A 56,695-nucleotide genomic window follows, 5' to 3' on the forward strand; every position below is an offset into this window, starting at 1 on the left:
ACAACACTGACAATAATGTCAGTTGTCCAGTAACAATCTCAAAGGAAAACCTCTTGACGAGGTTCATACAATTTACTGGCTATTCGGCACGCTGTTGAGTTCTCAAAGAACACGCGCTCACCGTCACTCATCACCGTTCAGGTGGTTCGATCCGGGGCTATGTTCGCCGCGCTCCGTTCCGGTCTCTCTCCGGCCCGTTCCGCGCTGGCAAAGAGAAAGTTACACCCCGCCCAACGCAGACACAAATCGGGGGCCGGGAACCCTGTCTTCGCAGGTAGGACTACGTGCATTCCACCCAGAACCGGATCATGTGTGATCGGGACCACTCAGGCGAGTTTTCCGTGGGGTGCGGACGGCAGGTGCACGGCCACCGACAGCCCCCCGCCGGGCACCACCGAGGCGTGCACCTGACCCTCGTGAGCTGCGACGGCGGCCTTCACGATGGACAGGCCGAGGCCGGTCCCCGTGCGCGCGGTCCGGTCCGTCCCACCTCGCCGGAACGGCTCGAACAGCTCGTCCACCCGGTCCGGCGCGATGACGTGCCCCGACGACGACACCCGCAGCGACGTCCACTCGGGCCCACCTTCGGTGCGCACCTCGATCCACCCACCGGGCACGTTGTGCCGCACGGCGTTCTCCAGCAGGTTCCCCGCGATCCGCTCCAGCAACGCCGGGTCGCCGACGGCGGGCGCCGGCGCCGTCAAGAACGACACCCGCAGCTGCCGGTCCTCCGCCTCCGGCCGCGCGGCCTTCCACGCGGACTCGACCACGGCGTTCAGGTCCACCGGCTCACGCACCGCCAACCCGAGCCCGTCCGTGCGCGCCAGCAGCAGCAACGCGCTGACCAGCTGCTCGGCCCGTTCCGTCGCCGCACGCACCACGCCCGCCATGCGGCGCAGTTCTTCAGCGTCGGCGTCCGGGTCGGCGAGCGTCACGTCCAACTCCGTGCGGACCACGGCCAACGGTGTGCGCAGCTCATGAGAGGCGTTGGCGACGAACCGCCGCTGCGACTCGAACGCCGCCTGCAACCGGTCGAGCATTTCGTCGAACGTGTCGGCCAGCTCCGCGACCTCGTCACGCGGGCCGTCCAAGCGCAGCCGCTCCCCCAGCGATTCGGCGGAGAGGCGGCGGGCCGCGTCGGTGACGTCGTGCACCGGTTGGAGCACGCGGCCGGTGATGGTCCACGCGAGCAGGGCGGCCGCCGCCACTACACAAAGGAACGCGATCGAACCGGACCGCAGCACGTCGTCGCGGGCTTGTTCGCCGAGCAGGTCCATCAGCGAACCGGCGTCGACCTCACGCCCGTCGACGATGACGGTGCTGCCTTCGGCGAAGCGGGGCGAGGAGGCGATGACCCGGCCGACGAGCAGCCAGCCGAGCAGGAGCAGCAGGCCGCTGACGAACGCGACCAGGCCGGTCGCCAGGAAGGTGAGCCGCGTCCGCAGCCCGGGTCCGCGCCTGCGGGCCAGCTCAGAGTTCAGTGGAACCTGCCGTGGGCACGCGGTAGCCCGAGCCGACCACCGTGTCGATGATGCCCGGCTCGCCGAGCTTCTTGCGCAGCGTCATCACGGTGACGCGGACGGTGGTGGTGAACGGGTCGGCGTTCTCGTCCCAGACGCGTTCCAACAGCTCTTCGCTGGAGACCACCGACCCCTTGGCGGCCAGCAGCACCTCCAGCACGCCGAACTCCTTGCGGGTCAGCTCGACGGGCTGGCCGCCGCGGCGCACCGTGCGCCGGGCCGGGTCGAGTTCGACGTCGCGGGCGGTGAGCAGCGGCGGGGTGGCCGGGGTGGCACGGCGGGCCAGGGCGCGCACGCGGGCGACCAGCTCGGGGAACGCGAAGGGTTTGGCCAGGTAGTCGTCGGCGCCGAGGGACAGGCCCGCGACGCGATCGTCGATGCCGGCGCTCGCGGTGAGCATCATGACCCTGGTCAGGGCGCCGGAGCTGAGGATCTCCTTGCACAGTTCATCGCCGGACATGCCGGGTAGATCGCGGTCGAGCACGACCACGTCGTACCGCGTCACGGTCGACTTCTCGTGGCCGGTCTCGCCGTCATAGGCGACGTCAACGGCCATACCTTCGCGCCGCAGGCCACGCGCGATCGCGTCGGCCAGTGGCACCTCGTCCTCGACTACCAGGATCCGCACCCCACAAAGGTGCCACACATCCCTGAGAGCCGGCTTAGCGTGAAGCTGTCGGCACGCTGTCGGCGTGCTGTCGCAGGGGTGCTCCCGGCCGGGGATCCCCTCGCACATACCCAACCACGCAAGACCGACATTCCGGCGCGGCGCGGGACGGCCTGTGGATAACTCGGGTGAGCTCGCGAGAGCCGTCCTGACCTCGGCCGGGTCTCATCGACCGCCGTCGGCAGCCCCCGGTGCACGGCTCCAGGTGCCTGAACGCCCAGCTCGCGTGTTCTGAGTGTTGAACTCGGGGGTCCTGAACGTTGGACACGCGCGTTCTGAACGTTGGACACGCGCGTTCTGGGGTTCGACTCTCGGGAGGGAGGGAGGGAGGGAGGGAGGGAGGGGGCGACCCCGGCCGGGGGGCGTTGGGCGGGAGCGGGGGGCTCGCGGGGCCCTGCGGGCGGTGGGTTGGCCGGGGTCGCGGTGGTGGGTGGAGGGTGCGGGGTTACTTCTCGATTGTGGCGTCGATTTTGGCGGGTTCGGCTGCTACTACCCACTCGGTGATGCGGCGGGCTACGTCCTGGGCGGTCAGGCCTACGTCGGCGAGGACTTCGCCGCGTTCGCCGTGTTCTTGGAAGGCCTGCGGGATGGCTAGGTCGCGTAGGGGGACGTCCAGGGATGCGTCGCGGAGTGCGGCGGCTAGTGCCCAGCCGAAGCCGCCGTGGCGGCCGCCGTCCTCGACGGTCACGACCAGGCGGTGGCGGCGGGCCAGGTCGAGCAGTTCGCCGGGCACGGGGAAGACCCAGCGGGGGTCGACGACGGTGACGCCGATGCCCTGGTCGGCTAGTCGCTGCGCGGCCGCGAGGCCGAGTTCGCCGAACGCGCCCACGGTCACCAGCAGCACGTCCTGGCCGGAGCGGTGCAGGATGTCGACGTTGCCGACGCGTTCCAGCGCGGGCAGGTCGGGCCCGACCGACGCCTTCGGGTAGCGCAGCACGGACGGCGCGTCGGAGATCCGCACGGCCTCGCGCAGTTCCTCGCGCAGCGAGGCGGCGTCACGGGGTGCGGCGACGTGGATGCCGGGGATCAGGCCGCAGATCGACAGGTCCCACATGCCGTGGTGGGACGCGCCGTCGGGGCCGGTGATGCCGGCGCGGTCCAGCACGACGGTGACGCCCTGCTTGTGCATGGCGACGTCCATCAGCAGCTGGTCGAACGCCCGGTTGAGGAACGTCGCGTAGATCGCCACCACCGGGTGCATGCCGCCCATGGCGAGGCCCGCGGCGGAGGTCATGGCGTGCTGTTCGGCGATGCCGACGTCGAAGCAGCGGTCCGGGTAGAGACCGGCGAACTTGTCCAGCCCTGTCGGGCCGCGCATGGCGGCGGTGATCGCGACCAGGTCGGGGCGTTCGCCGCCCAGAGCCGTGAGCTCGTCCGCGAACACGTGGGTCCACGTGCGCTTGGACGGGCCGACGTTCTCGCCGGTGATGGGGTCGATGACGCCGGTGGCGTGCATCTGGTCGGCCTCGTGGTTCTCGGCGGGCGCGAAGCCGTTGCCCTTGCGGGTGACGGTGTGCACGATGACCGGTCCGCCGAACGACTTGGCGCGCTTCAGCGCCGACTCCAGCACCGCGTGGTCGTGGCCGTCGACCGGGCCGATGTACTTGAGGCCGAGGTCCTCGAACATGGCCTGCGGGCTGAGCGCGTCCTTGATGCCGCGCTTGGCCGCGTGCAGGGCCGCGTAGAGGGGCTTGCCGACGAACGGGGTGCCCTGCAGGGCGCTCTTGCCGCGTTCCAGGGCGCGTTCGTAGCCGGGCTGGAGACGCAGGGACGACAGGTGGTCGGCCAGGCCGCCGATGGTGGGCGAGTACGAGCGGCCGTTGTCGTTGACCACGATCACCACGGGCCGGTCGACGCCCGCGGCGATGTTGTTGAGCGCCTCCCAGCACATGCCGCCGGTCAGCGCGCCGTCGCCGACGACCGCGACGACGTGCCGCCGCTGGCCGCCGAGCTGGTAGGCCTTGGCCAGGCCGTCGGCGTAGGACAGCGCGGTCGAGGCGTGGCTGTTCTCCTCGACGTCGTGCTCGCTCTCCGCGCGCGACGGGTAGCCGGACAGGCCGCCCTTCTGGCGCAGCGTGTCGAACCCGTCACGGCGGCCGGTGAGGATCTTGTGCACGTAGCTCTGGTGACCGGTGTCGAAGACGACCGAGTCGTGTGGCGAGTCGAAGACCCGGTGCACGGCCATGGTCAACTCGACGACACCGAGGTTGGGCCCGAGGTGCCCGCCGGTCCGGGAGACCTTGTCGACCAGGAAACGCCGGATCTCCTCGGCGAGCCGCACCAGCTCGTCGGCCCCCAACCGTTTCAGATCCGCCGGTCCGTGCACGGATTCCAGCAGCGTCACTCGCTCCACCTCGCCCTGTGGTTCGACACCCCGATTCGTCCGGTCAGTCTACGGACCACGGACTGAGACATCGCTCAGCGCGCGGGCTTCAGCAACGCGAGGCACTCGACGTGATGAGTCATGGGAAACGCGTCGAACGCCCTGAGCTGGGCCAACTCGTAGCCGTGCTGGGCGAACGCGGCGATGTCGCGGGCCAGTGCGGCGGGGTCGCACGCGACGTAGACCACACGGGCGGGTCGACTGCGGGCGATGGCGGTGACCACGACCTTGCCCGCGCCCTTGCGCGGCGGGTCCAGCACGACGACGTCCGGCGGCTGCTCGGTGAAGTCGGGTGATTCCAGCACCGCCTCCGTGCGGCCCGCGTGCCAGCTGATCTGCGGCTGGTCGGACAGGTTCAGCCTGCCGTCCTCGACCGCCCGGAACGACGACTCGACCACCGCGACGGAGCCGGTGTCGCCGACCTGCTCGGCCAGCACGGACGCGAACAGGCCCACGCCGCCGTAGAGGTCCCAGGCGCGGTCGCCGGGCTGGCAGTCCGCCCAGTCGCGGACGACCTTGGCGAACGTGTCCGCGGCGGCCGGGTGGACCTGCCAGAAGCCGTCCGCGCGCAGGTTCCACGCGCGGCCCGCGGCGAGTTCGGTGGCCGTGCCGCTGCCGCCGCGCAGCCGGGACGGTCCGGGCACGGGACGGCCGCGGCGCACGACCGGCGGGCCGATCTCGGTCAGGTGCACCTGCGCGCCCGCGTCCCGGGTGATGACGAGCTCGGACTTCGGCGGCCACGTGCGGTCCACGACGCCCTTCAGCGCGTCCGGCACGGCGATCACGCAGTCGTCCACCGCGATGACCTCGTGGCTGCGGTGGGCGCGGAACCCGGCCCGGCCGTCCGGGCCGACCGCCATCCGCATCCGGGTGCGCCAGTCCTCCGGCCCGCCGGGCAGGTCCTCGACGATGACCTCCCAGTCGAGCTTGGCCAGCCGGTGCAGCTGCTCGCTGACCACGGCGGCCTTGAGCTCCCGCTGGGCCTGCCACGACGCGTGCTGCCAGTCGCAGCCGCCGCACAGGCCGGGCCCGGCGAACGGGCACGGCGCCTGGACCCGGTCCGGGGACGCCTCCAGCACCTCCACGGCGTCACCGCGGCAGAACGAGCCACCGGTGTCCTCGGTGATCCGCACGACCACCCGTTCGCCCGGCAGCGCGTGCCGGACGAACACCACGCGGCCCTCGTACCGGGCGACGCAGTGGCCACCGTGGGCCACTGCGCCGACCTCGACCTCGATGAGCCGCTGCTTCCAGGTCGCCGTCACTTGCCGTTCCCCTGATCGTCTTGGCCGCGCTTGTCCAGGCCGCGCCGGATGGCTCCGGGCGCGACCGCGTTGTCCTTGTCCGCCACCTTCGAGGATGAGGCCAGCTGCCACGGCACGCTCGTCACCATCACGCCGGGCTGGAACAGCAGCCTGCCCTTGAGCCGCAGCGCGCTCTGGTTGTGCAGGAACTGCTCCCACCAGTGACCGACCACATACTCCGGGATGAACACCGTCACCACGTCGCGCGGGTTGTCCGTGCGGACCCGTTTGACGTAGTCCAGCACCGGCCTGGTGATCTCCCGGTACGGCGACTCGATCACCTTCAGCGGCACCTTGAAGTTCTCCTTCTCCCACTCCCGCACGAGGCGGCGGGTGTCCCCGTCGTCCACGTTCACCGTCACCGCTTCCAGGATGTCCGGCCGGGTCGCCTTGGCGTACGCCAGGGCCCGCAGGGTGGGCATGTGCAGTTTGGACACCAGGACCATGGCGTGGTTGCGGGCGGGCAGCAGCTTCTGCCGCTCCTGCTGGCGCAGTTCCAGGGCGACGCGGTCGTAGTGCCGGCGGATGGCGGTCATCAGGGCGTAGAGAGCGGCCATCACGGCGATGGCGATCCACGCGCCGTGGGTGAACTTGGTGATCAGCACGACGACCAGCACCGCGGACGTCATCACCAGGCCGAATGTGTTGATGCCCTGGGAACGGCGCATCCGGCGACGCGCCGCCGGGTCCTCCTCGGTGGCCAACAGCCGGTTCCAGTGCCGGATCATGCCGGTCTGGCTCATCGTGAACGACACGAACACGCCCACGATGTAGAGCTGGATGAGCTTGGTGACCTCGGCGTCGAACGCGATGACCAGCACGATCGCCGCGCCCGCGAGGAACACGATGCCGTTGCTGAACGCCAGCCGGTCGCCGCGGGTGTGCAGCTGGCGGGGCAGGTAGCGGTCCTGGGCGAGGATCGAGCCGAGCACCGGGAAGCCGTTGAACGCGGTGTTCGCGGCGAGCACCAGGATCAGGGCGGTGACGCCGGTGATGAAGAAGAACCCGACCGGGAAGCCCTCGAACACCGCGCCCGCGATCTGCGCGACCATCGTCTTCTGCTCGTAGCCCTCGGGCGCGTTGACCAGTTGGTGCGCCGGGTCCTCGGCCATCTTCACGCCGGTCAGCTGGGCCAGCACGATCAGGCCCATCAGCATCACGACCGCGATCATGCCCATCAGGAGCAGCGTGGTGGCCGCGTTGCGGGACTTCGGCTTGCGGAACGCCGGCACGCCGTTGCTGATCGCCTCCACGCCGGTCAGCGCCGCGCAGCCGGAGGAGAACGCGCGCAGCACCAGGAACATGAACGCCAGACCCATCAGGTGGTCGTCCTCGGCCCGCAGCTCCAGTCCCGCGCTCTCCGCGCGCATCTCGTCGCCCAGGACGAAACCGCGGAACAGGCCGTAGCCGATCATGAGCATGACGCCGGCCATGAACGCGTAGGTCGGGACGGCGAACGCGCTGCCGGACTCACGGATGCCGCGCAGGTTGATCGCGGTGAGGATGACGATCGCGGCGACCGCGAACAGGACCTTGTGGGTGGCGACGAACGGGATGGCCGAACCGATGTTGGCGGCGGCCGCGGAGATCGAGACGGCGACCGTGAGGATGTAGTCGACGAGGAGCGCGCTCGCGACCGTGAGTCCCGCTCGGCGTCCCAGGTTGACCGTGGCGACCTCGTAGTCGCCGCCTCCGGAGGGGTAGGCGTGCACGTTCTGCCGGTAGCTCGCCACCACCGTGAGCATCACGATGACGACCACGATGCCGACCCACGGTGCCAGCGTGTAGGCGGACAGACCGGCCACCGACAGCACGAGGAAGATCTCCTCGGGGGCGTACGCGACGCTGGACATGGCGTCCGACGCGAACACCGGCAAGGCGATCCGTTTGGGCAGCAGGGTGTGGGCTAGGCGATCGCTGCGGAAGGGCCTGCCGACCAGGAGGCGCTTGGCCGCGGTTGCGAGCTTGGACACGGGTCGAAAGCGTAAGGGGTGGTGACCTGTCGAGTGCTGTCGTCAGGTGAGCACTAGGTCGCTTGTGATGTGCGTCGCCGGTCTGGTGTGGCGGCTCGAACGGATGATCATTCGAGTTTTCGCCGAGTGTTCGCCCATGTGTTCGATACGGTGAGCTGTACGGGGGGCAGGCGGGGTGGGGCGGGAACGCGGGCGACCAGCGCACCCGACACCGTTCGGGATGCGCGCAGTGCCGGCACGTGGGGCCAACACCCACTCTCGCTCACTGATTAGGAACGGTAGGTTCTCCGTAGGCGTCGTTCAGGAGGCTTTCGTGCACGTGGTGATCATGGGCTGTGGCCGGGTGGGCTCGTCCCTGGCCAAGGCCCTCGAACGCCTGGATCACCAGGTCGCGGTGATCGACAAGGACGGTCAGTCGTTCCGCCGGCTCGGTCCCGACTTCCACGGGCAGCAGGTCGTGGGCAACGGCTTCGACCAGAAGGTCCTGATCCAGGCCGGCATCGAGCGGGCGGGCGCGTTCGCGGCCGTGTCCAGCGGTGACAACTCCAACATCATCTCGGCGCGGGTGGCGCGGGAGACGTTCGGGGTGGAGGCGGTGGTCGCGCGGATCTACGACGAGAAGCGCGCGGCGGTGTACGAGCGGCTGGGCATCCCGACCGTGGCGACCGTGCCGTGGTCCACCGACCGGTTCCTGCGGATGCTGCTGCCGGAGGGCACCGCGACCGTGTGGCGCGACCCTTCGGGCAGCGTGGCCGTGCTGCCGCTGGAACTGCACGAGGACTGGGTCGGGCACTCGGTGCGCGACCTCGAAGACGCCACCGGTTGCCGGGTGGCGTTCGTGATGCGGTTCGGGACCGGCGTGCTGCCCGATTCGAAGACCGTGCTCCAAGCCGACGACCAGGTGTACGTGGCCGCCCTGTCCGGCACCGTGACCGATGTGGCCGCGGCTGCGGCTCACGCGCCCGAGGAGAGCTGAGTGCGGATCGCGATTGCGGGTGCCGGTGCGGTGGGTCGGTCCATCGCGGCCGAGTTGGTGTCCGACGGGCACCAGGTGATGCTGATCGAACGGGATCGCACGCACTTCGAGCCGCACACCGTGGAGCAGGCCGAGTGGGTGCAGGCCGACGCCTGCGAGCTGTCCTCTTTGGAGGACGCCGGGATGCAGCTGTGCGACGTGGTGATCGCGGCGACGGGTGACGACAAGGTCAACCTGGTGGTGTCGTTGCTGGCCAAGACCGAGTTCGCGGTGCGGCGCGTGGTGGCCCGGGTGAACGACCCGGCGAACGAGTGGCTGTTCACCGAGTCGTGGGGGGTGGACGTCGCGGTGTCGACGCCGCGCATCCTGTCCGCGCTGGTGGAGGAAGCGGTGACGGTCGGTGACGTGGTGCGGCTGATGACGTTGCGCCAGGGGCAGGCGAACCTGGTCGAGATCACGCTGCCCGGGGACACGCCGCTGGCCGGGTCGCCGGTGAACGGGCTGGCGCTGCCGCGGGACGCGGCCCTGGTGACGATCCTGCGCGGAGGCCGGGTCATCGTGCCGACGCCCGACGACACGCTTGAGGGCGGCGACGAACTCCTGTTCGTGGCCGCGGCCGCCGTGGAACGCGAGATCCGCTCGGCCCTCGGTTACTGACCGCCGCCGAGCCCGCCTGCCGAGTTCGTCCGGCCGAGTTCGTCCGGCCGAGTTCGCCGGGTCGAGTTGTCCACAGGCAGGCTCGTTCTGCCGGGTTGTCCACAGGCGGCGGCGATCGGCCGGATTTCGTCGGCTCACTCTGGCAAGATCAAAGCAGGGGTCCCCTGGCGGGGACCCCTGCGAAGCGTTCTGAGCCGGAGCGCTTTGAGCGTGGAACGTTCTGAGCGTAGTGGCGCGGCTACCGCTCGTCGGCCCGTGCGGGCTGGGGGCGGGGGGTGGCGGCGTCGTCGAGGATCTTGTCGGTGGAGGCGTCGAGGAGCTTGTCGTAGATGTTCGGCTTGCCCTCGGCCTCGGCCCGGAGGCGTTCCTCCGCTGCCCGGTTCTCCTCTTCGTGGAGTTCGAGGGTGGCCTTGAGGCGCTTGTCCGAACGGCGCACCGCCCACACGGTGACGACCAGCGCCACCGCCATCAGCGGGTAGCCCATCGCCAGTCTCGCCGCCGCGAGCCAGCCGACCGACGCCTCGTCGTACAGCCAGCGCTGCACCACGAACCGGGAGCCGAAGACCAGCGCCCACACGAGCGTGGCGATGTCGTAGTCGCGGACGCTCGCCTTGTCCTGCCGCCACGCCCGGCCCTGGCCGTTGAGGAACGACCAGATCACACCCGCCAAAGGCCATCTGACCAGGATCGACGCCAGGAACACGCCGCTGTAGACGAGGCTCTGCCAGATGCCGTAGAGGAAGAAGCCCTTGGCGTCACCGGTCCGGTAGGCGATGAACGCGGCGATGCCGACGCCGAAGACCGCCGAGACGGCCGGCTGCACCGAGCCCTTGCGCATGGCCAGCACGATGCCGATCACCACGGCCGACGCCAGCGCGCTCCAGATCGCCGGCATGAGCCCGGCGAAGGCGTTGACCAGCACGAACACCACAACCGGCAACGAGGAGAACACCAGGCCGCTGACGCCGCCCATCTGTTCGAGCATCGTGGGCTGCTTCTCGGACTCGTTCACTGATGTCATGAAGCGTTCTGCAACTCGTAGTAGGGGTTGTAGAGCACCTTGCGGCCGTCCCGCACCGCGATCCGGCCTCTGGCCTTGATGGTGCGACCGGGCTCGATGCCCGCGATCCGACGCCGGCCCAGCCAGACCAGCGTGACGCCCTCGGTGCCGTCGTACAACTCCGCCTCCAGCGTGGCGGCGGCGTCACGGGGGCACAGCTCGACGCTGCGCAGTCGTCCCAACACCGTCACCTCCTGCCCGGACTTGCAGTCGCACGCGCGGATGGCCCCGACGGCCTCGGCTTTTCGGGACAGGTCGTCGGCGTCCAACTCGCTCACGTCGGTGGTCAGCCGACGCACGAGGCGGCGCCAGTAGCCACCCCCAGTACCAGTCATCCCCGACTCCTGGAGTGCGCGGGGCCTCGACAACGAAGCCCGTCCAACAGCCAGCGTAACCGGGTACACCCGATCGGGTATCCGACTGGGGGAGGATCTCGCGCCATGAGGTCGTCACGCGTCGTTCTGCTGCCCGGTACCGCGTCCGACGAGGTGTTCGTCTCCTCGGTGTTCGCCCGCCCGCTGGCCGAGGCCGGGTTCACCCTGGTCGCGCCCACGTCACGGGGTGTCCGGGAGCACTTCGAGGCGTTGGACACCGCCTGGGACGGGACGCCGCTGGTCGTGGGCGGGGTGTCGCTGGGCGCGCACGTGGCGGCGGCGTGGGCGGTACGGCATCCCGAGCGGTGCGCGGGGGTGCTGGCGGCGTTGCCTGCCTGGCACGGTGCGGCTGAGGGCGCACCGGCGGCCTTGGCGGCGTCGGCCAGCGCCTCGGTGGTGGAGTCGGCGGGCGTCGAGGCCGCGCTGGTCGGGGTCGACGGGTGGCTCGGCGCCGAGCTGCGCCGGGCGTGGCCCCGGTACGGGGTGCGGCTGGCGGCGGTGCTGAGGGAGGCCGCCGGGTCGTCGTCGCCGACGTTGGCGGAGTTGGGCGGGCTGACGGCGCCGGTGGGGGTCGCCGCGTGCACCGACGACCCCGTTCACCCGTTGGATATCGCCCGGGAGTGGGTCGAGGCGCTCCCCCGTGCCGCTCTGCGCACGACCACGTTGGCGGCGCTGGGCGCGGACCGGGAATCCCTGGGCCGCGCCGCGCTCGCCGCGTTCCTCGACGCGTCAGCGCCGGTGCCGGCCCGGGGTCAGCTCTCCTGCTGAGCCTGGATGTGCCGGGCGATGGCCTCGGGCAGCTCGATCGGCAACGGGGTCCGCACCGGCATCGCCTGCTCGCCGCGCACCACGACCGTGTCCCGCAGCAGCGTGTACAGGGCGTCGGTCGCCCGGCCGCTCTGCTCCTCGGTCGGCGCCGCCGCGATGCCGCGCAGCATCCACCGGGGGCCGTCCACGCCCACCACCCGCAGGTGCACCTCGTTGTTGCGGGCGAGGATCTCCTCGCCCCAGTCGCCGTTCTCCCGGAGGATGCGGAAACCGTCGGACTTGAACTGCGCGATCATCTCGCCGCTGACCTCCGGCCACAGCCGGTCGGACTTCGGCGCGGCGAACGCGCTGACGGTGAGCTGGCCGACGGTCGTCAACAGGTGCACCGCCCGGACCGCCCCCGCCGGGTCCATCTCCACCTGCAACTGCGCGCCGTCGGGCACGGGCAGCCGGATCGAGCCCAGGTCCAGCCGGTTCAGGCCGTCGTTCGGGGCCTGCGACTCGTCGAACGGCCCGTCCTCGGCCGACTCGACGCCGTCGAACTCGGCCTCGGGCTGCGCCGTCCCCCGGTTCGCGGAGTGCCTACCGCGCTTGCGGCGCCTTCCGAACATCGCCTTCACCCCTCCGTCCGGGCGAGCACGTCGTGCCCGCCTGTAGAGCCGTAGCCGCCCGCGCCGCGCGCGGAGTCGGGCAGCTCGTCGACTTCGCGGAACACCGCGTGCTCCACCTTCTGCACCACCAGCTGGGCGATCCGGTCGCCGCGCGTGAGCACGACGGCCTCGCGCAGGTCGTGGTTCACCAGGCACACCCTGATCTCGCCCCGGTAGCCCGCGTCGATCGTGCCCGGCGTGTTGACCACGCTCAGGCCGACCCGCGCGGCCAGACCGGAACGCGGGTGCACGAACCCCGCGTACCCCTCGGGCAGCGCGATCGCGATACCGGTGCCGACCACCGCGCGTTCGCCCGGTTCGATCACCACGTCCGTGGTGGTCACCAGGTCCGCGCCGGCATCACCCGGTCGGGCGTAGGCCGGGAGTGGCACGGCAGGATCGAGCCGGGACAGCAGGACCTCGACGCTGGGCACGGCGCGCGAGACTACCCTGGTGGCGTGAGCGAGACTGCTGTGACCGCCCCGATCGTGTTCCGCGAGCGGTTGTACGTGCCCTGGTGGGGTTGGCCGTTGCCGCTGGCCGCGGCCGTGCTGCTGGCCGCCGAGATCCACATGGGGTTCCCCGGCGTGCGGTCCTGGCTGCCGTACTTGATCACCGTTCCGCTGGCGGTGCTGCTGCTGGTGCGGCTGGGGTCGGTGAAGGTCGAGGTGTCCGGCGGCGAGCTGCGGGTCGGGTCGGCGCACGTGCCGCTGGACCTGCTCGGCGAGGTCGAGGTGTTCGACGCGAAGAGCAAGCGGAAGGCGATGGGCCCGAACCTGGACCCGATGGCGTACGTCACGCACCGCGGGTGGGTCGGACCGATGGTCCGGGTCGCGCTGGACGATCCGGCGGACCCGACGCCCTACTGGCTGTTCAGCGCGCGTTCGGCGGAGAAGCTGGCGGCCCTGCTGCGCGATCGGTGATCTCCTGCTCGGGCCTGCCGAGCCCGGCTCGGGCCTGCCGGGCCGCGTCACCGGACACCCGGTCCGGGTCAACGGGGACTGGGCGCCACCCCGGCGGTGGGGGTGAGCGCCCAGATCTGGTCGTAGGTGCTTGGTTGCTCGGTGGGTCGGGTTCGTGCTGGTCGGGCTCGTGCGGGCCGTGCCTGGTGGTGCCTCAGGCGCAGTCGCGGCAGATGTACTGGCCGTTGACTTCCTCGGCCAGCCTGCTGCGGTGGTGCACCAGGAAGCACTTCGAGCACGTGAACTCGTCCGCCTGCTTCGGCAGGACCTTGAACGTGAGCTCCTCACCGGACAGGTCGGCGCCCGGCAGCTCGAAGTTCTCGGCGGTCGCGTCCTCGTCGATGTCGACGACCCCGGACTGCGTTTCATTGCGCCGCGCCTTCAGCTCCTCCAGGGAGTCCTCAGCGAGTTCGTCTGCCTCGCTGCGACGCGGTGCGTCGTAGTCGGTCGCCATACTTCTTTCACCCCTGCGGTCAACGGAGATACTCTTCGTGTCGCTGGTTAACGCACCAGCGCCCCTGTTTGTGCCCTCCGTCCCCAGTGACGGAGGTCTCGCTCTCGCGACCGGGCGCCAACCCCCTGTTCGTCGACGCTTTTCGGTGTGCTGCGGTGCGCGGAGCGCCGAGAGGGTAGCTCATCGATCGGGGGGTCGTGCAGCGGGTTCCCCCTAATTGAGCAGACGGGTGACAGGCCCTTCGCACGCTGGCCCGATAGGCTTCGGACGGGCGCCTCCCACCCGGTGCCCGGGCGCGGCGAGGCCCGACGGGGGCGTTGACCGTCCGCGACCGGGTGATTGCGTCCTGCTACACCCCCGCCCGAGGCGCGAGACGGCGGGGCGCGGCATAGCCTGATCACTACCAACACTGGTCTGGGGAGGTCGACGGACGTGGGACCCGGTAGGGGGAGCAGCGGGTCGACGCGGTACCGGAAGCGACGGCCGTGGCCGGCGCTCGTCCTGTTCCTGGTGCTCGCCGTGACCGCTGTGGTGGTGTGGAACCGCGTGCTGTCCGACGCGGGCGACGTGGACGCGGCGATCAGGTGCAACCCGCCCGGCGGGGCGACATCGGCCTCGACCGGCGCGCCGACGGCACCCACCGAGGCGCCGCCCGCGCTGGGCACGGTGCTGGAGCACGACGCGCTGGACCGCACCGACCCGGTGCCGGCGAGCGACGTCCAGTTCCGGGTGTTCAACGCGAGCACGCAGCGCAACCAGGCGCGGTTCGTCGCGACGACGTTGATCGAGCTGGGGTTGAAGCAGGCGGCCGAGCCGGGCAACGACCCGGTGTACCCGGCGAACGACATGAGCTGTCGTGGCCAGATCCGGTTCGGGGCGCCCGGTGCGAGTGCGGCGCGGACGTTGAGCCTGATCGAGCCGTGTCTGGAGCTGGTGCGCGACGAGCGGCAGGACGCGACGGTGGACATCGCGATCGGCAAGAAGTTCGGCGAGGTGAAGCCGAACAGCGACGCCCGGAAGGTGCTCGACCAGCTGGCCGCGTGGGCGGAGCAGCAGCCCGATCAGCAGGGCGGTCAGGCAGCCGAGGGTTCGGCCCCGCCGTCGCTGAACCCCGACCACCTCCAGGGCGCCCGCGACGTCCAGTGCTGACCGACCCGCTCGACGGCAGCCAGCCTGCCCGCGCACACCCGCGAGCCGAACGCTCAACCCGTGTGTCCAACGTCCAGAACGCGCGTGTCCAACGTCCAGGACACCCGAGTTGAACGCTCAGAACGCGTGAGGCGTCCAGCCAGGCCCAGTCAGGCACTGCGAGGCGGCTTGACGGCAGTGCTCACACCTTGCCGAAGCCGCACTCCACCAGGGCGGTGAACAGGGCGTCGGCGATGCCCGGTGCCGCGGCGAACGTGGCGTCCGCTCCCAGTTCCGGCGCCTCACCCGGCAGGTGGACCACCGCACCGGCCTCACGGGCCAGCAACGCCCCGGCTGCCCAGTCCCACCGGCCCAGGGTGTGCTCGGCGTAGGCGTCCAGCCGACCGGCCGCCACGGCGCACAGGTCCAACGACGCCGCACCGGCCCGCCGCATGTCCCGCACCCTGGTCGCCAGGCCCGCCCACGCGTCCGCCTGGCGTTGCCGCCGTTCCGGCCGGTAGGCGAAGCCGTAACCCAAAAGGGACAGATCCAATCGGGTGGCATCCGAAACGGTGAGCCGCCGCCCGTCCAGCCACGCCCCACCGCCCCGCGCCGCCGTCCACACCCGGCCGCTGACCGGCTCCACGACCGCCCCGGCCACCGACGCGCCGTCGATCTGCGCGGCGATCGACACGGCGTAGTGCGGAATCCCGTACAGGTAATTCACCGTGCCGTCGATCGGGTCGACGACCCAGGTCAGGCCCTCGACGGCGGCCGTCCCACCCTCCTCCTCCCCGATCACCGGCTCACCGGGCCGCAGCTCGGCGAGCCGCCGCCGGACCAGTTGCTCGGATGCGCGGTCGCCCGCGGTCACCACGTCGGTGGCACTGCTCTTGGTGTCGACATCGGTCACGGCGGCTTCACGCATCGCGACGGCCAACTCGCCCGCCTCGCGGGCCACGAGGACGGCAACATCAACCAATGAGTGCGGATCGAAACGCAACTGTTCCTCCTGCGTCACTCTCACGGGACTATCGGAGAAGTGCAGGCTAATGTCTGCGGCCACGGTTACTGAATCGAGTAGGAAGGGCCGGGGATGGGCATGACCCGCGGGTTCGGCGTTGACATCGGCGGTTCCGGCATCAAGGGCGGGCTCGTGGACCTGGAGGTGGGTGCGCTGGACGGTGAGCGCCTGCGCATCACCACGCCGCAGCCGTCGACGCCGGACGCGGTCGCCGACGTCGTTGCCGAGATCGTCGAGAAGTTCAACTGGGACGGTCCCGTGGGCGTCACCCTGCCATGCGTGGTCAAGCACGGTGTCGCGCACACCGCCGCGAACGTGGACAAGGGGTGGGTCGGCACGGACGCCGCCGAGCTGTTCTCCCAGCGCCTGGGCCGGCCGAAGGACCAGATCGTCGTGCTCAACGACGCCGACGCGGCCGGTATCGCCGAGATGCGGTTCGGCTCGGGCGTCGACCGGGACGGCCTGGTGGTCCTGCTGACGTTCGGCACCGGTATCGGCAGCGCCCTGTTCCTGGACGGCAAGCTCGTCCCCAACACCGAGTTCGGCCACCTGGAGGTCGACGGCCACGACGCGGAGAAGCGCGCGGCGGCCTCGGTGAAGGAGGACAAGGGCCTCACCTGGGCCGAGTGGACGCCCCGCGTGTCCCGGTACATCAACGTGCTGGAGAACCTGATCTGGCCGGACCTCGTCATCGCCGGCGGCGGGGTCAGCAAGAAGGCGGAGAAGTGGCTCCCGCTGCTGGAGGTCCGCACCGAGGTGGTTGCCGCCGCGCTGAAGAACGACGCGGGCATCGTGGGGGCCGCCGTGGCCGCCGCGCAGGGCCTCCGGCACTGATTTCCGTAACGTTTCAGCTGCGAGAATGCGTGCCGGACCGCTTCAGAGGACGCCGGGGCGCAACAGCACGCGATTCTCGTCGTTACAATGGAACGGTGCCCCGCCGACGAACGATCCGGCGGGGGTCCCCCGTACTCCGGCGACCGAGGTTCGCGCCCTTCGGTTTGCCTTGATCGACAGTCGCGAAAGGGCGTACGTGGCAGCCGCGAAGACGACTCAGGCAGCTAAGGCTGACGCCGAGGAGACGCCCAAGGCCACCTCGGCGAGGAAGGCCCCGGCGAAGAAGCCGGTGGCGAAGACCGCCGCGGCGGGGAAGACGGCCACGCGGGCGCCGCGCAAGACGGCCGCCAAGGCCGCCACTGCCGCGCCTGGCAAGGTGAAGAAAGAAGGCGACGAGCCCGAGGACATCGAGGGCGCTCCGGACGCCGAGGACCTGGTCGACGAAGTCGAGCTGATCGACGAGCCGGTCGAGGAGGAGCCCGCCGAGGAAGAGACGGCGAAGCCCGGTGAGGGCGACTTCGTCTGGGACGAGGAGGAGTCGGAGGCCCTGCGGCAAGCCCGCAAGGACGCCGAGCTCACCGCCTCGGCCGACTCGGTCCGCGCCTACCTCAAGCAGATCGGCAAGGTCGCGCTCCTCAACGCGGAGGAGGAGGTCGAACTCGCCAAGCGCATCGAGGCCGGCCTCTACGCCGCGGAACGGGTGCGCCGTGCCGAGGACGAGCAGGAGAAGCTGACCCCGCAGATGCGCCGCGACCTGCGGTGGATCGTGCGGGACGGTGAGCGGGCCAAGAACCACCTGTTGGAGGCGAACCTCCGCTTGGTGGTGTCGCTGGCCAAGCGCTACACCGGTCGTGGCATGGCGTTCCTGGACCTGATCCAGGAGGGCAACCTCGGTCTGATCCGCGCGGTGGAGAAGTTCGACTACACCAAGGGCTACAAGTTCTCCACGTACGCGACGTGGTGGATTCGCCAGGCGATCACCCGCGCGATGGCCGACCAGGCCCGCACCATCCGCATCCCGGTGCACATGGTGGAGGTCATCAACAAGCTGGGTCGCATCCAGCGCGAACTGCTCCAGGACCTGGGCCGCGAGCCCACCCCGGAGGAGTTGGCCAAGGAGATGGACATCACCCCGGAGAAGGTGCTGGAGATCCAGCAGTACGCCCGGGAGCCCATCTCGCTGGACCAGACGATCGGCGACGAGGGCGACAGCCAGCTCGGTGACTTCATCGAGGACTCCGAGGCCGTGGTGGCGGTGGACGCGGTGTCGTTCACGCTGCTCCAGGACCAGTTGCAGTCGGTGCTGGCGACGTTGTCCGAGCGCGAGGCGGGTGTGGTGCGGCTGCGGTTCGGCCTCACCGACGGTCAGCCGCGCACGCTGGACGAGATCGGCCAGGTCTACGGCGTGACGCGGGAGCGGATCCGGCAGATCGAGTCGAAGACGATGTCGAAGCTCCGGCACCCGTCGCGGTCGCAGGTGTTGCGCGACTACCTGGACTGATCCCCAGGCTGAAGATCACCTAGAGCAAGGGCCCCTCGGCTGTTCGGTCGAGGGGCCCTTGCTCTTTGCCGTGGCCGGAGCACGCCGACAACGGCGAGGAGGGCGACTACCCGCATGTCGCCAACTTCGGCGGGCGGGTCCACGCGCACCTGGCCGGGCTGCGGGACTACTACATGATCGACCGCGAGGTGCCGGGCTCGGAGGCGGTCAAGCTCAGCTACGAGAAGCACGGGTCGTACCTGCTGCCGCAGGTGTTCTCGGAGGGCTCGCCGACGCACCCTGCCTGCAGCTCGGGTCACGCGACCGTCGCCGGGGCCTGTGTAACGGTGCTGAAGGCGTGGTTCGACGAGTCGTGGGTGGCTTGCCCGACCTGGTGCCGACGGGACGGCACTGGGCCCTACGAGGGTGGCGAGGCGCTCACCGTGGGCGGCGAACTGGGCAAGGTCGCGGCGAACATCGCGACCGGGCGGAACATGGCCGGCGCGCACTGGCGGACCGACTTCACCGAGGGCGTCCGGCTCGGCGAAGCGGTCGGCATCCGGGTGCTCCGGGACCACGTGCGGGTCGACCACGAGGACGCGTCGTTCGGCCTGACGCGGTCCGACGGGCGTCGCGTGACCATCTGACGGGCCGTCGAACGGGTCGTGAACCGGACGATTTGTGTCCGGATCGTGGAATCAGGGGTCGTGTTCGCTCTGGGCTGACCAAAGTGTTACCGGTCACACTTAGGGCTGGGGGTTGACCACCTTTTGGAGCAACGGCCGTGCGTCCAACGCCGTATTCGCAGGTCAAGAAACCAGTGCCATGACAGCGGAACGTGAGCGAAAACGGATCGATCCGGTGCAACCCTCAGGTTCGGACCACCCCGACGCCGGGTAAATGATGAGTGACGCGAGTCGCCACGGACGCGGGAACACTGACTTCCGCCCGTGCGTCTGCAAGAGTGGAAGCAGCGAACACGGCGCACCCGCCAGATGCGAAGTGGTCGCAGCTAGGTGTGAGGGCACCGATCCCCGGTGCCGGGACGGAGGGAGATTTCCATGACTACGACGCTCACCCGCCCCGCGTTGACCGCTGCCGACCGCTGCGACCGCTGCGGGGCTGCTGCCCAGGTTCGCGCCGTGCTCCCCTCGGGGGGAGAGCTGTTGTTCTGCGGGCACCACGCCCGCGAGCACAGCACCAAGCTGCGTGAGCTCGCTGCTGAATTGCAGCAGGGCTGAACACCTCGAGCCCTGACGGGCTCGTAGCACCCTAGCCGTCCGGGGCGGGGATCCGAGAGGATCCCCGCCCCCCTCCTTTTCGATGGGCTGTTTGGGTGTATGCGGGCGTATTGCCCGTATCAACTGGCGGGGGTCCGGCGATACTGCCGGTGACAATCCTGCTGGGAGTTGATGCTGGTGATCGAGTCGGTGGATCTCGTGGTGGCGGCATTGGCCGCAGGTGCGACGGCGGGGATGACCGAGACGGCTTCCACTGCCGTGAAGGACGCCTACCAGGGCTTGAAGTCGCTGACGAGCCGGGCATTGCGCCGGGGTGGGAGCGACGACGAGCCGACAGATCCCGAGGAGTTGAAGGCGGCTTTGACGGCCGCCGACGCCGGTTCGGACCCGGAGTTGGTGGCCGCCGCACGCCGGGTCCTGGAGCTGACCGACCCGGAAGGTGCGAGCGCCGGCAAGTACCGCGTCAACGTGCGCGACAGTCAGGGCGTGCAGATCGGCGACGGCAACACCATGACGCTGAACTTCGGCAAGTAGCTCCCGCGTGGAAGTCCACCACAACCTCGGCGCGCAGGTCGGAAACCACAACACGCAGCACATCAACCTGCCACCGTCCCCACCGGTGGTGTGGCCGGTTCGGGTCGGCGTTCTGCCACCGGTCGCGGACCGGTACCAGCACCGCGAGGCCGAGACCCAGCTTGCGGAAGCGTCCGCGGTCGTGCTGTCTGGTTTGGGCGGGGTCGGCAAGTCCCAGTTGGCAGCACGTCACGCGCAGGCCGTGTGGCGGGACGAGTCGGTCGACCTGGTGGTCTGGATTGCCGCCGCGACACGGGCCGCAATAGTCAGCGGCTATGCCGATGCCGCCAGTCGGGTGCTGCGCGATGTCGACCCCGGTATCGGGCGAAGAGCTCCGGAGGACGCGGCGACTGCTCTCCTGACCTGGCTGAGTTCCACCAGCAGGCGGTGGCTGATCGTCCTGGACGACTTGCAGGACCCTGTTGACCTGCGCGGTATGTGGCCGCAGAACCCGTCGGGCCGCGTTGTGGTGACGACCCGACGCCGTGACGCCGTGTTGGCGCGTGGGGACCGCCGGGTGATCGAGGTCGGCGTGTTCACCGAGGCGGAGTCACTGGCCTACCTGATCTCGAAGCTTCCCAGTCACGATGCCGAACACCTTCGGGTGCTGGCCGAGGACTTGGGACACCTGCCGCTGGCCTTGGCTCAAGCTGCGGCGTTCATCGCTGACAAGCCGCTGCTCACCGTCGCCGCCTACCGCGACCGGTTGACGGACCGTCGACGGACCCTGTCCCAGGTGATGCCGGAGGAGGCCGAACTACCCGACGAGCACCAGGCCACCATCGCGGCGACCTGGTCACTGTCGATCGAACGAGCCGACGCGCTTCGCCCAGAGGGCCTTGCCCGACCGCTGCTGGAAATCATCAGCCTGCTCGACCCTGCGGGAGTCCCCGTCTCCGTGCTCACCAGTGCCGTAGTTCTAGCGCACCTCGAGGTGGACGCCGACGCCGTCGGTGACGCGCTGGGATGCCTGCACCGCCTCAGCCTCGTCACCCTCGACCCCGCTCAGCCCGAACGGGCCGTGCAGGCGCACGCGCTGCTGCAACGCGCCGTTCGCGACACCATTGAGCCGGAGCGGCGCACTCACCTGGCGCACATCGCGGCGGACGCGCTCCTGCTCGTCTGGCCGCCCTTCGAGACCAACAGCTCGCTGGCCCGAGCGCTCCGGTCCTCAGCCGCCGTCCTCCACACCGGCACGGCACCCGCGCTCTGGGAGCCGCAAGGGCACGCCGTCCTCTTCCACGCGGGAAAGTCCATGGGCAAGGCGGGACTGCTGGCCGACGCGATCGACTACTTCCGCGACCTGGGGCGACAAGCAGAGCACCACCTGGGGCCTGATCACCGCGACAGCCTCCACGCTCGCCACGAAGTCGCGTTCTGGGGCGGGCGGGCAGGGCACCACGCCGAAGCCGTCGCGGAGTACGAGCGTTTGGTCGAGGACTGCGCGCGGCTCCTGGGTCGCGACCACCGGGACACCCTGACCATCCGGAACAACCTGGCCGCCCGACGAGCCGAGGCAGGCGACCGCACGGGCGCGATCACGGAGTTCGAACGGTTGCTCGCCGACCGACTCCAGGTCTTGGGCCCCGACCACCCGGAGACCCTCGCCGCACGCCTCAACCTCGCCGGCTGGCGGGCCGAGGCAGGCGACCGCACGGCGATCGCGGAGTTCGAACAGGTGCTCGCCGACCACCTCCGGACGGTCGGACCAGACCACCCGCAGACCTTTGACGTCCGCCACAACCTCGCCGGCTGGCGTGGGAGAGCGGGCGATCACGCCAAGGCCGCCGCCGAGTTCGGACAACTGCTGGCCGACCGCCGTCGTGTCCTGGGCCCCGACCACCCTGACACCCTGATCACCCGCTACAACCTGGCTTGCTGGCGCGCGGAACTCGGTGCGGTCTCAGCAGCGATCACCGAGCTCCGGGCGGTGCTCGCCGACCAGCTCCGGGTGCTCGGGCCTGACCACCCGCAGGTCTCCGTCATCCTCGCCGGCATCGCGAGCTGGGAGGCCCGTGCTTCGTCAGACCTCGCCGAGGACGGGTTCGAAGGCGAGTTCGGCGGCGCCGATGAGCTTGGCGTCGCGACCCAGGGGGGACGAGATGATGCGGGTGCCGCCGACGGCGCGGGACACCAGTGAGCGCTTCTGCACGATGCGCCGCAGCTCGTCGACCATGGACTCCGGCAGTGCGGTGAACAGGTCCCCCAGTACCACCAGCTCAGGCCCGAGCATGTTGACGACCGTCACCAGGCCCATGGCCAGCCACTCGGTGAACTCCCCCAGCCGGTGCGAGACGCTGTCCGGCGATCCCGCCGCCAGCGAGCGCAGCTCCGCCACCACCGTGCCGCGTGGCGAGCCCTCGGGGATGGCCAGGGCGCGGCACAGGGCGGCCTCCCCCACCTCGGTCTCCCAGCAGCCCTGGCAGCCGCAGTAGCAGCGCCGGCCGCCGGGGCGCACGACCATGTGGCCGAGTTCGCCCACGTACCCACCCGTGCCGCGCAGCGGTTGGCCGCTGGAGATCACGCCGCCGCCGATGCCGACGTCAGCGGAGATGTAGACCATGTCGGACGAGTCGCGGGCCGCGCCGCGCACGTGTTCGGCGAGTGCCCCCAGTTCGGCGTCGTTGCCGACCTGGACGGGCACCTTCAGCACCGACGACAGGCGTTCGCCCAGCGCCACGTCGGTCCAGTGCAGGTTGGGCGCCTCGTGCACCAGGCCATCGGCCCGCCGCACCACGCCCGGCACCGACACCCCGACACCGACCGGCTGCACGTCGAGTTCGTCGGCGAGCAGTTTCGCCGAGTCGGCGACGTGGGTGATGACCTCGCCGGGGTCGCGGGAGCGGTGGTGCAGGTTCCACGAGTCCCGGCCGAGGATGTCGCCGCCGAGGCCGACCATGGCCATCGCCACCTGCTCCACGCGGATGTCGATGGCCATCACCACGGCGGCGTGCGGCTGCGGGAGCACGAGCAGGGACGGGCGGCCGGCGCCGGAGCGCTGCGCCGGCACGCGTTCGGCCACCACCCCGGACTCGGCCAGGCCGTCCACCAGGGCTTTGATCGTGCTGCGGTTGAGGCCCAGCTCAGCCGCCAGCGACGCCCTGGTGGACGGCCCGTCCACGTGCAGCCGGCGCAGCAGCGCCGTGCGGTTGTGCCTGCGGACCTCGTCGGGTCGGGCTCCCGCGGTCGGTGTGCTCACGTCAGCGGACGGTGGATGCCGCCCGGCGGCGGGACAGCGCGTCGACGCTCGCGGCCAGCAGCAGCACGAGGCCGGTCACGATGAACACCACCGCGGCGGGCTGATCGAGCAGGCCCATGCCGTTCTGGATGATCGCGAGTACCGCGCCACCGATGACCGCGTCGCGCAGCCGGCCCTTGCCGCCGAACAGCGACGTGCCACCGATGACGGCCGCGCCGACCGCCATGAGCAGCGTGTTGCCGCCACCGGCGTTCGGGTCGACCGAGCCGACCTTCGACGAGTAGACGATCGCGCCGATGGCCGCCAGCGAGGAGGCGATGACGAACACGCTCATCCGGATCTGCGCCACGTTGATACCGGCGCGGCGGGCGGCTTCCTGGTTGCCGCCAACGGCGTAGACGTGCCGGCCGTAGCGGGTGCGTTCGAGCACGAACGTGCCGATGACCAGCAGCACCAGCACGATCGGCACCACGAACGGCACGCCGGTGATCACCACGAGGCTGCTCTGGGAGCGGTTGAGCGTCAACGCGTAGGTGGCCACCGCGGCCAGCACGACGACCACGCCGACCTTGACCAGCACCACCGGGGTCGGCGACGCGACCAGGCCGCGGCGCAGCCTGCTGAAGTGGCGGCCGAGGACGACCGCCGCGTAGCCGCCGCCGGCGATGACGAACAGCGCCCACGAGCCCGCGGTGCTCAGGTTGCCGTTGGCGACGTTGAACAGGGTGTCGTCGCGCAGGCCCAGCGTGCCGCCCTCGCCGATGAACTGGAGGATGACGCCGCCCCAGGCCAGGAACAGCGCCAGGGTCACCACGAACGACGGGATGCCGACGCGGGCGACCAGGAAGCCGGTGATGCAGCCGATGGCGGTGCCGACGCTGACGGCCAGCAGCATCTCGACCCACGCGTTGGCCGGGACGCCGAACGCGGCGATGCCCAGCGCAACGAGGGACAACGCCGTGCCCGCCCAGATCCGCATCAGCGCGGCGAGCACGGCGGCCAGCAGCAGCAGGCCGCAGAACAGGTAGAAGACGGTGTCGCCCATGCCGCCGAGCAGGTTGCCGCCCCGGACCAAGTGCAGCGCCATCACCGAGGCGCAGACGCCGGACGCGGTGCCGGCGGACAGGTCGATCTCGCCCAGGAGCAGCACGAACACCAGGCCCATGGCGATGATGACGACGCTCGCGCCCTGCGCGAGGAGGTTGGCGATGTTGCCCAGGGTCAGGAAGCTGTCGGCCAGCGAGCTGAACACGATCAGCAGCACGACCAGGCCGAGCAGTGCGGGCAGGGAGCCCAGCTCGCCGCCGCGCAGCCGGGCCAGGTAGTCGCGTGCCGCCTCGCCGGTGGACTGGGAGGTGGTGTCGATGCCGAAGTCGGAGATAGCGGCGCCCGGAGGGGTGTCCTGCGGGGACGTCTCGCTGGTGGTGTTGGTCATGCTGCGTTCCTCGTCGTGGGGAGCTTGCGCGGCGGCATCAGATGGTGGCGGTCTCGGGTCGGGCGATGCCCAGGTCCCCGGAGCGACCGGCGGTGATCAGCTCGACCACCTGACCGTGCGTGACGTCCTTGGTGTTCACCTCGGCGGCCATCCGGCCCAGGTACAGGCAGGCGATGCGGTCCGCGACCTCGAACACGTCGTTCATGTTGTGGCTGATCAGCACGACGCCCAAGCCCTGCTCGGCGAGCCTGCGCACCAGGTCGAGGACCTGGCGGGTCTGCGCGACGCCCAGCGCCGCGGTCGGCTCGTCCAGCAGCACGACCTTGCTGTTCCACAGCACGGCCTTGGCGATCGCCACGGTCTGCCGCTGGCCGCCGGACAGCGACGCGACCTGCGTGCGCACCGACTTGACCGTGCGCACCGACAGCGAGGTCAGCGTCTTGCGGGCGGCCTGCTCCATGTCCGCCTCGTCGAGCAGCCCCAGCTTGCCGCGTTCCCGGCCCAGGAACATGTTCTGCACGATGTCGAGGTTGTCGCACAGCGCGAGGTCCTGGTAGACGACCTCGATGCCCAGGTGCGCGGCGTCGCGCGGGCCGTGGATGTGCACTTCCTCGCCGTTGAACAGGACCTGGCCCGAGTCCATCGGGTGGATGCCCGCGATGCACTTGACCAACGTCGACTTGCCCGCGCCGTTGTCCCCGACGAGGGCGGTGACCTGGCCGGGGTGCACGTCGAAATCGATGTCGTGCAGGACGTGCACGGGACCGAAACTCTTGTTGATGCCGCGCAGTTCGAGGATCGGCTCGCTCACTGGATTTCCTCCGTCTAACCCGGTTTTTCCCACACACGGGTGGGCGCGCCGGGGCGGGGTGCGTCTCCCACACCCCGCTCCGGCGCGAGTTGGACTACTTGATGCCGAGCTCGGTGCAGACGGTGGCCAGGTCGCCGCCGCAGATGTCGGCGGCCTTGACGAAGCCCGCGTCCACGACGGTCTTGACCTTGTCCTTGGTGATCAGCTGCGCGGGCAGCAGCACCGACTTGACGTCGCGGTTGGCCTTGGTGTCCTTGGTGACGCCCGACGCCAGCTTGTCGGCGGCGGCGGTGTCGTTCTTGGCCAGCGCGGCGGCCAGCTGGGCGGTGGCCTCGGCCTGGTCGTTGATCGGCTTGAACACGGTCATGAACTGGTCGCCGCGCAGGATGGCCTGCAGGCCCTCCGGGGTGGCGTCCTGGCCGGTGACCGGCACCTTGCCGTTCAGGCCGTACTTCTTCAGCACGGTGATGACCGCACCCGCGAGGCCGTCGTTGGCGGCGACGACGCCGTCGACCTTCTGGCCGTTGCCGGTCAGGATCTGCTCGAAGGTGGTGCCGCCCTTCTGGTTGTCCCAGTTGTCGATCGGCTGGGACCGGACCAGCTTGAGGTCGCCCGAGTCGTACTTGGGCTTGAGGACCTTCTGCTGGCCGTTGTAGAACAGCGTGGCGTTGTTGTCCGTCGGCGCGCCCTCGATCTCGATGATCTCGGCGGGCTTCTTGCCCGGCGCGAGCGCGGCCAGGCCCTGGACCAGGCCCTCGCCCTGCAGTGCGCCGACCGCCTCGTTGTCGAACGAGACGTAGTACTTCGAGCTGCCGCCCAGGTTCAGCCGGTCGTAGTCGATGACCGCGATGCCGGACGCCTCGGCCTTCTTGGCGACCGTCGCGCCGATCTCGCTGTTCGGCGTGGCGATGATCAGCACCTTGACCCCGGCGTTGATCATGCCGTCGGCGAGCGTGGAGAACTTCTGCACGTCACCCTGGGCGTTCTGGATGTCCGGGTCGAGGCCTTCGGCCTTGAGCGCCGCCGCCAGGAGCGGCTTGTCGAAGCCTTCCCAGCGCGCGGAGCTGGCGGTCTCAGGGAGGATGACGCCGACCTTCGCGCCGCCCGAGCCGCTGTTGGTGTTGGTGTCCGTGGTGTTGCCACCGGTGGACGTGTTGGCGCCACATGCCGTCATGGCCACGGCAAGGCCGGTGCCAACGGCGATGAGAGCGAGGCTCTTGCTGCGCATCCGCCATCCCTTTCACGCAGGAGCGAAAATGTTGTGGCGCACAACGTATGCCGGGACAGGCGGTGACCGGAAGCACACTTGACCGGTAAAGAAGGCACGATGCGCTAACGGAGAGGTAACCGGACCGACATCTGACTACGTCTAATGGCGCAGTTGTTTACGTGGTGTCACCACGAGCGCAGGGTGGCGATCCGCTCTTCGAGCTGCTCGATGCTGGCCATCGCGGTCGGCGGGCCGCCGCAGTACTCGCGCAGCTGGTTGTGGATCTTGCCGTGCGGTTTCTTGGTGCGGTGGTGGTGCATGGCCACCAGGGTGTTGAGCTCCTTGCGCAGCTGCGCCAGCCGTTCCTGCACGCTCGCCGGGCGCGTCTGCGCGGGCGGCGGCGCTGCGGCGACCGGCCGTTTGCTGGCCTCGACCAGCTGCTTCTCCTGCCGCTGACGCAGCAGCGCGCGCACCTGGTCCGGCTCCAGCAGACCCGGCAGACCCAGGTACTCCTGCTCCTCGTCGCTGCCCGCGAACGCGGCCGTGCCGAACGACGAGCCGTCGTAGATCACCTGATCGAGTTCGGCGGAGGCGCCCAGCGCGGTGAACGCCTTCTCCTCCTCGCCCGGCTCGTCCTTGGCCTGGTTGGCCTGCGCCAACAGCTCGTCGTCCCAGCCGTCCTTCTCCCGGTGCGGCTTGCCCAGCACGTGATCGCGCTGCTGCTCCAGCTCGCTGGCCAGGCCGAGCAGCACCGGCACGCTGGGCAGGAACACGCTGGCCGTCTCACCCCTGGCACGCTGCCGCACGAACCGGCCGACCGCCTGGGCGAAGAACAGGGGCGTCGAGGCGCTGGTGGCGTAGACGCCGACAGCCAGCCGCGGCACGTCCACGCCCTCGGACACCATGCGGACCGCGATCAGCCACCGTTCCTGAGAGGCGGCGAACTCGGCGATCCGGCCGGACGCCTTCGGGTCGTCGGAGAGCACCAGGGTCGCGTCGTGGCCGGTGTGCCGCTTCAGGATCTCGGCGTAGGCCTTGGCCACGGTCTGGTCGGTCGCGATCACCAGGCCGCCCGCGTCCGGCATACCGCCGTTGCGCAGCTGGGTCAGGCGCATGTCGGCGGCCTTGAGCACCGACGGCATCCACTCGCCGGTCGGGTCCAACGCCACCCGCCACGCCCGCGCGGTCTGCTCCTGCGTCAACGGCTCGCCGAGCCGGGCGGAGAACTCCTCGCCCGCGCTGGTGCGCCAGCTCGCCTCACCCGAGTAGGCCAGGAAGATCACCGGCCGGACGACGCCGTCACGCAACGCGTCCGCGTAGCCGTAGGAGTGGTCCGCGCGGCTGCGCTGGACGCCGTCCGGGCCCGGCTCGTAGCTGATGAACGGGATCGGCGAGTCGTCCGAGCGGAACGGCGTCCCGGTCAGGCACATGCGGCGCACGGCGGGCGTGAACGCCTCGCGGATCGCGTCACCCCACGACTTGGCGTCGCCGCCGTGGTGGATCTCGTCGAGCAGCACCAGCGTCTTCCGGTTCTCGGTGCGGACGCGGTGCAGCATCGGGTGCGCGGCCACCTGGGCGTAGGTGAGGGCCACGCCGTGGTAGTCGCGGGAGGTCATCGCGTTGGTGTTGCGGAAGTTCGAGTCGATCGCGATGCCGACGTCGGCCGCCGCCTGCGCCCACTGGTGCTTGAGGTGCTCGGTGGGCGTGACGATCGTGACCGTCTCGATCGTGCGGTCGGCCAGCAACTCGGCGGCGACGCGCAGGCCGAACGTCGTCTTGCCCGCGCCGGGCGTGGCGACGGCCAGGAAGTCCTTGGGCTTGGCCGCCAGGTACTTGGTCAGCGCGCGGCGCTGCCAGGCGCGGAGGGGTCGGGTGGTCGTGGCGACTTGCGGTTGCGACAACCTCGAACCCTTTCTGCGCTGATCAGCGGCGGTGCCGCGGGGGTGCCGCACTGGTGCTGCGGCGGTGTTGCGGTGGTGGACACGCAAATGCCCTCGGTGCGGGTGACCGTCGAGGGCATCGACAGCCTACCCGCTGCCGCTACGACGTACGGGCGCCGATGCCGCGAAATCACCCGGCATGCACCATGCTTGATGTTGCGATGGGTTCGCCGAGGGACGACACAGCACGCAGCGCGGGTCGCAAAGGACCCCTGCGTCTGTTGGCGCGCACGCTGTCCAAGGCGTGGGAGGGGAGCATCTTCTCCGAGGCGGCCGAGGCGGCGTTCTGGCAGATCCTGTCGTTCCCGCCGCTGCTGCTGGGGTTGCTGGGCAGTCTCGGGTACCTCGGCGACTGGTTCGGGCCGGAGGTCGTGAGCGCGGTCAAGGACCGGATCATCTCCACGTGCCGGACGATCTTCAGCCAGGACGTGGTCAACGGGGTGATCGTGCCCACCGTCGACCAGATCCTGACCACCGGGAAGGGTGAGATCGTCTCGGTCGGGTTCCTGATCTCGCTGTGGGCGGGGTCGTCGGCGATGTCGTCGTTCGTGGACGCGATCACCGCGGCGCACGACCAGTACGGGGTGCGCAACGAGGTGTGGCAGCGGATCTTCGCGCTGCTGCTGTACATGGCGAGCCTGGTGCTGTTGATCATCGGCCTGCCGGTGCTGGCGCTGGGGCCGGAGTTGCTGACGGAGATCTTCCCGACGTCCTGGCAGCCGACGATCGGGGTCTGGCTGAGCGCGTTCTACTACCCGGGCATCGCGGTGTTGCTGGTGGTGGCGTTGGCGACGTTGTACAAGCTGTCGCTGCCGAACAAGCTGCCCTGGCACCGGCTCGTGCCGGGGGCCGTGCTGGCGATGGCGGTGTTCCTGCTGTCGTCCATCGGGCTGCGTCTGTACATCCAGTGGATCACGACCACCGGGTACACGTACGGGGCGTTGGCGACGCCGATCGCGTTCCTGCTGTTCGCGTACTTGATCGGGCTGGCGATCACGATCGGGGCTTACTTCAACAGCGCGTTGCAGGAGATGTGGCCGGCGCGGATGACCCGGCGGCAGCGGCGGCGGTGGCAGCGGCTGGAGATCGAGCGTGCGGCCGAGCGCATCCGTTCGGACGAGGGCAATCAGACGTGGCCGAGCGGCACCACACCGTCGCCCCCGTCACCCACGGCCACCAACCACACCGCACCGTCACCCGCCGACACCAACCACACCGTGCCGCTGCCGGTGAAGGGCACGGCACGCCGTCCCACCCCCGGCTCACGCGGCACCTGAGCGCTCAACTCGCCCGTTCCGAACGTTGGACACGCGCATTCCGAACGTTGGACACGCGCGAGAGTCGAACCTTCACGTCGCGAGAGTCGAACGTTCAGAACGCGAGAGTCGTACGTTCGCGTCTCGGGACTTGGAGGTTCGGCTCTCGGGTTTGAGGGGGCGAAGCTTGGGGTTGGGTGGGTAGGGCTTTGGCCCGGCGCGCGTTGGTGGCGCGCCGGGGGGGGTTGGGGGCGTTTGGGCGGGGGGTTACTCGCCGCCGCCGCCCTTGGGGAGGCCGTCGTAGATTTTTTTGCAGTCCGGGCAGACGGGAGAGCCTGGCTTGGGCGACTTCGTCACCGGGAAGACCTCACCGCACAGCGCTACCACGTGCGTGCCCATGACCGCGCTTTCCGCGATCTTGGCCTTGCGCACGTAGTGGAACATCTTCGGGGTGTCGTCCCCGGTGTGGTCCGTGCCTTCCGGCCGGGTCTCCACCTCGGGCAGAGTCTGCGTGCTCACGCGGACAGCGTACCTGGGATGATGGCCCCTCGTGAGCACGCCGAGCGTCACCGAAGAGGTCCGATCCGCCCTGGCCGAGAACCGGCCGGTGGTCGCGTTGGAGAGCACGATCCTGTCCCACGGGCTACCGCCCGGCCGCAACCGCGAGGTCGCCGAACGGCTCGAAGGCGTGGTGCGCGCCGCGGGCGCGGTGCCGGCCACGATCGCCGTGCTCGGCGGCGTGCCGAAGATCGGGCTGACCTCCGGTGAACTGGACTTCGTCTGCAATCCGGCCAACGACCTGGTGAAACTGTCGCGGCGGGACCTCGGCGCGGCGTACGCGTTGAAGCGCGACGGCGCGACCACGGTCGCGAGCACGGCCGCGCTGGCGCACGCGGCCGGGATCGGGGTGTTCGCCACCGGTGGCCTGGGCGGCGTGCACCGGGGCGCGCGGGAGACGTGGGACGTCTCCGCCGACCTGGACGTGTTGGCGACCACGCCGGTGCTGATCGTGTGCTCAGGTGTGAAGTCGATCCTCGACATGGGCGCGACGCTGGAGCTGCTGGAGACCCGCTCGGTCCCGGTGCTGGGCTTCGGCACGGACCGGTTCCCCGCGTTCTACCGGCGCGAATCGGAGTTCGACGTGCCGTGGCGGGTCGATTCGGTGCGCGACGCGGCCGCGGTGGTGGCGGCGCATCGCGGGGTGCCGGGATCGGCGGGCGTGCTGCTGGCCAACCCCATCCCGGTCGACTTCGAGATGGACGCCGACCTGCACGAACGGCTGCTGACCGAGGGCCTGGAGCTGCTGCGCGAACGTGACGTGCACGGCAAGGAGGTCACGCCGGTGCTGCTGGAGCACTTCCACACCGCGAGCGGCGGGGTGAGCCTGGACGCGAACGAAGCCCTGGTCGTGTCGAACGCCACGCTGGCCGCGGCGGTGGCCGTGGAGCTGGCGGCGTGACGGGGATCGTGGTCGTCGGGGACGCCGGGCTGGACGTGGTGGCCCGGCACACGGGTCCGATCGTGCACGGCGGCGACTCGCGGGCCTCGGTGACCATCGAGCCCGGTGGCGCGGGCGCGAACACGGCGGTGTGGCTGGCCGCGTGCGGCGCGTCGCCGGTGCTCGTGGCACGGGTCGGCGCGGACTCGGCGGGACGGCAGGTGCACACCGAGCTGACGACGGCCGGGGTGCGGTGCGCGTTCGCCGTCGACACCGAGGCGGCGACGTGCTGCGTGGTGGTGCTGGTGGACGACACCGGTCAGCGCAGCATGCTGCCCGATCGCGGCGCCAACGCCCGGTTCTCCCCCGGCGACCTGGACCCGGGTCTGTTGCGCGACGCCTCGCACCTGCACCTTTCCGGCTACGTGCTGCTGGACGCGTCGTCCCGGCCGGCCGGGTTGGCGGTGCTGCGTGCGGCCCGGGAGGCGGGGCTGACCACGTCGGTCGATCCGCAGTCGGCGGCGTTGATCTACGACGGGTTCCTGGACGACGTGCGCGGGGTGGACCTGCTGCTGCCCAACACCGAGGAGCTGGTGGCGCTCACCGGGTCCGCGGCGCCCGCGTCGGCCACGGCGCTGCTGGACGTGGTGGGCGCGGTGGCGTTGACGTCCGGAGCGGACGGCGCGAGCTGGGTGGACCGGGACGGTGTGGTGTCCGTGCCGGCCGAGGACGTCGAGTGCGTGGACTCGACCGGGGCCGGTGACGCGTTCGACGCCGGGTTGCTGGCGGCGTGGCTGTCCGGGGCGTCAAGGCTGGACGCACTGCTCGGCGGGGTTCGTGCGGCGGCCCGTGCGGTGTCCGCGGTGGGCGCGCAGCCGTCCGGTGGACCTTCGCGCCGGCCTGCGGGTCAGCCTTCGATGACGTGATGGGGCCGCGCCTCGATGGCGCGGTTCCGCTTGACCAGACGGTTGGCCTTCTCCGCCTTGCGGGGAGGCCGGTCGTTCGCGATGAGCACGGCCATCCACGGCAGCGGGACGGACAGCACGATGAACGCCAAGGCCAGCCACCAGGTCTGGTAGAAGACCATCGCCAGGATGAGGCACGGGATGCGCGCGCCCATCATGATCGCGTACTTGCGCTTGCGCGCGGCGTGCTGCTCCTCGAAGGAGGGCTCTGCCTCCGTGATGAGCACCGGTGTGCCGTCGCGCTCGGGACTAACCATGCCCCCATCGTCCCACCGCGTGCGCCCGGCCGATACCTACCGGGTGCACATTCACAACCGCCGCGCCCAGGTCCGGCTGACCGTACGATCCGGCTGTGGTCGCCCTTGATCGACTGGTGGACGTGCTGGGGAGCCTCGGCACGCACCTGAGCTGCGCGCCACGGGGGCGGGACGTGGAGTTGCGCGGGGTGGCGCTGCACGATCCGGCGGAGCACACGGCGGCCGCGCCGGACGATGTGCTGCTGGGGCTGGGGGTGCCGACGCCGGCCGCGGCGGCGCGGTTGGTCGGTGGGACGTCGGCGGCGGCGGTCGTGCTGCACGGGACGCCGCCGTTGGACGAACGGGTGGTCGCGGCGGCGAAGCGGTCCGGTGCGGCGGTGCTGCTGGTGGACCCGTCGGTGCCGTGGGGGCAGTTGGCGAACGTCGCGCAGACGTTGGTGCTCGGCGGGCAGGGGTCCGGTGACCTGTTCGCGGTGGCGGACGTGATCGCGGCGGTCGTCGGCGGGCCGGTGACGATCGAGGACCAGCAGTCGCGGGTGCTGGCGTACTCGTACCGGCAGCAGGACGTCGACCCGGTGCGGGTGCAGACCATCCTGGGGCGGCGGGTGCCGGAGGAGGCTTGGCAGGCGCTGGACGCCTACGGGGTGTTCACGCACCTGGCGCGGTCCGACGAGCCGCTGTTCGTGCCGAAGCTGACCGACCAGTTGGGTGGACGACTGGTGGTCGCGGTGCGGGCAGGGCGGGAGCTGCTGGGGTCGGTGTGGGTCGAGGTCGACACCCCGGTCGACGCGGTGCGTGAGGCCGCACTGGTGGACGGGGCGCGGACGGCGGCGTTGCACCTGCTGCGGGCGCGGGCTTCGGCGGATCTGGAGCGTCAGGCCGAGGCGGACCTGGTGATCGAGGCGCTGGAGTCCGGGCAGGCCGCGAACCTGGCCCGGCTGGGGTTGCCGGCGGCCGACCTGAGGGTGATCGCGGTGCAGGCGCACGCCGGTGAGGGTGAGCACGGGGCGGCGTTGCTGGCGTTCTCCCGGGCCACGGCGGGTTTCGGCTGGTCACGGCCTGGTCGGTCGGCGTTGTTCGGCAACGTGCTCTACACCGTGCTGCCGTGTGGGGAGGACCCGGCTGCGGCGGTGGAGTGGGTGCGGGCGTTGGAGCGTGAACTGCCTGCGGAAGCGGTCGTGTTGGCCGGGGTCGGTGGGCGGGCGGACGCCGCGTCGTTGGCCGCGTCACGGAGTGAGGCCGACGAGTGCTTGGCGCTGTCCGGTGGTGAGCCCGTGGTGTACGACCAGGCTTGGGCGCGGGTGTTGTTGCGGCGGTTGGCGGGGGTGGCGGAGGCCGGGCGGTTGCCGTTGCGAGGGCCGGTGGCGGACCTGGTGCGGCACGACGCCGAGCACGGGACGCAGTACGCGGTGACGTTGCGGGCGTGGTTGGCGGCGCAGGGCGATGCGCGCGAGGCGGCACGGGCGCTGGGCGTGCACCCGAACACGTTGCGGTACCGGATGCAGCGGATGGCGGCGGTGACGTCGTTGCCGTTGGACGACCCGGAGCAGCGGTTGGCCATGGCCATCGCGCTGGCGATCACGCCGTAGTCCGCATGTTCTGGGCGTTCAATTCGCGCGTTCTGAACGTTGGACACGCGTGTTCTGAACGTAGGACACGCGCGTTCTGAACGTTGGACACGCGGGTTCTGGAGGTAGGACACGCGGGTTGGTGGGGTTGGTCAGGTGCCCGTGGGCGGGGCGCGGGACGATGACGTCGTGCTCCCTGATCTTTCTCCCGACCTCACCGCTCGATTGCGTGAGGCGTTCCAAGCCGCCGACTACGACGCGGACGGGGTCGTCGAGGTGCTCGGGCCGCAGGCCCACGCCGCGTTGGGCCGGGGTGAGCCCGAGGCCGCGCGGCGGGCCACCCGGGACGCCGGCGCGTTGGGCACCCTGGTCCGCCTGTTCCTCCTCGGCGACACCGAGTCCGAGGCCGCCGTGCGGGCGGCACTGCCCGACGTCGACCTCGGCCAAGCCGTCAAGGCCGAGGTGTTGCGCGGGGACGGTGACGGGCTGCGGGCGGGGCTGGACATCCGGCCCTACGGTGACGACGAGGGCTCTTGGTGGGTGATCGCCGACCAGGACTCCGACCAGCGGGGCGGACCCGTGCCGGCCGACCACGTGCTGGGGGTCGGCCACGCGTCCATCAGCCTGGCCCGTGCCACCTCGCGCCGCCCGGTCGGCACGCTGCTCGACCTCGGCACGGGCTGTGGCGTCCAAGCGCTGCACGCCAGCAGGCACGCCGACAAGATCACCGCCACCGACCTGTCCGAGCGCGCACTCGCGTTGGCCCAGGGCACGTTCCGGATCAACGAGATCGACGTCGAACTCCGCCAGGGCGAGTGGTTCGGCCCACTGCGCGGCCGACGGTTCGACCAGGTCGTGTGCAACCCGCCGTTCGTCGTCGGCCCGCCCCGCGTCGACTACGTCTACCGCGACTCCGGCTTGGCCGGTGACGACGCCAGCGCCCTCGTCGTCCGCCAGATGCCGTCCTTCCTGAACGAGGGCGGCGTCGGCCAACTCCTCGCCTCCTGGCTGCACCGCAAGGGCGAGGACTGGGCGGACCGGGTCACGAGCTGGCTGCCGCGCGGCGGTGTGGACGCGTGGTTCGTGCAGCGCGACGTCGCCGACCCCACCCTGTACGTCGGCACGTGGCTGCGTGACGCGGGCGTGGACCCGCGCAGCGACGAGGGCCGCGCGAAGGCCTCGGCCTGGCTGGACTGGTTCGCCGAGAACGACGTCGAGGGCATCGGGTTCGGCTTCGTCACCCTCCGCCGCACGGACGCCCAGCACGCCGAGGTGGTGTGCGAAGACCTGCGCCACGCCTACGACGACCCGCTGGGTCCGGAGTCCGCCGCCTGGCTGGACCGGGTCGACTGGCTGCGCGCCACTGACAACGCCAAGCTCCTGAGCACCCGCTTCACCGTGCCGGAGACGGTCGTCTTGGAGGAGGTCTCCGCCCCCACCGAGGACGGTTGGGAGTCGGTCGTGCGCCGCCTGCACCGCACGGACGGCCCCGGCTGGCAGCACGAGCTGGACGAGACCGCCTCCGCGCTGCTCGCCGGCTTCCGCGGCGCCCTCCCGCTGGAGGACCTGGTCGCGCTGCTCGCCTACGCCCACGACCTGGACGCCGACGCGCTCGCCGCCGCCGCCCTGCCGGTGGTCCGCGAACTGGTCCGGCACGGGATGGTGGTGCCCGCGTGAGGGCGGTCGTGGCGCGCGTCACCGAGGCGTCCGTGACGGTCGGGGACGAGGTCGTCGGGGCGATCGAGGAGCCCGGTCTGCTGGTGCTGCTGGGCGTCCACGTCGACGATGACGCCGACAAGGCGCACGTGATGGCCCGAAAGCTGTACGAGTTGCGCGTCCTGCGGGACGAGCAGTCGTGCGCCACGACCGACGCACCCCTGCTCGTGGTGAGCCAGTTCACCCTTTACGGCGAGACCAGGAAGGGGCGGCGGCCGTCGTGGACCGCCGCCGCACGGCCCGAGCACGCCGAGCCGTTGGTCGACGAGGTGGTCGCGGAACTGCGCCGCAAGGGCGCCCGAGTTCACACCGGACGGTTCGGCGCGATGATGTCGGTGCGGAGTGTGAACGACGGTCCGTTCACCGTGTTGGTGGAACTCTAGATCGTTCTCAGCCAATCCTCAGGATTCCCCGCGCAACCGCTGTGACCGCAGTGACGTCTTCAAGTCATGGGAAGCGGGAACCATTTCGGTCCGGTTCGCGTTTCCCCAAGTGTCAGACACCGAAAGGTGGCCGCGCAACGCAGCGCGGAGTGCGACACGACCCGCACTGCCAGCCCGCGACACAAGGGGGAGGGAGCTCCATGACCGTCCCGAGGCTCCTCGACCGTCAGGTCGGGAACGAGACGACCACCACGAGCGCCGAGTTGGACCTCGACGCCCAGGGACCGGCCGCAGACCTGGTTCGGGTGTACCTGAACGGGATCGGCAAGACAGCCCTGCTGACCGCGGCCGACGAAGTGGAGCTCGCCAAGCGCATCGAGGCGGGCGTCTTCGCGCAGCACAAGCTGGAGACCCATCCGGGACTCCCGGATGAGCGCCGGCGCGAACTGCGCGCGTTGATCCGCGACGGTCACGTGGCAAAGAACCACCTTCTCGAAGCGAATCTGCGCTTGGTCGTTTCACTGGCCAAGCGATACACCGGACGCGGAATGCCGCTGCTCGATCTGATCCAGGAAGGCAACCTGGGCTTGATCCGCGCGGTCGAGAAGTTCGACTACACCAAGGGCTTCAAGTTCTCGACCTACGCGACCTGGTGGATCCGCCAGGCGATCACCCGGGGAATGGCGGACCAGGGTCGCACGATCCGGCTGCCCGTCCACCTCGTGGAGCAGGTCAACAAGCTCGCCCGGATCAAGCGCGACCTGCACCAGACGTTGGGCCGTGAGGCGACCAACGAGGAGCTGGCGCGGGAGTCGGGTCTGACCCCGGAGAAGGTGGTCGACCTGCTCGACCACGCCCGCGACCCGGTGAGCCTGGACATGCCCGTCGGCGCCGAGGAGGACGCCCCGCTGGGCGACTTCATCGAGGACTCCGACGCGACGGACGCGGAGAGCGCGGTCATCTCCGGCCTGTTGCAGGACGACCTGCGCCGGGTGCTGGCCACGCTGGACCCGCGCGAGCAGGCGGTGATCCGGCTGCGCTACGGCCTGGAGGACGGCCAGCCGCGCACGTTGGACCAGATCGGCAAGCAGTTCGGCCTGTCGCGGGAGCGGGTGCGGCAGATCGAGCGCGAGGTCATGTCGAAGCTCCGGCAGGGCGAGCGGGCGGCCAAGCTGCGCGCCTACGCGAGCTGACGCGAACTGGCAGTGAGTGGGTCCGGCTGGGACATCACCGTTCAGCAGGATTGACTTGTGACGCTTGTCACGGCACGGTCGTGCGTTACACGAGCTATGCGACACCTCCGCCCCATTACGCGGAGGCTGTCGCACGCCGAGGAAGGTCGGGGCGGTCGGGGGCCGGCCCGGCCTTCCGCGTTCCTCAGAGTTTCCTCAGAGCCCCAGGTAGCCGACGAGCTGCTCTCGGTAGAACCGCATGCGCGCCTCGTGCTCCTCCCCGGCGTAGCCGCGCGGCACGGCCTCCACGACCATCACCAGGCACAGGTAGCCCCGGTAAAGGTCGAGCCGGGTCCGCTCGGCCGCGGTGAAGCCCGTGAGGCCGTAACCGGCCATGAAGTCGGGGTCCACCTCGGTGAACAGCGCCACGGTCGCGAACTCCGCCACCGGGTCGCCGAACACCGCGCGTTCCGGGTCGATGATGCCCTCGATGCGCAGGGCCTCGCCCTGGCCGCCGGCCAGGAAGATGTTCGCCTCCCACAAGTCGAAGTGCACCAGCACCCGCTCGGAGACCTCGTCCAACGTGTGCGCGCGGTCCTCGACGGCCTGCCGGAGGCCGGCGGGCAGCTCCACGCCGAACCGGTCGGCGTCGGCCAGCACCGCGTCCACCATCGCCGTGAACGCCTCGCGCCAGGTCGGCCCGTTCGGCCCCTGCACGTAGCCGAACACGTCACCGGTGATCTCGTGCAGCCGACGCACCACGGCACCCAGCTCACAGCGCAGCGCACCGTGCTCGGCATCGCTCAACCGCGGCCGGGCCGACATCCACGACTCGCCCTTCAGTGCCGTCATCAGCAGCAGGCCGTCTTCGTGGAACAGGACCTCGGGCACCGGCAGGCCGTGCGCCGCCATCAGCCCGAACACCAACGCCTCGGTGCGCATCAGGTCACGCTCGTGGGTGAGCAGCGGCACGTCCGGCGGCGGCGCGACCTTCAGCACGACCTCGCGGCCGTCCGCCGCGGTGAGCCGGTACGCGGCGTTGAACATGCCGTCGGTCAGCTCGACGTGCTCCGCGAGCGGCACACCGAGGACGCGGCGGACGAGGGCATCGAGTTCCGGCGCGGAGAGCCTGCGCTTGGTGAGACTGTCGACCACGACGCGAATCACACCACGACAGCAGGACGTGGGGGCGTGATCGGTATAGGTTCGGCGGAACCCGAAGCGCGCAAGGGAGCCCGCGACGTGCCCGCAGTGACTCCGCCAAATCTCTTGGCACCTCAGTTCCAGTACACCGACGTCCTGCCCCTGGCCAAGGACAACCACACCGACTACCGGCTGGTGACGCCCGACGGCGTGTCGGTCGTCGAGGCGGCCGGCCGCAAGTTCCTCCAGGTCGAGCCCGCGGCGTTGACGCTGCTGGCCAAGGAGGCCATCCGGGACATCCAGCACCTGCTGCGCCCCTCGCACCTGGCCCAGCTGCGCGCGATCGTGGACGACCCCGAGGCCAGCGGCAACGACCGGTTCGTCGCGATGGACCTGCTGCGCAACGCGTGCATCTCGGCGGGCGGTGTGCTGCCCATGTGCCAGGACACCGGCACCGCCATCGTGATGGGCAAGCGCACCGAGTCCGTGCTGACCGGCGGCACCGACGAGGAAGCCCTGTCACGCGGCATCTTCGAGGCTTACCAGGAGTTGAACCTCCGGTACTCGCAGATGGCGCCGGTGAACTTCTGGGACGAGAAGAACACCGGCACCAACCTGCCCGCGCAGATCGACCTGTTCACCGCGCCGGGCGTGGAGCCGAAGTACGAGTTCCTGTTCATGGCCAAGGGCGGCGGGTCGGCCAACAAGACGTTCCTGTACCAGGAGACGAAGGCGCTGCTGAACCCGTCGCGGCTGGCCAAGTTCCTGGACGAGAAGCTGCGCTCGCTCGGCACGGCCGCGTGCCCGCCGTACCACCTGGCGGTCGTCGTCGGCGGGCTGTCGGCGGAGCAGAACCTGAAGGTCGCCAAGCTCGCCTCCGCCCGGTACCTCGACGGCCTGCCGACCGAGGGTTCGGCCCTGGGACACGCGTTCCGGGACGTCGACCTGGAGCAGCAGGTGCTGGAGCTGACCCGGAACTTCGGCATCGGCGCCCAGTTCGGCGGCAAGTACTTCTGCCACGACGTCCGGGTGATCCGACTCCCCCGGCACGGCGCGTCCTGCCCGGTCGGCATCGCGGTGTCGTGCTCGGCGGACCGGCAGGCCAAGGCGAAGATCACGCCCGAGGGCATCTTCCTGGAGCAGCTGGAACGCGACCCGGCGCACTTCCTGCCGGACGTGCACGGCGAGGAGCTGTCCGACGAGGTGGTGCGGATCGACCTGACCCGCCCGATGTCGGAGATCCGCGCGACGCTGTCCGCGTTGCCGGTGAAGACGCGGGTCTCGCTGAACGGGCCTCTGGTGGTGGCGCGGGACATCGCGCACGCCAAGATCAAGGAACGGCTGGACGCGGGCGAGCCGATGCCGCAGTACCTGAAGGACCACCCGGTGTACTACGCCGGTCCGGCCAAGACGCCCGAGGGTTACGCGTCCGGGTCGTTCGGGCCGACGACGGCCGGGCGGATGGACTCCTACGTCGAGCAGTTCCAGGCGGCCGGCGGGTCGCTGGTGATGCTGGCCAAGGGCAACCGGTCTCGTCAGGTGACGCAGGCGTGCCAGGCGCACGGCGGGTTCTACCTGGGCTCGATCGGCGGGCCGGCCGCACGGCTGGCGCAGGACTGCATCCGCAAGGTCGACGTGCTGGAGTACGCCGAGCTGGGCATGGAGGCGGTCTGGAAGATCGAGGTGGAGGACTTCCCGGCGTTCGTCGTGGTGGACGACAAGGGCAACGACTTCTTCGCCGAGACCTCCGCCCCGACCCTCCAGATCTCGTTCCGGAAGTAGCCCGGTCGTAGTCCGGTTGTAGCAGCTCAGGCCAGGTCGAAGACGCCGAGCTTGGCGCCGCGCGTGAAGAAGTCCCACTCGCTGTAGGTGAAGCGCTGTGGGGCTTCTTCAGGCCGGTTGCTGTTGCGGACGAGGACTTCGTCCGGCGTGCGCATGACCTCGACGCAGTTGGAGCCGCCTCCGCTGAACTTCGTCCACTCGTGCAGCTTCAGGGTCATGTGGTCTCCTCCGTGATCCGGGTCAGGAGTTCGCGGCTTTCCTCGACTCCCAACGCCTTCGCACGGGCGTAGTCGAACCAGCGGCTCGTCTTCTCCACGTGGTTGACCGCGTCCACGAAATGATCTCCGAACGGGGTGTCGACGCTGACCAGGGACGGCAGTTTGTCGGGCAGCCGGAACAAGGTCAGCGTAGTACCGGTCAGCGCGTGGGCTCCGGCTCCCTGCGGCATCACCTGGACCACGACGTTGTCCAGCTCCGTCATGCCCAGGACGTGCTTGACCTGGTCGCGCATGACCTCCGGGCCGCCGATGTTCGCCCGCAGCGCCGGTTCCGCCATCACGGCCCACAACTGGAGCGGCGGTTTGCGGTCGGTGAGCAGCATCCTGCGTTCCATGCGCAGTTGGAGGTTCTTCTCCAGGGTTTCGCCGCCGAGGCCGATGCCGGCCATGAGCGTGCGGGCGTAGGCCTCGGTCTGGAGCACGGCGGGGATGAGTTCGAACGACGAGTAGAGGGCTTCGGTGGCGATGGCCTCGACGTCGAGGATGCGGCGCAACCAAGGCTGGATCGTGCCGCCGATCTTGCTCTTCGGCCTGCGGCGGTGGGCTTCGGAGTTGAGCGTCAGCAGATCGTCCCGCGTCGCGTCGTCGGCCCCGTAAAGGTCGAGCAGTTTCTCCAGTTCGGCCTGCTTGACGCCGCTGATCGCGTTCTCGATGTTGCTGATCTTGGTCATCGTGCAGTGCAACACCTCGCCCACCCGTTCCCGGGGCACGCCTGCTTCTTCGCGCATGCGGCGCAGCGTGGTGCCGATCTGGATGCGGGCGGCACTGCGGTGTGGGCTGGTCATCACACTCTCCTCGATCATCACCCGATCGGGACTTGTGCGCATCTTGTACCTACGAGATAGTCGTCCCGAGTTCGGAGAGTATACGACAATGACCAGGGAGTGACGAATCATGGGGTCGCGGTTCCACCAGCTGAGCCTGATCGAGTCGAGTGGCAGCGGAGTCAACTTCCGCCAGATCACGCGCATGAAGGCGGACGGAGAGGAAGACCTCCACACGTGGATGGTCCGCATGCTTGCCGCCCATCGCTGCAACCTGGGCCTCTACGTCGCCGAGGCGGGCACCACGACGCCCGAGGACGACCAGATCGACACGGACCTGTGGCTGGCCTGGGACGGGGTGGCCACCTTCGCCACCGCCGAGTGAGCCGGTAGCGCGGGGCCGCCCCGTCCACGAAAGGTTCGGTCAGCGTCGGACGTAGATCAGGCCGAGCTTGTCGATCTCGCTGCCGGAACGGCCGGTGAAGCCGGCGATCTGCCAGCCGGTGGGTGCGGTGTAGGTGACCGAGTCGCTGGTGGGCGTGCCGGTCGAGACGGTTCGGCCGAGGTTCGTGGTGATTCGGACGGAGAAGATCCGGGTGCGGCCGTCGCGTTGGCCCTGCGTCAGGGTGGCCGCGGTCAGGTACTCGCCCGCTTGGAGCGTGAGCGAGGTGGCGGTACCGCCGGTGCCGCCGTGTTCGAGCACGGCGCCGTTGGTGAGTGCGATCCCGACGCCGTCGAGGCGCGATGCGCCCTTCAGGGTGACCGTCCGGACAGCGGTGCCGGGTTGAAGGGCCGCGACGTCGGTGAACGGGGTGCCGTGCGGGCCGCCGACCTGGTCGCTCATGCGCAGGTGGTCGGCGAGCTTCCAGCTGAAGCCGACGGTGTGCGGGTAGTGGTCGGACAGCGGTTGGCCCTCGGCGTCGAGGAAGGCGGCGTGGTCGTTGCGGTAGCCGGTCGCGGTGAGGTCGATGAACGCGTTGTCGCGGTAGAAGATCTTGTCCACGACCTCGCACGTCTGCGTGACGTTCGCGGGGTCGCACACCAGGGCCGGGTCACCGGCGGTGGGTTCGACGCCTCCCCTGATCTTCTCGATCCAGGCGTCGGTCAACCCGTTCGTGCGGACCAGGTCGCGGATGTTGTCGCCGGTCCGCGTGTAGCGGGTGTTGGTGTCGCCCATGACGATCACGGCGTTGCCCGCGGAGTTCTGGGCGACGTACTGCGACAGTTGGGTGATGTTCGCGCGGCGGGCGGCCAGGTCCGCGTCCGCGCTGCCGGCGTTGGCGTGCACGTTGTAGAGATCGACGTAGACGCCCTCGACCAGGCGGATGCGGGAGAACGTGAAGCCCTTGGGCGTCAGGCAGTCCGTGCCGTTGCACTGGTTCCACTTCACCCGGGCGAAGTCGGTGTACGGGTACGTCGACAGCGTGTTGAGGCCGTCGCCGAACGGCACGCCTCCGCTGGTGGGGGTGCGGTGCGGGTGGTTGTCGGCGGCGTAGAGGGCCGCGTGGTAGTTGAAGTCCTCCTGGACGTTGACCACGGCGTAGGCGCCGATCCGGGACCCGATGATCGGCGTGTTCTTCGCCGGGTTCCCGGACGACAGCGGTTCGGGCAGGCCGGCGACGTTGTAGGTCAGCACGGAGAACTGTCCGTTGGTGTCGGCGGCGAACGCGGCCGGGGCGGTCAGTGCGGTGGTACTCGCGCCCGCGAGCACCACGGCGAGCAGCAGGCTGAGGGATCGCTTCACGCTGGGCAGTCTGGCGATTACGATCAGCGCCCGGAACCCTGTTATCCGAGAGATTTTCATATATTCACCCGGTCAGAGCAGACTCGTCACTCGGCCGGGGTGTCTGCTTCAGCTCAAGCCGTGTCTTCGCGGGCTTCCAGGACGACGCGGCGTGAGCCGAGGGGCGCGTCGAGGGTGACGTTCAGTGGCACGTCCCGCAGTTCTTGCGTGCACAGGCCGCCGCCGGCGGGCGGGTAGTAGGTCGTCACGAGGGTGATCAGGACCTGGTCGCCGGACTGCGCGGTGACCTCGGCGCTCGCCGTCTTGCAGCCGCCGGCCAGGCCGATGACCTGCACCGTGCGGCCGTCTGTCGACGTCCACGCCTGCTTCTTGTAGGTGTCCGGGAGCGTGCCGCCGTCGATCTGGGCGGCCGGGACCTCGGTCGGGCCGCCGGCGAGCGGTGTGGCGGTGGTCTGCGGTGGCGGGACGGTCGGCTGGGTCTCGGCCGGTGATGACAACGTTGTCGAGGCAGGCGACGAGGCCGTTGTCGTGGTGGTGGTGGTGGTGGTGGTGGACGACGGTGATGAGCCGAGCGGGGCGTTGGTGCTGTTGCTGGTGCACCCCGCCAGCGCGAGCAGGGCGAGGGCGACGACGACTTTGACGTTCCTCATAGCTGGAGGACGGTACTCGGGCCGGTGAGGTTGCAGGGGCGATGCCCGGCCGACCGAGGGCAGGCCGACCGGGCACCGGGGAGGAAGGTCTACTTCGTGTCCTGCCGGGTGCTGAGGACGACCTGGCGGTCGCCGAGCGGCGCGTCCAGCTTCGCGGTCAGCGGCGGGTAGCGGATGTCCATGGTGCAGATCTGCTGGTCCACCGGTGTGGTCTCGACCAGCACGACCTTCACCACCTGGGCGTTCTGCTCGGCGATCTCGACGCTCGCCTTGCCGCAGCCGCCTTCCTGGGCGATGACGCCGATCGTGCTGCCGTCACCCTCGGTCCAGGCGGTGGTGGGAGTGCCCTCGGGGACGCTGGTCGCGTCCACCTTGTCCTTGGGCACTTCCTTGGCGCCCGGTGGCACGGGGCTCTCGAACTCCGGCTCTTCGCTGGGCGAGGTCGTCGGCTGTGCCGACGTGGTCAGCGTCGGACCCCCGGCAGCCGGACCGACGGGCGTGGACGTTGCGCAGGCAGCGAGCACGACCAGCAGCGCAGCCGCACCGATCGCGGTTCCAAGGCTTCTCATGTGCAGAGGACGTAGCCACCCACCCACCGGGTTGCCCCGCCCTTTTCACAGTTACCCGATCAGCTGGCCCACCACCGCGCCTGAACGTTCAACTCGGCTGTTCCGAACGTACGACACGCGCGTTCTGAACGTTGGACACGCGCGTGTCCAACGTTGGGAACGCGCGTGTCCAACGTTCGCGTACCCCGAGTTGAACGTTCAGAACGGCGGTTACGGGGTGGGGGGTAGGGCTGTTTTGATGCCGGTTACGGCGTGGCGTAGGGCGTCCAGGCGTTGGGCTGAGGCCAGGCCCGCGTGGTACAGGTGGAACTCCTGGACGCCGGCCTCCGCGTAGGCCAGCCACTCCTTCAGCAGTTCGTCGCCGTCCGCCGGCTTCGGCGGCAGGGCCAGCACGTACGCGGCAGTGCGCACGTCGGCTTCCGCGCGCAGGGCGCGGATCGCGGGCACGGACGCGTCCACGCCCGGCCAGCACGTCATGGTCAGCACGTCGACGTCGGCGTCGACTCCCCCGGCGACCGTGGCGAACGGGCCGGTGCCCCACGGGTCGGCGGTGGCGTGCGCGGCGATGCGGGTGGAAGGCGATGAAGACCTGATCAGGCCGACCAACTCGCGCCGCAAGGAGCGGGAGAGCTCCGTGCGCACCTCGCGCACGTGTGCGGCCTGATCCCCCAGTGCCTCTTCCACGCCGGCAGCACCGCTGTCGATCCCCGCACGCACCGCGGCGCGCAAGCCGTCCGGGTCGTCGTAGCGCTCAACGCACGCCGAGCAGAAGCACAGCGACAGCAGCTTCTGCTGCACGGCCGACCAGTCCGCGCCGTCGGTCTTCTCGTGGTGCCCGCCGTGGAAGAACCCGAGCGGCCCGCACGCCTCCAGCACGATCCCGTCCGGCCGGCCCAGCTCCAGCACCTCGGACACCAGTGTCCGCGCGTACTCGACGACGTCGTCATGAGACGGGCACAGCGCGTACGGATACAGGTCACCGAAAGCGTTGCGCACCACCACGTCGGGGTTCGCATCGCCCAACCGGCTGCTGTGCGTCAGCACGGTCCACGCGTACACCGGCAGCCCGGCCGCACGCAGGGCGGAAGCGGCCTCCCCATAGGAGTCGTCACCGTCCATCCAGGACGGCGACGCGGGCACCAACCGCTTGCCCCGCCACGCCTCCTCCCGCACCGGCAGGTAGAACGCCGCGTGCCTGGCGTCCACCATGCGGCGCGAAGGGTGGAACGGTGTCGCGGCCCGCACGGTGTGGTAAGACGCGGCCAACGCCACCGCGTCCACACCCAACGACACGACGCGCTCAACCGCAGCCGGGTCGCCTACGACATCCCAGGGGTACAAATGCGCAACGGTGGTCACCACCGGGGGCGCTTCCTCTCGTAAGACGGGTCGTGCTTCTGCATGTAACCGGTGTCATCGCGCTGCACGACGCCGCACGTCCGGTAGTTCTCCGCGAGCCGTGCCAGGGCATCACGGTCCAGCTCGACACCCAGCCCCGGCGCGGTCGGCACCGCCACCGCCCCGTCCACGAACGTGAACGGAGAAGTGATCACGTCGTCCGAAACGTTCCAAGGGTAGTGCGTGTCGCACGCGTAGTTCAGGTTCGGCGTGGTCGCGGCGAGGTGCGTCATGGCGGCCAGGCTGACGCCCAGGTGCGAGTTGGAGTGCATGGACAGGCCGATGCCGAACGTCCGGCAGATCGCCGCCAACTCCTTGGACCGGGCCAACCCGCCCCAGTAGTGGTGGTCGGACAGGAGGACCTGCACCGCACCCGCCTCCACCGAACGGGCGATGTGCTCGAACGCGATCACGCACATGTTCGTCGCCAGCGGCATCGGCGCGCCCGCCGCCACCGCGGCCATCCCGTCGATGCCCGGAGCCGGGTCCTCCAGGTACTCGACCACGCCGTCGAGTTCCGCCGCGACCTTCAGCGACGTCTCCGGCGTCCACGCCGCGTTGGGGTCCAGCCGCAGCGGGTGGTCCGGGAACGCCTCGCGCAGCGCGTGGATCGCCTCGATCTCCTGCTCGGGCCGGAACACGCCGCCCTTGAGCTTGATCGACCCGAACCCGTGCCGGTCGATCAGCATCCGGGCCTGTTCCACGATGCCCGGCGGGTCCAACGCCTCGCCGAACTCGTCGGGAGGGGAACCGGGGTGCGCGGCCCACTTGTAGAACAGGTAGGCGCTGTACGGCACGGCGGACCGCACCGCGCCGCCGAGCAGGTCGCTCACCGGCCGGCCGAGCGCCTTGCCGCGGATGTCCCAGGTCGCCACCTCGAACGGCGAGAACACCCGGTCCACAGTGGACTCGACGGTCAGCGGCCCGGTCAGCCCGTGCCGGTCCGACCCGGCCTCGCCGCCCAACGCCGCGGCGATCCGCGAGTACATCTCGTTCAACGAGTGCACGTCCAGACCCACCAGAGCGGGTGCGGCGGTGCGCATCCGGTTCAGGTGGCCGATATCGCCGTAACTCTCGCCGAGCCCCGAGATCCCCTCGTCGGTGTGCACCTCCACGATGGTGCGCAGCGCCCACGGCTCGTGCACGCCCACCGAGTTCAGCAGCGGCGGGTCGTGGAAGGCCACCGGGGTGATGGCGATGTCGGTGATCCTCATGCGGACAGGCTCCGCCCGGCCGCGATGATCTTCTCCAACTCCGCCACGTGCTCCGGCGTCGGGTCGAGCAGCGGCGCGCGGACGCCGCCGACGTCGAGCCCGATGCCCCGGACCGCGGCCTTGACCAGCGACACCGCGTAACCGGGCACCTTGTCGCGCAACTCGACCAGTGGCTTGTAGAACTCCAACAGGTAGCGGTTGACCAGCGCGTCGTCACCGTTGTGCACGGCGTGGTAGAAGCCGAGCGAGATCTCCGGCGCGAAGCAGAACACCGCCGACGAGTACAGCTCCACGCCGATGCCCCGGTACGCGGGCACGGTCAGTTCCGCGGTCGGCAGGCCGTTGAAGAACTGGAACGGCTTGTCGACCGCCGCGCGCACCGAGAGCACGATGCGGTGCATCCGGTCGATGTCGCCGAGCCCGTCCTTGAACCCGACGACGGTCGGCAGCGACGCGACCTGCACCGCCGTCTCCGGCGTGAACACCGCGTTGTTGCGCTGGTAGACGATCAGCGGCAGGTCGGACGCGCCCGCCACCTCCGTCACGTACCGCACCAACCCCTTCGCCGGGTTGGTGACCAGGTACGGCGGCAACAGCAGCAGACCGTCCGCACCGGCCCGTGCGGCGCCTTCGGCGATCCGCTTGGCGGTCGGCAGCGGCCCGCCCGCGCCGGAGAACACCGGTACCCGCCCGGCGGTCGCCTCGACCGTGACGGCCACCGCGCGTTCGACCTCCGACGGCTCCAACGCGTGGAACTCGCCGGTGCCGCAGGCGACGAACACGCCGCCCGCGCCCGCCGCCACTCCGCGCTTGACGTGCTCGGCCAGCACGTCCTCCGCGAGCCCGCCGTTCGCGTCGAACGGCGTCACCGGGAAGAACAGCACCCCATCCAGTTGCATACCCAGACCTTCATCCCTTGATCGCTCCGGTGGTGATCCCACGCAGGAAGGACTTTTGCGGCGACCGGCACGTGAGCAGGCTCGGCACCGGCGCCGGCAAGGCTCCGGCGAGCACGATTCCCGGCCGCACCCGGTCGTCGGAACGCGACGACGGCGGTGCGGCGGTCGGCGTGCGGTTCGCCGGGCGCGGGCAGGCACGGGGAGGCTGCGGATCCGAGCCCGGATCGACGTCTTCCCCGTGCGGACTCCTTGCGTGCCAGCGCATAGGCGGCGAACACACTGACGGCAAGGTGGAGCAGCAGGGCACCATCGGCGACGATGAACGGGTCCGCGCCGACGCGGCACCGGTCGCGGCACGTTTCACGTTCCGGGGCGTTCCGCGTGGCGTGGTTCCTGTGGGGCGACCCCGTTGGGGCCGCCCCACAGGGTGGGAAGCAACGGCACCGCCGCCACTAGCCGCCGCCCCCACGTCTTGGGTGTCGAGCGCTGTCACCGGGCCACCTTGGGCGACCTGGCGGTCCACGTCCAGGAGTTGCGCAACCACGGCCGCTCCGAGGAATTCACCGGTTTGGCGGATGCCGCCGGGTCGGCGGACCCCGCGGCGACGGCGGGTCGGCCGTCGCGGGACCGGGTGCGGACCTTGATCGACGGTGCCGCGCCGCAGGCCCGGAGCTGGGACGACACGTCGCGCTCGGGCCGGGCCGGAACACCGTTCGACGGCGGGGAACCGCAGGTCGAGGACACGACAAGACCCGCGACGGTCACGACAGCGGTGGCCGTGGTGCGCCCGCGGGAGGGTGTCATTGACGGTGACTCCTGTTCACAGCCCTGTTCAGATACATGAAATGGGGTCGTACTTGTGAACGTGTTGGGCGGACTGTAAGAATCGGCGCAGCGACGTGTCAAGAGCGTGTTGCCGGAACATTTCCCGTGGAGGACTTGGTGACTGGACCCGCGTCACCCGCTCGGCCGAACGCGGTCAAGTCGGCCGATCGGACTGTGGAACTGCTCGAAGTGCTGTCGGCGTCGGACCGCCCGTTGACGCTGACCGAACTGCACCGCGAGCTGAGCTACCCGAAGTCGAGCCTCTACATGCTCTTGCAGACGCTCGTCGCGCGCGGCTGGGTGGAACTCGACCCGAGCCGCGGCACCTACGGCATCGGTGTCCGGGCCCTGCTCGTCGGCACGTCGTACCTCGACCACGACCCGGTGGTGCAGGTCGCCATCCGGGTGATGGAGCAGGTGCGCCGGGAGATCAACGAGACGGTCCACCTGGCCCGGCTCGACGGCTCCGACGTGATCTACCTGGCCAGCCGCGAGTCCGAACACCACCTGCGCGTGGTCTCCCGCGTCGGCCGACGGCTGCCCGCGCACTCCACATCGCTGGGCAAGGCGCTGCTGGCGGCGCGCACCCCGGCCGAGGTCGACGCCATACTGCCCACGCGGCTGGACCCGCTGACCCCGAACACGATCATCGAACGCCCGGCGCTGCACGCCCAACTCGCGGGGTTCCGCGCGATCGGCTACGCGCACGAGCGTGAGGAGAACACGCCCGGTCTGGGCTGCTTCGCCGTCGCGCTGCCCTACCGCAACCCGGTGCTCGACGCGATGAGCTGCTCGGTGCCGTTGGGCCGGCTCGACCCGGAGCACGAACGGCAGGTCGTCGAAGCACTGCTGCACGCCGCCCGCACGATCACCGAACTGCTGCGCCAGTTCGGCCGCTGATTTTCGAGTTTTCGAGCTGACACAGTTGCTGAAAGGGATCGACGTGACCGCACGAATCCTGATCACCGGCGCCGCCGGCATAGTCGGCACGCTCATGCGCACCCGACTCGCCGCACCGGACCGGACCCTGCGCCTGCTGGACATCGCCGAGCTGCCGCCGGCCGCCGAGGGCGAACGGGTCGAGCTGGTCACGGCGTCGGTGACCGACGAGGCCGCGATGGAGGCGGCGTGCGCGGACGTCGACGCGGTGATCCACCTCGGCGGGCACAGCCTGGAGCGGCCGTGGGCGCAGATCCTGGACGTGAACATCAACGGCACCCACGTGGTGCTGGAGGCGGCGCGTCGGGCCGGGGTTTCGCGGGTGGTGCTGGCCAGCTCCAACCACGCGGTCGGGTACTACGAGCGTGCGTCCGGTGAGGCCGGCGACTACCTGTTCCCGCAGCCGGACACGTACTACGGCGTGAGCAAGGTGGCGTTGGAGGCGTTGGGGAGCCTGTACGCGTCGCGGTACGGGATGGACGTGATCGCGGTGCGGATCGGGTCGTGCTTCGAGAAGCCGCGTGACTTCCGGATGCTGTCGACGTGGTTGTCGCCCGACGACGGCGCGCGGCTGTTCGAGGCTTGTCTCGCGGCGCCGTCACCGGGGTTCCGGGTGATCTGGGGCGTTTCGGACAACACGCGTCGGTGGTTCTCGCTGACCGAGGCGGAGTCGCTGGGGTACAAGTCTTTGGACAACTCCGAGGTGTACGCGGAGGAAGTGCTGGCGGCTTCCGGCGAGCCACCGGCGGATTCGCCCGCTCGGGTGTACCTGGGTGGCGTGTGGTGCAGCCCGGAGTTCGACACTGCGGTGAAGGAGGCCGGCCGGTGAGCGGCGGCGTGCAGGGGTACAACCCGCGGACCGGTACGCCCGTCGGGGAGGCGGTGCCGGAGACGTCCGACAGTTCGGTCGATGCTCTGGCGCGGGCCGGCGAGGCAGCGTTCCCGTCGTGGTCTTCGTTGCCCGCGGTGGAGCGGGCGGCGGTGCTTGAGGCGGTAGCGGACGCCTTGGACGCGTCTTCGGATGCGTTGGTGGAGATCGCCGAGGCGGAGACGGCGCTGGGCGTGCCCCGGTTGACCACGGAGTTGAAGCGGACCACCAACCAGCTGCGGCTGTTCGGCGAGGTGCTGCGCGAGGGCAGCTACGTCGAGGCGACGCTGGACTCCGCGAACCCGGACATCATCCCGCCGCGCCCCGTGCTGCGACGGATGCTCCGTCCACTAGGGACGGTCGGCGTGTTCTCCGCGTCGAACTTCCCGTTCGCGTTCTCGGTGGCGGGCGGCGACACCGCGTCCGCCCTCGCCGCCGGCTGCCCGGTGGTGGTGAAGGCGCACCCGTCGCACCCCGGCACTTCGCGCGAGACGGCGCGAATCGTCGAATCCGTCGTCCCGGCGGGTGTTTTCGGCATCGTGCACGGCCAGCAGGCCGGCGTGGCGCTGGTCAAGCACCCCGCGATCAAGGCCGTCGGCTTCACCGGCTCCACCGCCGGCGGCCGCGCCCTGTTCGACCTGGCCTCGGCACGCCCCGACCCGATCCCGTTCTACGGCGAACTGGGCAGCGTGAACCCCACCGTCGTCCTCCCCGAAGCCGCCGCCACCCGCCCCGAGGGGTTCGCGGCCGAGTTCGTGGGCTCGCTGACGCTGGGCGTAGGCCAGTTCTGCACCAACCCCGGCCTCCTGTTCGCGCCGGAATCCCTGGTCCCCGCCCTGTCCGACGCCGTGTCGGCGGCCGTAGGCGGCCCGATGCTCAACGAGCGCATGTCCGACTCCTACCGCTCCGGCACCGAAGGCCTGGCCGCATCCGGCCTGGCCGCCCTGGTCGCCGAAGGCACCGCACCCACCGAGGGCTGGAGCGTAGAGCCCCGCCTGTTCGAGGTACCGCTGTCCACCTTCGCCGAGAACCTGGAAAAGCTCACCGAGGAACACTTCGGCCCAGCAGCAGTCGTGGTCACCTACACCGACCCCGCCGACCTGGAGTCCGTCCTCCCCCGCCTCCCCGGCACCCTCACCGGCACCGTCCACGCCGCCGACACCGAGCACGCCCTGGCCGGCCAGGTCGCCGAGGCGCTGCGGCCAGTTGTCGGACGCCTCATCTTCAACGGCTGGCCAACCGGCGTAGCCGTGGCCTGGGGCATGCACCACGGCGGCCCCTGGCCCGCCACCACCAACCCGCTCCACACGTCCGTCGGGGCCACCTCGATCCGGCGGTGGGTCGCGCCGGTGACCTACCAGTCCTGGCCGGACGCACTGCTGCCCGCTGAGCTCCGTGACGCCAACCCGTTGGGCATTCCCCGCCGGGTGGACGGAGTGCTGGGCGTCCACTGAGCCGCCGTCGGTCCGGCACCCTCCTACGCACCGTGTCGGCGGGTGCCGGACCGCGTCGGGCGGGGGCGGGGCATCGGGGCCTCCTGGTCAGGGGGCGAGGGAAGAGTCACGGGTAGAGGGAGTACGACGGGAAGTTGCCGTAGAGGCGTTCGCCGGGCGGGCCTGAAGTGACCGCGTGCACCAGCAATGAGCCGCCGACGAACGCGCCGCGCCACGACGCACCGCGCCCGCCGAACACCTCCTCGCGGTCACCGCGTGAGCGGGCTTTGCCGTGGCCGAACTTGAACGCGTTCACCTCGCCGGCCAGCCGTCGGGCGGTGGCCTCGTCGTCGCACGACAGTGAAGCCACCAACGCGCCGTTGCTGGCGTTCATCGCGGCCAGCAGCTCGGCCTCGGTGTCGACCAGCACGATGGTGTCCACCGGGCCGAACGGCTCGGCGTGGTGCAGTGGCGAGGACGGCGGCGGCGCGAGGACGGCGACCGGTGCGAAGTATGCGGAGGTCTGCTGGTCGGGTAGGAATCGGTCGGTGTCGAGTGAGCCCCGGTACAGGGGCACGCCGCCCTTGATGATCGCCTCGTCCACCACGTCGGTCAGTTCTTTGGCCTTCGCATCGGTGATCAGCGGGCCGAAGTCCAGCTCGGGGAGGTCGTCGGCAGGTGAGGAGACGGCCAACGGGTGGCCGAACGTGACCTCGCGGACCGCCTCCAGGTAGATCTCCAGGAACGAGTCGAACAACGACCGCTGCACCACGTACCGGGGGTAGGCGGTGCAGCGCTGCTTGGCGTAGTCGAACGACTTGCGGATCTGGGGGCGCAGTGCGTCCCAGTCGCCGAACTCCCAGACGCCCCAGCAGTTCAGACCCTCTTGTTCCAGGATGTGCCGCTTGGTGGCGTCGAGGCCGGTGACGATCTCGCCGCCGACGCCGCGTCCGCCGACGAACGACAGGCAGCCGATGTCCGGTGAGCCGACCAGCACCGGCGACAGGTCCCGCCCGCCGCCGCTGACCAGGGTGAGCGGCAGGCCGTGTCGGACGGCGAGGGCGGTGGCGAGGGTCAGGCAGGCGACGCCGCCGTCGGTGGGCGCTTTGGCGATGACCGCGTTGCCCGCCAACGCCTGCACGAGCATCGCGTGCATGAGGACGCTCATCGGGTAGTTCCAGCTGGCGATGTTGCTGACCGGGCCGTGCAGCGGGGTGCGGCCGTGGAGCATGGAGTCGATCTCCTCGACGTACCACTCGACGCCCTCGATGCACCGGTCGACGTCCGCGGTCGCCAGCCGCCACGGTTTGCCGATTTCCCACACCAGCAGGAGGGCGAGCAGGTCGCGGTGGGTGCGCAGGTCGGTCAACGCGGCTTTGGTGCGGGCTTTGCGTTCCTTCAACGGGACCGCGGCCCATTTGCGGTGCTGTTCGACGGCCGCCGTGACGGCGTCTTGGGCCTGTGCGGCGTCGAGGCGGGGTGGTCCGGCGATGGTGGAGCCGTCCACGGGGGACGTGGCCTCGCCGGGCACGCCGATGCGCTGCCACGTGCCGTCGAGGTGGTTGAGCAGTCGGTCGTGGTGGAACGCCTCGGGTGCGATCCTGGCGCACCGGTCGTACAGCTCGGGCCATGAGGTGCCCGGCTTGAGGATCGGGGACATGTCGGTCCTCTCGGCTAGCGGCAATTCAGCCGGTGGCGGTGAGTGCCTTGCGGCCCAACAGGTCGATCGCGGCGTAGACGCTGCGCAGGGTGGGCGCGGCGACGCCGGTGAGTTGGGCGATCTCGACGACCGCGCCGATGATCGCGTCGGTCTCCAACGCCTTGCCCGCTTCGAGGTCCTGGAGCATCGACGTCTTGTGGTGGCCGACCCGTTGGGCGCCATCGATGCGCTTCTCGATGGAGATGCGGGGACGGCAGCCGACGGCGCGGGCGACCGCGATGGTCTCGGCCATCATCAGAGCGACCAGCTCGCGGGTGTCGCGGTGTTCGCACATCTCGGCCATCGTGGCGCGGGTGAGGGCGCTGAGCGGGTTGAACGCGACGTTGCCCATCAGCTTGACCCAGATGTCGTCGCGCAGGTCGGGTTCGATGGGTGCTTTGAGGCCGCCCGCGATCATGGCCTGGCCGAGGTCCTGGCAGCGGGCGGAGATGGTGCGGTCGGGTTCGCCGAGGGAGAAGCGGGTGCCCTCCACGTGCCGGATGACGCCGGGCGCCTCGATCTCGGTGGAGCAGTAGACGACGCAGCCGATCGCGCGGCCCGTGTCGAGGACGGCGCTGACGCTGCCGCCGGGGTCGACGGCCTCGATGCGGGTGCCTTCGAGGGGGTGGCCGGTGAGGCCGTGGAAGTACCACCAGGGGATGCCGTTCTGCGCGGCCACGACGGCGGTGTCCGGGCCGAGCAGGGGGTTGATCAGGGGGCCGCAGACGGCGTACTGGTGTGCCTTGAGCCCGAGGAACACGTAGTCGACCGGGCCGACTTCGGCCGGGTCGCCGGTGGCGTGCGGTGCGGCGGTGAAGTCGCCGCGTGGGCTGTGGACCCGGACGCCGTTGTGGCGCATGGCTTCCAGGTGCGCGCCCCGTGCGACGAGGTGCACCTCCACTCCGGCGCGGTGCAGTGCCGCGCCGACGTAGGCACCGATGGCCCCGGCTCCGAGAACTGCGACTTTCATGACGTCCCTCACCTTCGCGATGATTGCATACAGTATGTTGTATGAGAGATGGGGGCGATAGCCCAACCGGGCGCCGATATGCGCGAGTGGCGACGTGCCACTCCGGCGAGTGGGTCAGCTTGGTTTTTGCATACGAAAGTCTGTATGCTGATGACCGGGCATTTCCGACAACCTGCCCGAGGAGGCGACCGTGAGCCAGCCCGACGTGCCGCTGATCGGCGCGGGTACCGCCACCCGGCGCGCGAAGCGTGAATCGCTCAGCAGTGCGGCCGCCCGCAAGGTCGAGCGGCCCGCGCCGTTGCGCCAGGCCGTCTACGAGGCCCTGCTCGACCTGATCGTGAACCGTACCCTCAAGCCCGGTCAGCACCTCGTCGAGATCGACCTCGCCGAGCACCTGGGCGTGAGCAGGCAGCCGGTGCGTGAAGCCCTGCAACGCCTCCAGACCGAGGGGTGGGTCGACCTGCGCCCGGCCCAGGGCGCGTTCGTGCACACGCCCACCGACGAAGAGGCCGACCAACTCCTCTCCGTCCGCAACGTCCTGGAGACGTACTCGGCGAGGCTCGCCGCCGAACACGCCACGCCCGAGGACGTCGAACAGCTGGAAGAACTCCAGAACGAGGGCGTCTCCGCCCTCAAGGCCAAGGACGTGGAGCGTGTCGTCGCGGCCAACGCCGCCCTGCACGCGTTCATCACCCGCCTGTCCGGCAACACCGTGCTGGCCGAGATGATCGCCACGGTCGACCGCCGGGTCCGCTGGTACTACGCGCCGCTGGCGTTGACCCGTGGCAAGGACGCCTGGACCGAGCACGCCGATCTCATCGCGGCCATCGCCAAGGGCGACGCCGAGCTCGCCGCCACGCTGATGGGTCGGCACACCGAGCGCACTCGCAGCGCCTACCACGAGCACCGCGAGGCCTCGCAGTCGAAGTGACCACCGGCAAGTGACCGCCGGCCGGGGGACGCGATAGCGAGCGTCCCTCGGCTGCGGTGGCCTTGCGGAGTGATCGAGACCACCGCGCGGCGCCGCACATCGGGTTACCGAAGCCCAGCTCAGGCCACCTGAATCGAGTACAGGTGACGACCCTCACGCTCCAAGCGTTTTGTATACGAAAGCCTGTATTCTGGATGTAGCACCTCCGGCCGGTGCAGATGCGTTCTACTGGAGTCGCCTCCGACGGCGAAGGCGCTCCACCACAATCCGAAGAGCAAGAGAGGTAGCACCATGCCTGGTTGGCAGCAGCTCAAGCACGCCCTGACCCGGCCCGCCGGGTTCTCCGCCGACGGCAGGCGGATCGGCCTCGGCCTGGACACCGCGCTGGACGCCCAGCGCCAGGAGACCGACCAGGCCGTCGCGGGCATCGAGCAGTACCTGGACGACAAGCGGAGCAAGGGCGAAGAGACCACGACGGTCTCCTGATGGCAGGCCCCCGCGAGGGAGCCGGACGACGCCCACAGCACCGCCCGGCTCCCCGGCTCACGACCCGGCAGCGCCCTCCTGCTCGCTCCGCAGCCGGGCCTGGCGCGAAGCGAGCAGGCTTGCCGCGGTCGTGATCAGCAGCACCACGACGATGACCCCGAGCGACAGCAGGATCGGGATCTCCGGCGCCCACGCGACGCCGTGGTGGTGCAGTGCTTCGAGGATCAGCTTCACCCCGATGAACGCGAGGATCACCGCGAGACCCTTGCCGAGGTGGACGAGCCGGTCGAGCAGACCGCCGACCAGGAAGAACAGCTGGCGCAACCCCATCAGCGCGAACGCGTTGGCGGTGAGCACCAGGTAGGGCTCCTTGGTCAGGCCGAAGATCGCCGGGATCGAGTCCACCGCGAACAGCAGGTCCGTGGTCCCGACCGCGACCATCACGATCAGCATCGGCGTGACCAGCCGCTTCCCGGCGACCCGCGTGGTCAGCGCGGCGCCGTCGTACCGCGGGGCGGTCGGCAGCACGCGGCGCACCGCGCGCAGCACCGCGTTCTCGGGGAACTCGCCCTCGTCGGCGGCCGGTCCCTCCTTGAGCATCTTCCACGCGGTGAAGATGAGGAACGCGCCGAAGACGTAGAACAGCCAGTCGAACCGGGCGATCGCCTCGGCGCCGACCGCGATGAACACCGCGCGCAGCAGCAGGGCCAGCACCACGCCGACGA

56 protein-coding genes (1 of these 56 cut by a window edge) are annotated in these 56,695 nt (G+C 70.1%); 25 read left to right on the forward strand and 31 right to left on the reverse strand.

Going from position 1 to position 56,695, the window contains the following annotated elements:
- Positions 1-326 precede the first annotated feature (326 nt).
- The 5 genes from ALI22I_RS21705 to ALI22I_RS21725 form a co-directional block, all read right to left on the reverse strand.
- A complete protein-coding gene (locus ALI22I_RS21705) occupies positions 327-1,481 on the reverse strand; it encodes a sensor histidine kinase (RefSeq protein ID WP_443216956.1) in 1,155 nt (384 codons plus the stop codon).
- Positions 1,471-2,148: a response regulator transcription factor gene (locus tag ALI22I_RS21710; RefSeq protein ID WP_077007378.1), complete on the reverse strand. Its 678-nt coding sequence runs from the start codon at positions 2,146-2,148 to the stop codon at positions 1,471-1,473. Before ALI22I_RS21710 ends, ALI22I_RS21705 begins: the two co-directional genes overlap by 11 nt.
- Positions 2,149-2,632: 484 nt before the next feature.
- Complete coding sequence (dxs, locus tag ALI22I_RS21715; RefSeq protein WP_077007379.1) at positions 2,633-4,531, reverse strand: 1-deoxy-D-xylulose-5-phosphate synthase; 1,899 nt, start codon at positions 4,529-4,531, stop codon at positions 2,633-2,635.
- Between the two features lie 74 nt (positions 4,532-4,605).
- On the reverse strand, positions 4,606-5,835 hold the full coding sequence (locus ALI22I_RS21720; RefSeq protein ID WP_077007380.1) for a class I SAM-dependent RNA methyltransferase: 1,230 nt from the start codon (positions 5,833-5,835) through the stop codon (positions 4,606-4,608).
- Positions 5,832-7,847 carry an APC family permease gene (locus ALI22I_RS21725; RefSeq protein WP_077007381.1) on the reverse strand — a complete coding sequence of 672 codons (2,016 nt, stop codon included), beginning with the start codon at positions 7,845-7,847 and terminating at the stop codon, positions 5,832-5,834. The genes ALI22I_RS21720 and ALI22I_RS21725 overlap by 4 nt, the downstream gene beginning before the upstream one ends.
- A gap of 220 nt (positions 7,848-8,067) precedes the next feature.
- Here ALI22I_RS21725 and ALI22I_RS21730 point away from each other — a divergent pair, with 220 nt between their 5' ends.
- The gene (locus ALI22I_RS21730; RefSeq protein WP_443216955.1) at positions 8,068-8,823 is read left to right on the forward strand and encodes a potassium channel family protein; all 756 of its coding nucleotides are present in this window, start codon (positions 8,068-8,070) and stop codon (positions 8,821-8,823) included.
- A complete protein-coding gene (locus ALI22I_RS21735; RefSeq protein ID WP_077007383.1) occupies positions 8,824-9,480 on the forward strand; it encodes a potassium channel family protein in 657 nt (218 codons plus the stop codon).
- Positions 9,481-9,718: 238 nt separating this feature from the next.
- Here the strand turns inward: ALI22I_RS21735 and ALI22I_RS21740 are convergent, their stop codons facing one another.
- Together ALI22I_RS21740 and ALI22I_RS21745 are read right to left on the reverse strand one after the other, a co-directional pair.
- A complete protein-coding gene (locus tag ALI22I_RS21740; protein ID WP_083751919.1) occupies positions 9,719-10,501 on the reverse strand; it encodes a DUF3159 domain-containing protein in 783 nt (260 codons plus the stop codon).
- Positions 10,498-10,875, reverse strand: coding sequence for an OB-fold nucleic acid binding domain-containing protein (locus ALI22I_RS21745; protein ID WP_033437072.1), 378 nt, complete (start codon positions 10,873-10,875; stop codon positions 10,498-10,500). The genes ALI22I_RS21740 and ALI22I_RS21745 overlap by 4 nt, the downstream gene beginning before the upstream one ends.
- Before the next feature lie 105 nt (positions 10,876-10,980).
- Between ALI22I_RS21745 and ALI22I_RS21750 the strand changes: the two genes are divergently transcribed.
- Positions 10,981-11,682 carry an alpha/beta fold hydrolase gene (locus ALI22I_RS21750; protein ID WP_077007384.1) on the forward strand — a complete coding sequence of 234 codons (702 nt, stop codon included), beginning with the start codon at positions 10,981-10,983 and terminating at the stop codon, positions 11,680-11,682.
- Here ALI22I_RS21750 and ALI22I_RS21755 read toward each other — a convergent pair.
- Entirely contained in the window at positions 11,667-12,293 is a 627-nt protein-coding gene (locus ALI22I_RS21755; RefSeq protein WP_077007655.1) for a DUF3710 domain-containing protein, read from the reverse strand. The two genes, ALI22I_RS21750 and ALI22I_RS21755, sit on opposite strands and share 16 nt — an antisense overlap.
- A 5-nt stretch (positions 12,294-12,298) precedes the next feature.
- Entirely contained in the window at positions 12,299-12,766 is a 468-nt protein-coding gene (dut, locus tag ALI22I_RS21760) for a dUTP diphosphatase (RefSeq protein ID WP_077007385.1), read from the reverse strand.
- Between the two features lie 24 nt (positions 12,767-12,790).
- Here dut and ALI22I_RS21765 point away from each other — a divergent pair, with 24 nt between their 5' ends.
- Positions 12,791-13,255, forward strand: coding sequence for a DUF3093 domain-containing protein (locus tag ALI22I_RS21765; RefSeq protein WP_077007386.1), 465 nt, complete (start codon positions 12,791-12,793; stop codon positions 13,253-13,255).
- A 193-nt stretch (positions 13,256-13,448) separates the two neighbouring features.
- Here the strand turns inward: ALI22I_RS21765 and ALI22I_RS21770 are convergent, their stop codons facing one another.
- Complete coding sequence (locus ALI22I_RS21770; protein ID WP_053717171.1) at positions 13,449-13,748, reverse strand: DUF4193 domain-containing protein; 300 nt, start codon at positions 13,746-13,748, stop codon at positions 13,449-13,451.
- Positions 13,749-14,180: 432 nt separating this feature from the next.
- On the opposite strand from ALI22I_RS21770, the gene cei reads away from it, so the two are divergent.
- Positions 14,181-14,897: an envelope integrity protein Cei gene (gene cei / locus ALI22I_RS21775; protein WP_077007387.1), complete on the forward strand. Its 717-nt coding sequence runs from the start codon at positions 14,181-14,183 to the stop codon at positions 14,895-14,897.
- A gap of 181 nt (positions 14,898-15,078) precedes the next feature.
- Here the strand turns inward: cei and ALI22I_RS21780 are convergent, their stop codons facing one another.
- Complete coding sequence (locus ALI22I_RS21780) at positions 15,079-15,879, reverse strand: inositol monophosphatase family protein (protein WP_077007656.1); 801 nt, start codon at positions 15,877-15,879, stop codon at positions 15,079-15,081.
- Between the two features lie 93 nt (positions 15,880-15,972).
- Here ALI22I_RS21780 and ppgK point away from each other — a divergent pair, with 93 nt between their 5' ends.
- The 6 genes from ppgK (at position 15,973) to ALI22I_RS21810 (ending at position 22,168) form a co-directional block, all read left to right on the forward strand.
- Complete coding sequence (gene ppgK, locus ALI22I_RS21785) at positions 15,973-16,734, forward strand: polyphosphate--glucose phosphotransferase (RefSeq protein WP_077007388.1); 762 nt, start codon at positions 15,973-15,975, stop codon at positions 16,732-16,734.
- Between the two features lie 169 nt (positions 16,735-16,903).
- Positions 16,904-18,235 carry an RNA polymerase sigma factor gene (locus tag ALI22I_RS21790; protein WP_202971046.1) on the forward strand — a complete coding sequence of 444 codons (1,332 nt, stop codon included), beginning with the start codon at positions 16,904-16,906 and terminating at the stop codon, positions 18,233-18,235.
- A gap of 65 nt (positions 18,236-18,300) precedes the next feature.
- Positions 18,301-18,861 carry a hypothetical protein gene (locus tag ALI22I_RS21795; protein ID WP_238598502.1) on the forward strand — a complete coding sequence of 187 codons (561 nt, stop codon included), beginning with the start codon at positions 18,301-18,303 and terminating at the stop codon, positions 18,859-18,861.
- A gap of 414 nt (positions 18,862-19,275) precedes the next feature.
- A complete protein-coding gene (locus ALI22I_RS21800; RefSeq protein WP_015800348.1) occupies positions 19,276-19,455 on the forward strand; it encodes a DUF7455 domain-containing protein in 180 nt (59 codons plus the stop codon).
- 171 nt (positions 19,456-19,626) lie between these two features.
- Positions 19,627-19,989 carry an RIP homotypic interaction motif-containing protein gene (locus tag ALI22I_RS21805; RefSeq protein WP_238598503.1) on the forward strand — a complete coding sequence of 121 codons (363 nt, stop codon included), beginning with the start codon at positions 19,627-19,629 and terminating at the stop codon, positions 19,987-19,989.
- Positions 19,990-19,996: 7 nt separating this feature from the next.
- The gene (locus ALI22I_RS21810) at positions 19,997-22,168 is read left to right on the forward strand and encodes a tetratricopeptide repeat protein (RefSeq protein WP_077007389.1); all 2,172 of its coding nucleotides are present in this window, start codon (positions 19,997-19,999) and stop codon (positions 22,166-22,168) included.
- Here ALI22I_RS21810 and ALI22I_RS21815 read toward each other — a convergent pair.
- From ALI22I_RS21815 to ALI22I_RS21835, 5 genes are all read right to left on the reverse strand, one after another.
- Positions 22,052-23,227 carry an ROK family transcriptional regulator gene (locus ALI22I_RS21815; protein ID WP_077007390.1) on the reverse strand — a complete coding sequence of 392 codons (1,176 nt, stop codon included), beginning with the start codon at positions 23,225-23,227 and terminating at the stop codon, positions 22,052-22,054. The two genes, ALI22I_RS21810 and ALI22I_RS21815, sit on opposite strands and share 117 nt — an antisense overlap.
- Before the next feature lies 1 nt (position 23,228).
- Positions 23,229-24,662, reverse strand: a complete 1,434-nt coding sequence (locus ALI22I_RS21820; RefSeq protein WP_077007391.1) for a sugar ABC transporter permease — start codon at positions 24,660-24,662, stop codon at positions 23,229-23,231.
- A 37-nt stretch (positions 24,663-24,699) separates the two neighbouring features.
- Positions 24,700-25,473: an ATP-binding cassette domain-containing protein gene (locus ALI22I_RS21825; protein WP_077007392.1), complete on the reverse strand. Its 774-nt coding sequence runs from the start codon at positions 25,471-25,473 to the stop codon at positions 24,700-24,702.
- 94 nt (positions 25,474-25,567) lie between these two features.
- A complete protein-coding gene (locus ALI22I_RS21830) occupies positions 25,568-26,701 on the reverse strand; it encodes a sugar ABC transporter substrate-binding protein (protein WP_077007393.1) in 1,134 nt (377 codons plus the stop codon).
- Between the two features lie 167 nt (positions 26,702-26,868).
- The gene (locus ALI22I_RS21835) at positions 26,869-28,584 is read right to left on the reverse strand and encodes a DEAD/DEAH box helicase (RefSeq protein WP_077007394.1); all 1,716 of its coding nucleotides are present in this window, start codon (positions 28,582-28,584) and stop codon (positions 26,869-26,871) included.
- 185 nt (positions 28,585-28,769) lie between these two features.
- Here ALI22I_RS21835 and ALI22I_RS21840 point away from each other — a divergent pair, with 185 nt between their 5' ends.
- Positions 28,770-29,900 carry a YihY/virulence factor BrkB family protein gene (locus ALI22I_RS21840; RefSeq protein ID WP_143532355.1) on the forward strand — a complete coding sequence of 377 codons (1,131 nt, stop codon included), beginning with the start codon at positions 28,770-28,772 and terminating at the stop codon, positions 29,898-29,900.
- Positions 29,901-30,146: 246 nt separating this feature from the next.
- Here ALI22I_RS21840 and ALI22I_RS21845 read toward each other — a convergent pair whose 3' ends face one another.
- On the reverse strand, positions 30,147-30,398 hold the full coding sequence (locus ALI22I_RS21845) for a DUF3039 domain-containing protein (RefSeq protein ID WP_077007395.1): 252 nt from the start codon (positions 30,396-30,398) through the stop codon (positions 30,147-30,149).
- A gap of 31 nt (positions 30,399-30,429) precedes the next feature.
- Between ALI22I_RS21845 and ALI22I_RS21850 the strand changes: the two genes are divergently transcribed.
- Positions 30,430-31,338 carry a pseudouridine-5'-phosphate glycosidase gene (locus ALI22I_RS21850; RefSeq protein ID WP_077007396.1) on the forward strand — a complete coding sequence of 303 codons (909 nt, stop codon included), beginning with the start codon at positions 30,430-30,432 and terminating at the stop codon, positions 31,336-31,338.
- Positions 31,335-32,243, forward strand: a complete 909-nt coding sequence (locus ALI22I_RS21855) for a carbohydrate kinase family protein (protein ID WP_077007397.1) — start codon at positions 31,335-31,337, stop codon at positions 32,241-32,243. The genes ALI22I_RS21850 and ALI22I_RS21855 overlap by 4 nt, the downstream gene beginning before the upstream one ends.
- On the opposite strand, the gene ALI22I_RS21860 is transcribed toward ALI22I_RS21855, so the two are convergent.
- Complete coding sequence (locus ALI22I_RS21860) at positions 32,225-32,539, reverse strand: DUF3099 domain-containing protein (protein WP_077007398.1); 315 nt, start codon at positions 32,537-32,539, stop codon at positions 32,225-32,227. The genes ALI22I_RS21855 and ALI22I_RS21860 overlap by 19 nt on opposite strands.
- 95 nt (positions 32,540-32,634) lie before the next feature.
- Here ALI22I_RS21860 and ALI22I_RS21865 point away from each other — a divergent pair, with 95 nt between their 5' ends.
- The 4 genes from ALI22I_RS21865 to ALI22I_RS21880 all read left to right on the forward strand — a co-directional run bounded on the left by ALI22I_RS21865 (position 32,635) and on the right by ALI22I_RS21880 (position 37,399).
- Positions 32,635-34,128, forward strand: coding sequence for a PucR family transcriptional regulator (locus tag ALI22I_RS21865; RefSeq protein ID WP_077007399.1), 1,494 nt, complete (start codon positions 32,635-32,637; stop codon positions 34,126-34,128).
- Between the two features lie 168 nt (positions 34,129-34,296).
- Positions 34,297-35,784 (forward strand): DUF7782 domain-containing protein, encoded by a 1,488-nt coding sequence (locus ALI22I_RS21870; protein WP_083751948.1) that lies wholly within the window; start codon positions 34,297-34,299, stop codon positions 35,782-35,784.
- Positions 35,781-36,206 (forward strand): D-aminoacyl-tRNA deacylase, encoded by a 426-nt coding sequence (dtd, locus tag ALI22I_RS21875; RefSeq protein WP_077007401.1) that lies wholly within the window; start codon positions 35,781-35,783, stop codon positions 36,204-36,206. The genes ALI22I_RS21870 and dtd overlap by 4 nt, the downstream gene beginning before the upstream one ends.
- 200 nt (positions 36,207-36,406) lie before the next feature.
- Complete coding sequence (locus ALI22I_RS21880; RefSeq protein ID WP_077007402.1) at positions 36,407-37,399, forward strand: sigma-70 family RNA polymerase sigma factor; 993 nt, start codon at positions 36,407-36,409, stop codon at positions 37,397-37,399.
- A 195-nt stretch (positions 37,400-37,594) separates the two neighbouring features.
- On the opposite strand, the gene ALI22I_RS21885 is transcribed toward ALI22I_RS21880, so the two are convergent.
- A complete protein-coding gene (locus ALI22I_RS21885; RefSeq protein ID WP_077007403.1) occupies positions 37,595-38,533 on the reverse strand; it encodes a phosphotransferase family protein in 939 nt (312 codons plus the stop codon).
- 114 nt (positions 38,534-38,647) lie between these two features.
- Between ALI22I_RS21885 and ALI22I_RS21890 the strand changes: the two genes are divergently transcribed.
- Positions 38,648-40,303 (forward strand): fumarate hydratase, encoded by a 1,656-nt coding sequence (locus ALI22I_RS21890; protein WP_077007404.1) that lies wholly within the window; start codon positions 38,648-38,650, stop codon positions 40,301-40,303.
- 26 nt (positions 40,304-40,329) lie between these two features.
- On the opposite strand, the gene ALI22I_RS21895 is transcribed toward ALI22I_RS21890, so the two are convergent.
- Complete coding sequence (locus ALI22I_RS21895; RefSeq protein WP_077007405.1) at positions 40,330-40,521, reverse strand: DUF397 domain-containing protein; 192 nt, start codon at positions 40,519-40,521, stop codon at positions 40,330-40,332.
- Positions 40,518-41,366: a helix-turn-helix domain-containing protein gene (locus tag ALI22I_RS21900; protein WP_179118306.1), complete on the reverse strand. Its 849-nt coding sequence runs from the start codon at positions 41,364-41,366 to the stop codon at positions 40,518-40,520. The genes ALI22I_RS21895 and ALI22I_RS21900 overlap by 4 nt, the downstream gene beginning before the upstream one ends.
- 109 nt (positions 41,367-41,475) lie before the next feature.
- On the opposite strand from ALI22I_RS21900, the gene ALI22I_RS51045 reads away from it, so the two are divergent.
- Positions 41,476-41,730: a hypothetical protein gene (locus ALI22I_RS51045; RefSeq protein ID WP_077007407.1), complete on the forward strand. Its 255-nt coding sequence runs from the start codon at positions 41,476-41,478 to the stop codon at positions 41,728-41,730.
- A 39-nt stretch (positions 41,731-41,769) separates the two neighbouring features.
- On the opposite strand, the gene ALI22I_RS21910 is transcribed toward ALI22I_RS51045, so the two are convergent.
- The 7 genes from ALI22I_RS21910 to ALI22I_RS21940 all read right to left on the reverse strand — a co-directional run bounded on the left by ALI22I_RS21910 (position 41,770) and on the right by ALI22I_RS21940 (position 48,623).
- On the reverse strand, positions 41,770-43,089 hold the full coding sequence (locus ALI22I_RS21910; protein ID WP_077007408.1) for a jacalin-like lectin: 1,320 nt from the start codon (positions 43,087-43,089) through the stop codon (positions 41,770-41,772).
- Between the two features lie 113 nt (positions 43,090-43,202).
- Positions 43,203-43,739, reverse strand: coding sequence for a hypothetical protein (locus ALI22I_RS21915; RefSeq protein ID WP_077007409.1), 537 nt, complete (start codon positions 43,737-43,739; stop codon positions 43,203-43,205).
- 89 nt (positions 43,740-43,828) lie between these two features.
- A complete protein-coding gene (locus tag ALI22I_RS21920; RefSeq protein ID WP_077007410.1) occupies positions 43,829-44,308 on the reverse strand; it encodes a hypothetical protein in 480 nt (159 codons plus the stop codon).
- A 210-nt stretch (positions 44,309-44,518) separates the two neighbouring features.
- The gene (locus tag ALI22I_RS21925; RefSeq protein ID WP_238598504.1) at positions 44,519-45,601 is read right to left on the reverse strand and encodes a hypothetical protein; all 1,083 of its coding nucleotides are present in this window, start codon (positions 45,599-45,601) and stop codon (positions 44,519-44,521) included.
- A gap of 62 nt (positions 45,602-45,663) precedes the next feature.
- Positions 45,664-46,920 (reverse strand): glucarate dehydratase family protein, encoded by a 1,257-nt coding sequence (locus tag ALI22I_RS21930; protein WP_077007412.1) that lies wholly within the window; start codon positions 46,918-46,920, stop codon positions 45,664-45,666.
- The gene (locus tag ALI22I_RS21935) at positions 46,917-47,819 is read right to left on the reverse strand and encodes a 5-dehydro-4-deoxyglucarate dehydratase (RefSeq protein WP_077007413.1); all 903 of its coding nucleotides are present in this window, start codon (positions 47,817-47,819) and stop codon (positions 46,917-46,919) included. Before ALI22I_RS21935 ends, ALI22I_RS21930 begins: the two co-directional genes overlap by 4 nt.
- A gap of 489 nt (positions 47,820-48,308) precedes the next feature.
- On the reverse strand, positions 48,309-48,623 hold the full coding sequence (locus tag ALI22I_RS21940; protein ID WP_077007414.1) for a hypothetical protein: 315 nt from the start codon (positions 48,621-48,623) through the stop codon (positions 48,309-48,311).
- 138 nt (positions 48,624-48,761) lie between these two features.
- Between ALI22I_RS21940 and ALI22I_RS21945 the strand changes: the two genes are divergently transcribed.
- From ALI22I_RS21945 to ALI22I_RS21955, 3 genes are read left to right on the forward strand one after another with little or no spacing between them, the layout of a single operon-like run.
- Positions 48,762-49,544, forward strand: coding sequence for an IclR family transcriptional regulator (locus ALI22I_RS21945; protein ID WP_077007659.1), 783 nt, complete (start codon positions 48,762-48,764; stop codon positions 49,542-49,544).
- Positions 49,545-49,587: 43 nt separating this feature from the next.
- Positions 49,588-50,412 carry an NAD-dependent epimerase/dehydratase family protein gene (locus tag ALI22I_RS21950; protein ID WP_077007660.1) on the forward strand — a complete coding sequence of 275 codons (825 nt, stop codon included), beginning with the start codon at positions 49,588-49,590 and terminating at the stop codon, positions 50,410-50,412.
- Complete coding sequence (locus tag ALI22I_RS21955; RefSeq protein WP_077007415.1) at positions 50,409-51,905, forward strand: aldehyde dehydrogenase (NADP(+)); 1,497 nt, start codon at positions 50,409-50,411, stop codon at positions 51,903-51,905. The genes ALI22I_RS21950 and ALI22I_RS21955 overlap by 4 nt, the downstream gene beginning before the upstream one ends.
- A gap of 106 nt (positions 51,906-52,011) precedes the next feature.
- On the opposite strand, the gene ALI22I_RS21960 is transcribed toward ALI22I_RS21955, so the two are convergent.
- On the reverse strand, positions 52,012-53,544 hold the full coding sequence (locus ALI22I_RS21960) for an aldehyde dehydrogenase family protein (RefSeq protein WP_077007416.1): 1,533 nt from the start codon (positions 53,542-53,544) through the stop codon (positions 52,012-52,014).
- Between the two features lie 25 nt (positions 53,545-53,569).
- Positions 53,570-54,553: a 2-dehydropantoate 2-reductase gene (locus ALI22I_RS21965; RefSeq protein WP_077007417.1), complete on the reverse strand. Its 984-nt coding sequence runs from the start codon at positions 54,551-54,553 to the stop codon at positions 53,570-53,572.
- A gap of 190 nt (positions 54,554-54,743) precedes the next feature.
- On the opposite strand from ALI22I_RS21965, the gene ALI22I_RS21970 reads away from it, so the two are divergent.
- Both ALI22I_RS21970 and ALI22I_RS21975 read left to right on the forward strand, forming a co-directional pair.
- Positions 54,744-55,484 carry a GntR family transcriptional regulator gene (locus tag ALI22I_RS21970; protein ID WP_077007418.1) on the forward strand — a complete coding sequence of 247 codons (741 nt, stop codon included), beginning with the start codon at positions 54,744-54,746 and terminating at the stop codon, positions 55,482-55,484.
- 291 nt (positions 55,485-55,775) lie between these two features.
- Positions 55,776-55,970 carry a hypothetical protein gene (locus tag ALI22I_RS21975; RefSeq protein ID WP_077007419.1) on the forward strand — a complete coding sequence of 65 codons (195 nt, stop codon included), beginning with the start codon at positions 55,776-55,778 and terminating at the stop codon, positions 55,968-55,970.
- Between the two features lie 57 nt (positions 55,971-56,027).
- Here the strand turns inward: ALI22I_RS21975 and ALI22I_RS21980 are convergent, their stop codons facing one another.
- Positions 56,028-56,695: the 3' portion of a TerC family protein gene (locus tag ALI22I_RS21980; protein WP_077007420.1), read on the reverse strand. Its footprint extends 313 nt past the window's final position; the window shows 668 of its 981 coding nt (coding positions 314-981); the start codon falls outside the window, past its right edge — the gene reads right to left on this strand; its stop codon occupies positions 56,028-56,030.

It is taken from the genome of Saccharothrix sp. ALI-22-I, assembly GCF_001984175.1.
Lineage (GTDB): Bacteria > Actinomycetota > Actinomycetes > Mycobacteriales > Pseudonocardiaceae > Actinosynnema.

What these genes read in the sequence shown, in the direction of transcription:
- ALI22I_RS21930 (WP_077007412.1), bottom strand. Translation starts at nt 46,920, where the DNA reads ATGAGGATCACCGACATCGCCATCACCCCGGTGGCCTTCCACGACCCG.
- ALI22I_RS21730 (WP_443216955.1), top strand. Translation starts at nt 8,068, where the DNA reads ATGCGCGCAGTGCCGGCACGTGGGGCCAACACCCACTCTCGCTCACTG.
- ALI22I_RS21960 (WP_077007416.1), bottom strand. Translation starts at nt 53,544, where the DNA reads ATGTCCCCGATCCTCAAGCCGGGCACCTCATGGCCCGAGCTGTACGAC.
- ALI22I_RS21840 (WP_143532355.1), top strand. Translation starts at nt 28,770, where the DNA reads ATGCTTGATGTTGCGATGGGTTCGCCGAGGGACGACACAGCACGCAGC.
- ALI22I_RS21920 (WP_077007410.1), bottom strand. Translation starts at nt 44,308, where the DNA reads ATGAGAAGCCTTGGAACCGCGATCGGTGCGGCTGCGCTGCTGGTCGTG.
- ALI22I_RS21935 (WP_077007413.1), bottom strand. Translation starts at nt 47,819, where the DNA reads ATGCAACTGGATGGGGTGCTGTTCTTCCCGGTGACGCCGTTCGACGCG.
- ALI22I_RS21900 (WP_179118306.1), bottom strand. Translation starts at nt 41,366, where the DNA reads ATGACCAGCCCACACCGCAGTGCCGCCCGCATCCAGATCGGCACCACG.
- ALI22I_RS21740 (WP_083751919.1), bottom strand. Translation starts at nt 10,501, where the DNA reads ATGACATCAGTGAACGAGTCCGAGAAGCAGCCCACGATGCTCGAACAG.
- ALI22I_RS21860 (WP_077007398.1), bottom strand. Translation starts at nt 32,539, where the DNA reads ATGGTTAGTCCCGAGCGCGACGGCACACCGGTGCTCATCACGGAGGCA.
- ALI22I_RS21965 (WP_077007417.1), bottom strand. Translation starts at nt 54,553, where the DNA reads ATGAAAGTCGCAGTTCTCGGAGCCGGGGCCATCGGTGCCTACGTCGGC.
- ppgK (WP_077007388.1), top strand. Translation starts at nt 15,973, where the DNA reads ATGGGCATGACCCGCGGGTTCGGCGTTGACATCGGCGGTTCCGGCATC.
- ALI22I_RS51045 (WP_077007407.1), top strand. Translation starts at nt 41,476, where the DNA reads ATGGGGTCGCGGTTCCACCAGCTGAGCCTGATCGAGTCGAGTGGCAGC.
- ALI22I_RS21830 (WP_077007393.1), bottom strand. Translation starts at nt 26,701, where the DNA reads ATGCGCAGCAAGAGCCTCGCTCTCATCGCCGTTGGCACCGGCCTTGCC.
- ALI22I_RS21940 (WP_077007414.1), bottom strand. Translation starts at nt 48,623, where the DNA reads ATGACACCCTCCCGCGGGCGCACCACGGCCACCGCTGTCGTGACCGTC.
- ALI22I_RS21895 (WP_077007405.1), bottom strand. Translation starts at nt 40,521, where the DNA reads ATGACCCTGAAGCTGCACGAGTGGACGAAGTTCAGCGGAGGCGGCTCC.
- ALI22I_RS21975 (WP_077007419.1), top strand. Translation starts at nt 55,776, where the DNA reads ATGCCTGGTTGGCAGCAGCTCAAGCACGCCCTGACCCGGCCCGCCGGG.
- ALI22I_RS21800 (WP_015800348.1), top strand. Translation starts at nt 19,276, where the DNA reads ATGACTACGACGCTCACCCGCCCCGCGTTGACCGCTGCCGACCGCTGC.
- ALI22I_RS21805 (WP_238598503.1), top strand. Translation starts at nt 19,627, where the DNA reads ATGCTGGTGATCGAGTCGGTGGATCTCGTGGTGGCGGCATTGGCCGCA.
- ALI22I_RS21770 (WP_053717171.1), bottom strand. Translation starts at nt 13,748, where the DNA reads ATGGCGACCGACTACGACGCACCGCGTCGCAGCGAGGCAGACGAACTC.
- ALI22I_RS21820 (WP_077007391.1), bottom strand. Translation starts at nt 24,662, where the DNA reads ATGACCAACACCACCAGCGAGACGTCCCCGCAGGACACCCCTCCGGGC.
- ALI22I_RS21880 (WP_077007402.1), top strand. Translation starts at nt 36,407, where the DNA reads ATGACCGTCCCGAGGCTCCTCGACCGTCAGGTCGGGAACGAGACGACC.
- ALI22I_RS21745 (WP_033437072.1), bottom strand. Translation starts at nt 10,875, where the DNA reads ATGACTGGTACTGGGGGTGGCTACTGGCGCCGCCTCGTGCGTCGGCTG.
- ALI22I_RS21755 (WP_077007655.1), bottom strand. Translation starts at nt 12,293, where the DNA reads ATGTTCGGAAGGCGCCGCAAGCGCGGTAGGCACTCCGCGAACCGGGGG.
- ALI22I_RS21750 (WP_077007384.1), top strand. Translation starts at nt 10,981, where the DNA reads ATGAGGTCGTCACGCGTCGTTCTGCTGCCCGGTACCGCGTCCGACGAG.
- ALI22I_RS21915 (WP_077007409.1), bottom strand. Translation starts at nt 43,739, where the DNA reads ATGAGGAACGTCAAAGTCGTCGTCGCCCTCGCCCTGCTCGCGCTGGCG.